Here is a 57237-nt window from a genome sequence, read left to right on the forward strand (position 1 = left end):
GCGCATGGCGGTGGCGTGGCGGGCGGGCCTCGCGGGGCCCGTCCCTGCCTTCGCCGGCGCAGCCGGCCTCGCGCTGCGCAGCCGGGCCGACGCGCCCCGGGCGAGGCTGATCCGGGCGGGCGGGAGCTCCCGCACCCCCAAGGCGCCCAGCGGCGGCGGACCCCGCGGCCCCCGACGGCTGTACGAGCAGGCGCGGCGGGCCTGGGACCGGCCCCTGACCGCGTACTACCTCATCCTCGGCAGCAGCCTTCTGGTCACGGTGCTCGGCCTCGTCATGGTCTACTCCGCGTCCATGATCCAGGCGCTGGAGTACTCCCTCCCCGCCTCGTACTTCTTCCGGAAGCAGTTCGTCGCCGCCCTCATCGGCGCGGGACTGCTGCTCCTCGCCTCCCGCATGCCCGTCAAGCTGCACCGCGCCCTGTCGTACCCCCTGCTGCTGGCCGCCGTGTTCCTGATGGTCCTCGTGCAGGTCCCCGGGATAGGGCATGCGGTCAACGGCAACCAGAACTGGATCTACCTCGGCGGCCCCTTCCAGCTCCAGCCCAGCGAGTTCGGCAAGCTCGCGCTCATCCTGTGGGGCGCCGACCTGCTCGCCCGCAAGCAGGAAAGGCGGCTGCTGACCCAGTGGAAGCACCTGCTCGTCCCGCTCGTCCCCGTCGCGTTCCTGCTCCTCGGCCTGATCATGCTCGGCGGCGACATGGGTACGGCGATCATCATGACCGCCATCCTGTTCGGCCTGCTGTGGCTCGCAGGGGCTCCCACGCGCCTGTTCACGGGGGTGCTCGGCATCGCCGTGTTCGTCGGTCTGCTGCTGATCAGGACCAACGAGAACCGCATGTCACGGCTCGAGTGCATGGGCGCGACCGACCTCGGGCCCAAAGGCGAGTGCTGGCAGGCCGTGCACGGCATCTATGCTCTTGCCTCCGGCGGATGGTTCGGTTCCGGTCTCGGTGCAAGTGTGGAAAAATGGGGCCAACTGCCCGAACCGCACACCGATTTCATCTTCGCCGTCGCCGGGGAGGAACTGGGCCTCGCGGGGACGCTGTCGGTGCTCGCGTTGTTCGCGGCTCTAGGCTATGCGGGTATCCGCGTTGCCGGACGCACGGAGGACCCCTTCGTGAGGTACGCAGCGGGAGGTGTGACCACCTGGATCACGGCCCAGGCCGTGGTCAACATCGGTGCGGTGCTCGGTCTGCTGCCGATCGCCGGCGTTCCGCTCCCGCTGTTCTCCTACGGCGGGTCGGCCCTGCTGCCGACGATGTTCGCCGTCGGGCTCCTGATCGCCTTCGCGCGACAGGATCCCGCCGCGAAAGCGGCCCTGGCCATGCGGAGGCCCGGGGTGAGATGGAAGTCGATGAGACGGCGCGTCAAGAAGCGTCCGTCCGGAGAGCGGTGAATTTCGGTGCATGTCGTACTCGCCGGCGGGGGGACCGCCGGCCACATCGAGCCCGCGCTCGCCCTCGCGGACGCCCTGCGCAGGCAGGACCCGGCCGTGGGGATCACAGCCCTCGGCACGGAGCGCGGACTCGAGACCAGGCTCGTCCCCGAGCGGGGTTACGAGTTGGCGCTCATCCCCGCCGTTCCGCTGCCGCGCAAGCCCACCCCCGAGCTGATCACCGTCCCCGGACGGCTGCGCGGCACCATCAAGGCGGCCGAGCAGGTCCTGGAGCGCACCAAGGCCGACTGCGTCGTCGGCTTCGGCGGCTACGTCGCCCTGCCCGGCTACCTCGCGGCCAAGCGCCTCGGCGTGCCGATCGTCGTCCACGAGGCCAACGCCCGTCCCGGCCTCGCCAACAAGATCGGCTCGCGGTACGCCGCGGGGGTCGCCGTCGCGACGCCCGACAGCAAGCTGCGCAACTCCCGCTACATCGGCATCCCGCTGCGCCACTCCATCGCGACCCTCGACCGCGCCCGGGTGCGCCCCGAGGCCCGCGCCGCCTTCGGTCTCGACCCCAACCTGCCGACGCTGCTGGTGTCCGGCGGCTCGCAGGGCGCCCGGCGCCTCAACGAGGTCATCCAGCAGATCGCTCCGGTGCTCCAGCGCTCCGGCATCCAGATCCTCCACGCGGTCGGTCCCAAGAACGAACTGCCGCACGTGGACAACATGCCCGGGATGCCGCCCTATGTGCCGGTACCGTACGTGGACCGGATGGATCTCGCGTACGCCGCGGCCGACATGATGCTCTGCCGCGCGGGCGCGATGACCGTCGCCGAACTCTCCGCCGTGGGCCTGCCCGCCGCGTACGTCCCGCTGCCGATCGGCAACGGCGAACAGCGGCTGAACGCCCAGCCGGTGGTGAAGGCGGGCGGTGGACTGCTGGTCGACGACGCCGAGCTGACCCCCGAGTGGGTCCAGGGCAACGTCCTCCCGGTGCTCGCCGATCCGCACCGGCTCTACGAGATGTCGCGCGCGGCCGCCGAGTTCGGCCGCCGGGACGCCGACGACCTCCTCGTCGGCATGGTGTACGAGGCGATTGCTGCACGCCGCCAGGCGTGAGAAGGCAGGGAGCGTGGCCGGACCGACCACCGCCGAACGCGGTGCACGAAACCCCCGTGACGGATCCGCCGGGTCCGAGGGACCGGTCCGCCCGCCCCGCCCGGACGACGGCGCCGGCCGGTCACACAGGCCGGGCCCGCGCGCTCTCGCCGTCGCCGTCGCTGCCGTCCTCCTCGCCGGGGGTGCGATCTGGCTCCTGTACGGCTCGAAGTGGCTGCGTGCAGAGCACGTGTCGACCACCGGCACCCAGGTGCTCACAGCCCAGCAGGTGGAGGAGGCGGCGGCGGTGCCTCTCGGCGCCCCGCTGATCGCCGTCGACACGGACGCCGTCGAGGCGCGGCTGCTGCGCGAACTGCCCCGCATCGACACGGTCGAGGTCGTGCGGTCGTGGCCGCACGGAATCGGTCTGAAGGTGACCGAGCGGCGACCGGTCCTGGTGGTCGAAAAGGGCGGAAAGTTCATCGAAGTGGACGCCGAGAGTGTCCGGTTCGCCACCGTCGAGACGGCCCCGAAGGGTGTCCCTCGACTGGAGTTGGCGACGGCTGCGTCCCCGAGCCTGCAGCGTTTCGGGGCCGACCGGCTGCTCGCGGAGGCCGTACGGGTCCGGGGCGATCTGCCCCACCGGGTCGCCCGCGACCTGACCACCCTCAAGGTGCGGTCATACGATCACATCTCCCTTGAGCTCAAGGGGGATCGGACCGTGGTGTGGGGCAGCGCCGAGGACGGCGAGGCGAAGGCTCGCACACTCGTGGCGCTGATGAAAGCAGCGCCCGCCGCACGCCACTTCGACGTGAGCGCCCCCACCGCCCCTGCGGTATCCGGGAGTTGACGCGCATATGTGCAGGCCAGCACCCTGGTTGGTCATGGCTGCGCGTGATCACATAGGGTGAAAAGAAAAACGGGAGGTTCGGCGTGTTCGTTGAACGTGCGCCACTTGTCGACTTAGTGTCCTGTTCGGAAGAGTCAAGGGAACAGACACACTGGTAACCCTAAACTTCACCGTTAGGGTTCGGGTCGGCAGCAGGCTGGTCGGGCCGTCCCCATTCGACATCAGTCGTCGCAGCGCAGCCCCGCGAGGCGGCGACACGTAAATCGAGGCGAGAGGCCTTCGACGTGGCAGCACCGCAGAACTACCTCGCAGTCATCAAGGTCATCGGTGTCGGCGGCGGTGGTGTCAATGCCATCAACCGAATGATCGAGGTCGGTCTCAAGGGCGTCGAGTTCATCGCGATCAATACGGACGCGCAAGCGCTGTTGATGAGCGACGCCGACGTCAAGCTCGACGTGGGCCGTGAACTCACCCGAGGCCTCGGCGCCGGAGCCAACCCGGCAGTCGGTCGCAAGGCGGCAGAGGACCACCGCGAGGAGATCGAGGAGGTCCTCAAGGGGGCCGACATGGTCTTCGTCACCGCGGGCGAGGGCGGCGGCACCGGCACCGGCGGCGCGCCCGTCGTGGCCAACATCGCCCGCTCGCTCGGCGCCCTGACCATCGGCGTCGTCACCCGCCCCTTCACCTTCGAGGGCCGCAGGCGCGCGAACCAGGCGGAGGACGGCATCGCCGAGCTCCGCGAAGAGGTGGACACCCTCATCGTCATCCCCAACGACCGGCTGCTGTCCATCTCGGACCGTCAGGTGAGCGTCCTCGACGCGTTCAAGTCCGCGGACCAGGTGCTGCTGTCGGGTGTCCAGGGCATCACCGACCTCATCACCACCCCGGGTCTGATCAACCTCGACTTCGCCGACGTCAAGTCCGTGATGTCGGAGGCCGGATCGGCGCTCATGGGCATCGGCTCGGCCCGCGGTGACGACCGCGCGGTGGCCGCGGCGGAGATGGCGATCTCCTCGCCGCTGCTGGAGGCGTCCATCGACGGCGCCCGCGGCGTGCTGCTGTCCATCTCCGGCGGTAGCGACCTCGGCCTCTTCGAGATCAACGAGGCCGCCCAGCTGGTGAGCGAGGCCGCCCACCCCGAGGCGAACATCATCTTCGGCGCCGTCATCGACGACGCCCTGGGCGACGAGGTCCGCGTGACCGTCATCGCGGCCGGCTTCGACGGCGGTCAGCCCCCGGCCCGCCGGGAGAACGTGATCGGCTCCGCGTCCGCCAAGCGCGAGGAGCCCGCCGCCTCGCAGCGCACCGAGAGCTCGCGCCCGGCGAGCGGCCTCGGCACCGTGCCCGTACGCGAGGAGCCCCAGGTCCCCGCCGAGCCGGCCCCCGTGGCGCAGGACCTCACGGCGCCGGCCTCGCCGCAGGTGCCCTCGGCCCGTCCGTACGACACCCAGGCCGAAGAGCTGGATGTTCCGGACTTCCTGAAGTGACAGTGCAGCACGACGCGATAGACGAGAGCGGCGCGCACTTCGCCTTCACCGACAGGTGGGGCGGGGTGAGCGCCGTTCCGTACGAGGAGCTCAACCTCGGCGGCGCGGTCGGCGACGACCCCGAGGCCGTGCGGACCAACCGCGCGATCGCCGCGAGGGCACTCGGGCTCGACCCGGCCGGGGTCGTCTGGATGAACCAGGTCCACGGCAGGGACGTGGCCCGGGTCGACGCACCCTGGGGGGACGCGGAGATCCCGCCGGTTGACGGTGTGGTCACCGCCCGGCGCGGACTCGCCCTCGCGGTGCTCACCGCCGACTGCACCCCCGTTCTGCTCGCCGACCCGGTCGCGGGCGTCGTGGGCGCGGCGCACGCGGGCCGGCCCGGAACGGTCGCCGGCGTCGTGCCCGCGACCGTCGAGGCGATGGTCTCGCTCGGCGCCGAACCGGAACGGATCATTGCCCGCACCGGACCTGCCGTATGCGGTCGTTGCTACGAAGTACCCGAGCAGATGCGGGCAGAAGTGGCCGAAGCGGAACCCGCCGCCTGGTCCGAGACCAGCTGGGGCACCCCGGCCGTCGACGTCACCGCCGCGGTGCACGCCCAGCTGACCGCACTCGGAGTGAGGGACCTGCGCGGATCGCGGGTCTGCACCCTCGAGTCGCGCGACCACTACTCGTACCGCCGTGACCGGACCACCGGACGGCTCGCCGGATACGTCTGGCTCGAGGGCGGGGAAGAAGAGGACCGGGAACAGGCATGACGGACCGCAGAACCGAACTCGCCGCGAATCTCGCGAAGGTGGAGGAACGGATCGCCGCCGCCTGCGCGGCCGCCGGCCGCAAGCGCGAGGAGGTGACCCTCATCGTGGTCACCAAGACCTACCCGGCCAGTGATGTTCGCCTTCTCCATGAACTGGGCGTGCGTCATGTGGCGGAGAACCGTGACCAGGACGCGGCGCCGAAGGCCGCCGCCTGTGCGGATCTGAACCTGCACTGGCACTTCGTGGGTCAGTTGCAGACCAACAAGGTCCGTTCTGTGGCGGGTTATGCCGATGTCGTGCAGTCTGTCGACCGGCTCAAGCTCGTTTCCGCCCTGTCGGCGGCCGCCGTGCGCGCCGAGCGCGAACTCGGCTGCCTCGTGCAGGTGGCGCTGGACGCCGAGTCGCAGCAGCAGGGCGCCCGGGGCGGCGTCGCGCCGGACGGCGTCGAGGGGTTGGCGGCGGCGATCGCGGACTCACCAGGACTGCGGCTCGACGGACTGATGACCGTCGCGCCGCTCGCCGGACCGTACGCGGGACGGCAACAGGCGGCGTTCGAGCGGCTGATGGAATTGTCATCCGGCCTGCGCGTGGCCCATCCGGCTGCGAACATGGTGTCAGCAGGCATGAGTGCGGACCTCGAACAGGCCGTGGCGGCCGGAGCGACACATGTGCGCGTCGGTACGGCGGTACTCGGAGTCCGACCCAGGCTCGGGTAACGTCGCGAAGCAAGTCGGACCACAGTAGAAAATATGGTCATTCCCGCCCATAGCGGGCTGACCCAGTGGATCGTGGGCACTTGGTGACGCAAGCCGATCCACCACAGAGCGGAGGACTCAGAGAATGGCCGGCGCGATGCGCAAGATGGCGGTCTACCTCGGCCTCGTGGAGGACGATGGGTACGACGGCCGGGGCTTCGACCCCGATGACGACTTCGAACCCGAGCCGGAGCCGGAGCGGGAGCACCGGCGGCACCAGCCCCCGCACCAGGTCGAGCGGGAGGAACCGGTCCGGGTGACGGTGCCGCCCGCCCAGCGCGAGCCCGCCCCCCTGCCTGTCGAGAGCGGACGCCCGGCGCGTATCGCGCCCGTGGCATCCATCACACCCGAACGTCCGAACCTGGAGAAGAACGCACCGGTGATCATGCCCAAGGTCGTGTCCGAGCGGGAGCCCTACCGCATCACCACGCTGCACCCACGGACCTACAACGAGGCCCGTACCATCGGGGAACACTTCCGCGAGGGCACGCCTGTGATCATGAATCTGACGGAGATGGACGACACCGACGCGAAGCGACTTGTCGACTTTGCCGCGGGTCTCGTCTTCGGTCTGCATGGCAGCATTGAGAGGGTGACGCAGAAGGTGTTCCTGTTGTCTCCTGCTAACGTCGATGTCACGGCGGAGGACAAGGCCCGCATCGCAGAGGGCGGATTCTTCAACCAGAGCTGAGAACGACACCGGGAACGACCCGGCCGAGAGGCCGGCTGAGATGGGATCCAGGGGAGAGGGAAGCGCGGGATGAGCGTCGCACTACAGGTGGTCTACATCGCGCTGATGTGCTTCCTCGTTGTCCTGATCTTCCGGCTTGTCATGGACTACGTCTTCCAGTTCGCCCGTTCATGGCAACCCGGTAAGGCGATGGTGGTCGTTCTGGAGGCCACCTACACTGTCACCGATCCACCGCTCAAGCTTCTGCGGCGGTTCATTCCGCCGTTGCGTCTCGGGGGCGTGGCACTCGACCTGTCCTTCTTCGTTCTGATGATCATCGTCTACATCCTGATCTCCATCGTTCGTGGAGTGGGGAACTCGATGTGAGCGATACGGTCCTGCCGACTGCCGACGACTACGTAGAGGTGAAGAAGAGATGCCGCTGACCCCCGAGGACGTGCGGAACAAGCAGTTCACAACCGTCCGCCTCCGAGAAGGCTATGACGAGGACGAGGTCGATGCCTTTCTCGATGAGGTCGAGGCCGAACTGACCCGCCTGCTCCGCGAGAACGAGGACCTGCGCGCCAAGCTGGCCGCGGCGACCCGTGCGGCGGCGCAGAACCAGCAGCAGCAGGGCATGCGCAAGCCGCCGGAGCCGCAGGACGGCCGCGGTCCCGGCGCGCCTGTGCCCGCCGCCATATCCGGACCGCCGGTCCAGCAGCAGCCCCCGCAGATGGGTCCCCCCCAGCTGCCCGGTGGTGCGCCTCAGCTGCCGGCCGGTCCGAGCCACGGCGGCCCCCAGGGTCCCGGCGGCCCGATGGGCCCCGGCCCGATGCAGGGCGGTCCCATGGGTGGCCCGATGGGCGGCCCCATGGGCGGTCACGGCGGCCCGCAGGGCGGCCCGATGGGTCAGGGCCCCGGCGGCGACAGCGCCGCGCGTGTGCTCTCGCTCGCCCAGCAGACCGCCGACCAGGCGATCGCCGAGGCCCGTTCCGAGGCCAACAAGATCGTCGGAGAGGCGCGTTCGCGTGCCGAGGGTCTCGAGCGTGACGCCCGGGCCAAGGCCGACGCCCTCGAGCGGGACGCCCAGGAGAAGCACCGCGTGGCGATGGGCTCGCTGGAGTCCGCGCGCGCCACGCTGGAGCGCAAGGTCGAGGACCTGCGGGGCTTCGAGCGCGAGTACCGCACGCGTCTGAAGTCGTACCTGGAGAGCCAGCTGCGTCAGCTGGAGACCCAGTCCGACGACTCGCTGGCGCCGCCGCGCACTCCGGCGGCCGCGTCGCTGCCGCCGTCCCCGGCGCCCTCCATGGCCCCGGCCGGTGCGAGCGCGCCGTCCTACGGCGGCAACCAGACGATGGGCGGCCACGGCCCGTCGCCGTCGGGCCCGTCGTACGGCGGTCAGCAGCAGATGTCGCCGGCGATGACCCAGCCGATGGCACCGGTGCGGCCGCAGGCGCCGCAGCCGATGCAGCAGGCGCCGTCGCCGATGCGGGGCTTCCTGATCGACGAGGACGACAACTGACGGGGTTGCGCGCGCAGCGCGCGTAGCCGTCGGCAGACTGCGGGGCCGGGCCCGGAGTGCGTATGCGCTCCGGGCCCGGCCCTTTGCGTGTGTGCTGTGCGGCCCGTCCGGGGACCGGTGCGAAGGGCGCGGTACGCGGTCCGGGGCGGGGTACTGCTCGCGGCCGCCAGGCCGTAGGGGAGCGGGATCCCCCGGAGCCCGACCCCGGCCCCAGGCGCGGAGCCGCCGGAAACGACGGGGCCCGGCAGCTTGCGCTGCCGGGCCCCGTCGCGCGCCGCGCGCTACGCCTTCCGCAGGCGGAACGTCAGCGACAGGCCCTCGTCCTCGAAGGGCGAGCCGTACGACGCGTCCGCCTCACCCTCCGCGAAGTCCGTCGCCAGCACCTCGTCCGCGATCAGCGACGCATGGTCCGCCAGCGCCGACGACACCTCGGCGTCCGTCGAGCGCCACCGCAGCGCGATCCGGTCCGCGACGTCCAGGCCGCTGTTCTTGCGTGCCTCCTGGATCAGGCGGATCGCGTCACGCGCCAGGCCCGCCCGGCGCAGCTCCGGCGTGATCTCCAGGTCGAGGGCGACCGTCGCGCCCGCGTCGGACGCCACCGACCAGCCCTCGCGGGGGGTCTCCGTGATGATGACCTCCTCCGGGGACAGCGTGATCGTCTCGCCGTCGACCTCCAGCGTGGCCTCGCCCGAGCGCAGTGCCAGGGACAGCGCCGCCGCGTCCGCCGCGGCGACCGCCTTCGCCACGTCCTGCACGCCCTTGCCGAAGCGCTTGCCGAGGGCGCGGAAGTTCGCCTTCGCCGTCGTGTCGACCAGCGAGCCGCCGACCTCCGACAGCGACGCCAGCGAGGAGACGTTCAGCTCCTCGGTGATCTGCGCGTGCAGGTCGGGGGAGAGGGACTCGAAACCGGCCGCCGCCACCAGGGCGCGGGACAGCGGCTGGCGGGTCTTCACACCCGACTCGGCCCGCGTCGCGCGGCCCAGCTCGACCAGCCGGCGCACCAGCGCCATCTGGGACGACAGCGTCGGGTCGATCGCGTCCAGGTCGGCGGCCGGCCACGAGGACAGGTGCACCGACTCGGGGGCGTCCGGCGTCACCGGGACGATCAGGTCCTGCCACACCCGCTCGGTGATGAACGGGGTCAGCGGCGCCATCAGCCGGGTGACGGTCTCGACGACGTCGTGCAGCGTGCGCAGCGCGGCCTTGTCGCCCTGCCAGAAGCGGCGGCGCGACCGGCGCACGTACCAGTTCGACAGGTCGTCGACGAACGCGGACAGCAGCTTGCCGGCGCGCTGGGTGTCGTACGCCTCCATGGCCTGCGTGACCTGGTCCACCAGCGCGTGCAACTCGGACAGCAGCCAGCGGTCCAGGACCGTGCGCTCGGCCGGGGCCGGATCCGCCGCCGACGGCGCCCAGCTCGACGTACGGGCGTACAGGGCCTGGAAGGCGACCGTGTTCCAGTACGTGAGGAGGGTCTTCCGCACCACCTCCTGGATCGTGCCGTGGCCGACGCGTCGGGCCGCCCAGGGGGAGCCGCCGGCCGCCATGAACCAGCGGACCGCGTCCGCGCCGTGCTGGTCCATCAGCGGGATCGGCTGCAGGATGTTGCCCAGGTGCTTGGACATCTTGCGGCCGTCCTCGGCGAGGATGTGGCCGAGGCACACCACGTTCTCGTACGACGACTTGTCGAAGACCAGGGTGCCGACGGCCATCAGCGTGTAGAACCACCCACGCGTCTGGTCGATCGCCTCCGAGATGAACTGCGCGGGGTAGCGCTTCTCGAAGATCTCCTTGTTCTTGTAGGGGTAGCCCCACTGCGCGAACGGCATCGAGCCCGAGTCGTACCAGGCGTCGATCACCTCCGGCACGCGCGTCGCCGTCTGCCCGCAGCCGTCCTGCGGGCAGGCGAACGTCACCTCGTCGATGAACGGGCGGTGCGGGTCCAGCCCCGACTGGTCCGTGCCGGTCAGCTCGGACAGCTCCGCGAGCGAGCCGACGCAGGTGAGGTGGTCGTCCTCGCAGCGCCAGATGGGCAGCGGGGTGCCCCAGTAGCGGTTGCGGGAGAGCGCCCAGTCGATGTTGTTGTTGAGCCAGTCGCCGTACCGGCCCTGCTTGACGGAGTCCGGGAACCAGTTGGTCGCCTCGTTCTCCGCGAGCAGCCGGTCCTTGATCGCGGTGGTGCGGATGTACCAGGACGGCTGCGCGTAGTAGAGCAGGGCCGTGTGGCAGCGCCAGCAGTGCGGGTAGCTGTGCTCGTACGGGATGTGCCTGAAGAGCAGCCCCCGGGCCTGGAGGTCGGCCGTGAGCGCCTCGTCGGCCTTCTTGAAGAAGACGCCACCGACCAGCGGGACGTCCTCCTCGAAGGTGCCGTCGGGGCGGACCGGGTTGACGACCGGCAGGCCGTAGGAGCGGCAGACCTTGAGGTCGTCCTCACCGAAGGCCGGGGACTGGTGGACCAGACCCGTACCGTCCTCGGTCGTCACGTACTCGGCGTTGACGATGTAGTGCGCGGGCTCGGGACTGTGATCATTGGTTCCCTCGCTGACGCTCGGGAACTCGACGAGCTCGAAGGGGCGCTGATACCTCCAGCGCTCCATCTCCGTGCCCGTGAACCTCTGTCCGGTGGCCTCCCAGCCCTCGCCGAGCGCCTTCTCCAGCAGCGGCTCGGCGACGACCAGCTTCTCCTCGCCGTTCGTCGCGACGACGTACGTGACGGAGGGGTGGGCGGCGACGGCGGTGTTGGACACCAGCGTCCACGGGGTCGTCGTCCACACCAGCAGCGCGGCCTCGCCCGCGAGCGGGCCGGAGGTCAGCGGGAAGCGCACGAAGACGGACGGGTCGACGACCGTCTCGTAGCCCTGCGCCAGCTCGTGGTCCGACAGGCCCGTGCCGCAGCGCGGGCACCAGGGGGCGACACGGTGGTCCTGGACCAGCAGGCCCTTGCCGAAGATCTCCTTGAGCGACCACCACACGGACTGCACGTAGTCCGGGTCCATCGTGCGGTACGCGTCGTCGAGGTCGACCCAGTAGCCCATGCGGGTCGTGAGCTCCGCGAACGCGTCCGTGTGGCGGGTCACCGACTCGCGGCACTTGGCGTTGAACTCCGCGATGCCGTACGCCTCGATGTCCTTCTTGCCGGAGAAGCCGAGCTCCTTCTCGACGGCGAGCTCGACGGGCAGACCGTGGCAGTCCCAGCCGGCCTTGCGGGCGACGTGGTAGCCGCGCATGGTGCGGAAGCGGGGGAAGACGTCCTTGAAGACGCGGGCCTCGATGTGGTGGGCACCGGGCATGCCGTTGGCCGTGGGCGGGCCCTCGTAGAACACCCACTCGGGGCGGCCCTCGGACTGCTCCAGGCTCTTCGCGAAGATCTTGCTCTCGCGCCAGAAGTCGAGCACGGCGTGCTCGAGCGCGGGCAGGTCTACCTGAGCGGGCACCTGGCGGTACTGCGGCGGTGTCATCGTCTCCTCCGGCGGACTGTTCGTCGTTCCGTCCGGAGGGACGAAAGCCGATGCTCGTGCGGCTTCCGCGGTACCACCCTCCTTGGCGGTGCACGGGTCACCGCCCCCTCATTGGGGTCGCGAGGCCGGGTCTACTCGCCTGCTGGCTTTCTTCCGGCGGCTCCGGGGTGATGCTTCACGTCGCGCTCGCCCCCGGGCTCTCACCGTCCCCGGGTCGCTCATGGCTGCGTACGCCGCTACTCGTCCCCATCCACGCCTTTCGCTCCGCCCAGTGTACGGGCCGCGGCGAGGGGCGGCCGACCGCTTTTCGCGGCGCCGTCGCGCGGTGGTGCCGTTGACCCGAATGGCCATACGGACGTCTCCGCGGCCGGGGCGTGCCGCTGGAGCGGATTACAGGGCGGGGAGCTGGGCACAACGGATGCAGGCCCGGCTCCTCGCAGCCCGGGGCGGGGCCGAACCGGCGGCGTGCCCCGTTGCCGCAGGGCTGGTGTCGATTTATCGTCCCAGCACGATTCGCGAGCAAGATCACAATATGTGAAGGGGCCGCGGTGATGGTGGCGAAGAAGACCGCCGAGAAGACGGCGTCAGCGCGTTCCGTCGCCACGTCCCGGACGGCGCGCTCGGGGCGCATGCCCCGGAAGACCCCCGCGGAACACGTCCCCGAGCCGGCGGGGGCCGTTGCGGATGAAGCCGCGCCTGCGAAGAAGCCGACCGCGGCCGGGACGGCCGACCGGACGGCCCGGCGGGCCCGGGCCGCGTCGGAGGCCGGTGAGGCCCCGTCGTCCGGCACCAGGGCCGCGAAGCGGGCGGCCGGGTCGGCGTCGGCTGGGAAGAAGGCAGCCCCTGCCGCCGGGAAGGCGCCCCGTACGCGGGAGGCCCCGGAGCCGGTGAAGCGCGCACGCGGCAAGGCCGCCGGCGGCGTGGATGCGGTCGAGCCGGCCGAGGCCGTCGGCAAGAAGGCGGCGCGGAAGGCCGCGCGTGCCAAGACCACCGCCGGTGGTGAGGCTGCCGAACAGGCGGCCCCCGCCAGGAAGGCGGCGCGCAAGGCCACGACCGGAAAGGCCACCGCCGGTACGGCTGCGGAGGCAGGGTCGGCCGCGACCGGCCCGGCCGCCAAGAAGGCCGCCGCCGAGAAGCGTGCTGCCGGGCAGTCGGCCGCGCGGAGCCGGCGAGCGCAGGCAGCTGCTCCTGAGGCCAAGGCGACCACGTCCCGCTCGACCGCCAGGAAGGCTGCGGACACTGCAGACCGAAGGGCCGCCGATGATGCCGGTGCCGGCAAGGCCCGTGCGGCCGCTGACGGCGGAGAGCCTCTGGTGTCGGGCGGCACGGCCGCGCGGCGCAAGGCCGCCGGGGCCGGTGCCGGGAAGGGCCGGCGTGCGCAGGCGGTCCCGGCGGGTGACGAGCCTGCGGCGGCGGGCGGCGAGGCCGCCCACGCGGCCGAGTCGGCCAGGACCACCGGTGCCGGGAAGGGCCGGCGCGGGCAGGCGGTCCCGGCGGGTGACGAGCCTGCGGCGATGGGCGGCGAGGCGGTGGCCGGTGAGGCCGCCCAAGGCGAGGAGCCTGGGGCGTCCGGCGGTACGGCCGTGCGTCGCAAGGCGGCCACCGGGCCCGGTGCCGGCAGGGGCAAAGCCGCGCAGGCCGGCACGGGCGGCGAGGCAGGCGTCGAGGAGGAGTCCGGCGGGCGCGGGGACGTGTCGGGGAAGAAGGCCGCCGCCAAGAGGTCGGCGGCCAGGAAGGCCACGAAGAAAGCCGCATCCGCGGCCGAGGCCGCACAGCAGACAGGAGCCAGGACGGTGGCAGCGAAGAAGACCGCGGGCAGGGTGTCGGGCGGAGCCGGAAGCGCGGTGGCGGTGCCCACCGCCCGTGCGGCGGCCGCGACCCCGGCCGGTGAGCTGGCGGTACGGCCCGGCGAGGACCCCTGGACCCCCGAGGAGGTCGCCGAGGCGAGGGCGGAGCTCGCGGGCGAGGCGGCCCGTCTCACGGCCGAGATCACCTCGTCCGAGACCGCGCTCGTCGGGCTCATGCGGGACTCCGGCGACGGAGCGGGCGACGACGAGGCCGACACCGGCACGAAGAACATCACGCGCGAGCACGAGATGGCGCTCGCCGCCAACGCCCGGGAGATGCTGGAGCAGACCGAGCGGGCGCTGCAGCGGCTGGACGCGGGGACCTACGGTCTCTGCGAGAGCTGCGGCAAACCGATCGGCAAGGCCCGTATGCAGGCGTTCCCCCGCGCGACCCTGTGCGTCGAGTGCAAGCAGAAGCAGGAGCGGCGGAGCTGACACCGCACCCGTGTGGCGCACCCGTGTGCCGTACCCTCGTCCTCAGTCAGGCACCTAGGTTGAGGGACTCACGTGGCAGAGTCGGAGCGCATCATCGGTACGCCAGATGTTGACGACGAGGCGGCGGCACCTGCCGAGCAGCCCCAGGGCAGGCGCAGGGTCGTCGCGCTCTTCGCAGTGGCCCTCGTGGCCTATCTGCTGGACCTGGTCAGCAAGATCATCGTGGTGGAGAAGCTGGAGCACCACGCTCCGATCGAGATCATCGGCGATCTGCTGAGGTTCGAGGCGGTCCGCAACCCCGGCGCCGCCTTCGGCATGGGCGAGGCCTTCACCATCATCTTCACCTTCATCGCGGCGAGCGTGATCGTCGTGATCATCCGGCTGGCGCGCAAGCTGTACAGCCTGCCGTGGGCGATCGCGCTCGGCCTGCTGCTCGGCGGTGCGCTCGGCAACCTCACCGACCGGATCTTCCGCTCGCCCGGCGTCTTCGAGGGCGCGGTCGTCGACTTCATCGCGCCCGCGCACTTCGCCGTCTTCAACCTCGCCGACTCCGCGATCGTCTGCGGCGGTGTGCTCATCGTGCTGCTGTCGTTCCGGGGCCTGGACCCCGACGGGACCGTCCACAAGGACTGACAAGGCATACTCGACGGGTGAGTACCCTTCCCGAGATCCGCACCCTGCCCGTACCCGACGGCCTGGAGGGCGAGCGCGTCGACGCCGCCATCTCCCGTATGTTCGGGTTCTCCCGTACGAAGGCGGCCGAGCTCGCCGCTGCCGGGAAGGTGCAGGTCGACGGCTCGGTCGTCGGCAAGTCCGAGCGGGTGCGCGGCGGCGCCTGGCTCGAGGTGGAGATGCCCCAGGCGCCCGCGCCGGTGCAGATCGTGGCCGAGCCCGTCGAGGGCATGGAGATCGTGCACGACGACGACGACATCGTCGTGATCATGAAGCCGGTCGGCGTCGCCGCGCACCCGAGCCCCGGCTGGACCGGGACCACCGTGATCGGCGGACTCGCCGCGGCGGGCTACCGCATCTCCACCTCGGGAGCCGCCGAGCGCCAGGGCATCGTGCACCGGCTCGACGTCGGCACCTCCGGGCTGATGGTGGTCGCCAAGTCGGAGCGGGCGTACACGCTGCTCAAGCAGCAGTTCCGGGACCGTACGGTCGACAAGCGCTACCACGCGCTCGTGCAGGGCCATCCCGACCCGCTGAGCGGCACGATCGACGCCCCCATCGGCCGGCACCCCAGCCTCGACTACAAGTGGGCGGTCACGGCGGAGGGCAAGCCGTCGGTGACGCACTACGACCTCATCGAGGCGTTCCGGGCGGCGTCGCTGCTGGACATCAAGCTGGAGACCGGCCGCACGCACCAGATCCGGGTGCACATGGCGGCGCACCGCCACCCCTGCGTCGGTGACCTGACGTACGGCGCCGACCCCACGATGGCCAAGCGCCTCCGCCTGACCCGGCAGTGGCTGCACGCGGTGCGGCTCGGGTTCGAGCACCCGTCCGACGGGCAGTGGGTCGAGTTCGCGAGCAAGTACCCGGACGATCTCCAGCAGGCCCTGGAGACGATCGCCGCGGAGAGCGCGTGACCGTGTACACCGTGCGGGTCGCGGCCGGCCCCGAGGACCGTGAGGCGTGCTTCGCCGTCCGCAAGGAGGTCTTCGTCGCCGAGCAGCGGGTGCCCGAGGACATCGAGTACGACGCCCACGACGCCGAGGACACCGGCACCATCCATGTCCTCGCGGTCCGCGCGGACGGTGTGCCGCTGGGCACCGGCCGGCTGCTGCACGGCGCGGCCGCCGCCGACCGGACCGGCGGCGACCTCACGGTCGGCTCGCTCGGTCGGCTCGCGGTGACCAGGGAAGCGCGCGGGCTCGGCGTGGGCGTGGCGCTGGTGCGCGCCATCGAGGACGCGGCGCGCGAGCGCGGCCTCGCGGCGGTCGACCTGCATGCGCAGACCCACGCGCTGGGCTTCTACGAGCGGATCGGCTACGAGGCGTACGGCACCGAGTTCCTGGACGCCGGGATACCGCACCGGTCCATGCGGCGCGACCTGTGTTCCTGAGCACCCCGGCGGGCTAGCCGTGTAAGCGGCCCGGCAGGTCCCCGTGTCAGGGTTGAGACCTTGATCCTCAAGGTTCCAGGCCGGCGGAGGACCATCGTGGACCAATTGGCCCTGTTGTTCGCCCTGTTGTTCGGCGCCGTGGTGACCGTCCCGCTGGGGCAGCGGCTCGGGCTGCCCGCGCCGGTGCTGATGACGCTCGCCGGGATCGTGCTGGCCCTGCTGCCGTTCGTACCGAACGTCGACGTGCCGCCCGACCTCATCCTTCCGCTGCTGCTGCCGCCGTTGCTGTACGCGGCCGTCCAGCGCACCTCCTGGCGGCAGTTCACCGCGAACGCGCGGCCCATCCTGCTGCTCGCCGTCGCGCTCGTGTTCGTGACGACCGCGGTGGTCGCCGCCGTCGCCCATGCCGTGGTCCCCGGCCTGCCGATCGCCGCGGCGGTCGCCCTCGGCGCGCTGGTCGCGCCTCCCGACCCCGTGGCGGCCACGGCTGTCGCGGGCTCGCTGGGGCTGCCGCGCCGACTGGTGTCGATCATGGAGGGGGAGGGGCTGTTCAACGACGTCACGGCCATCGTGCTCTACCACGTGGCGATCGCGGCGGCCGTGAGCGGCGAGTTCTCCTGGGAGGTCGCCGCGGGGGAGCTGGTGCTGTCGGCCGTGGTCGCCGTGGCGGTGGGGCTCGTGCTCGGCTGGCTCTCGGACAAGCTGATGGGGCTGCTCGGCGACGCGACCCTGCAGGTCGGCCTCTCGCTGATGGTGCCGTTCGTCAGCTATGTGCTGGCGGAGGAGCTGATGGGCTCCGGCGTCCTCGCCGTCCTGACCACCGCGCTGTTCCTCGCCGAGCGCACCGCGGACCCGGACGACGTGATGGGCCGGCTGGCCGGGAGCACGTTCTGGCAGATCGTCGACACCCTCGTCACCGGCGTCGCCTTCGGGCTCATCGGCCTCGAACTGCACAACGTCTTCGGCACCGCCGACGGGCGGCTCGGGCAGCTGCTCGGATGGAGCGCCGCGGTCGTCGCGGTCGTCGTCGGCGTACGGCTGCTGTGGCTGCTGCCCGCCGCCTGGCTCGCCAAACGGATGCACCACCTGCGCGACTACGACGAGGACGTGCCCACCAGCTGGCGGGAGACCGTCGTCCTGTGCTGGGCGGGGATGCGAGGCGTGGCATCGGTCGCCCTCGCCCTCGCGATCCCGCTGGAGACGGACCACGGCACGGGGTTCCCGATGCGCGAGGTGATCATCTTCATCGCGTTCGCCGTCATCATGGCGACCCTGGTCTGCCAGGGCCTGACCCTGCCGTGGCTGGTTCGGCGGCTCGGGGTGCGCGCGGACACCGGCGCGGAGCGCGAGCTGGAGCGCAGCCTCGCCGTCCGGGCGGCGCGGGCGGCGAGGGCCCGGCTCAAGGAGATCGAGGCCGAGGAGGACCTGCCCGAGGATGTCAGCGAGCGGCTCCACCGTGGCGCCGTCGAGATGGGCGCACGGATCAGCCCGGACATCGTGGACGACGAGCGGCGCGACTGGTTCGCGAAGCGGGCCGAGCGGATGGCGACGGTGCGGCGCATCCAGCGGGAGATGATGTCGGCCGCGCGCCACGCGGTGCTCTCGGCGCGCAACGAACCGGGCGCGGACCCGGAGATCGTGGACCGGGTGCTGCGGCACCTGGACGTGCACAGTCTGCGGTGAGCCTCCGCCGCAGCGCCGGGCCGCAGCGACCTCGTCAGACCACGGTGACCTGGACGCCGAGCAGCGTGGATCCCTCCGTCCGGCCCGTCGAGATCACCGTGGTCGCACCCGGCCAGGTGAGCTTGGGCAGGAGGATTCCCTCCAGCTCGCGCGCCCTGCCGTGCTCCGGGGGCTCGTAGAACAGCGACAGTGTGCCGCCCGGGGCCAGCAGGCCGCGCAGCAGGGCCACTTCGAGGTCGGCGGCGGACGTCCAGAAGACGTTGACGTTCACCGCGAAGATCTTGTCGAACCGGTCCCCGACGGGCGGCAGTTCGGCGAGGGCGAGCTGCCGCACCTCGGCGCGGCCGTCCGTGATGTGCGCGCGGTTGCGCCGGCGGGCCGCGTCGACGGCGTGTGCCGAGCGGTCGATCGCGGTGACGGTGCCGGTGGTCAGCCGCCCGGCGACCAGATCGAGCGCGACGCCGGGGCCGCAGCCGATCTCGAGCACACGGTCGTCCGGCCGTACGTCCAGCTGTTCGACCGCCCAGACGAGGCGCTGCGGCGCAGAGGTCACGCGCCCAGGGTAGGGACGTCCCCGCCGTGGGGACAGCCGCCGCGCCACGGACGCAGCGGCCGGGCCGTCAGCCTCGGCCCGTGCGCCGGCTGTGGTCGTCCTGTTCGGGGACGGGGCCGGGCACCGGTGCGGAGGAGTGCGCGGGCCACTGGCCAGACGGCGGCAGCGAGGCCGCCGACGTCGCGATGCGCGGCAGCGCGTACGGGTGCTTCTCGCACAGCCAGGCCACCATCTGCTCGCGCACCGTGCACCGGGCCGTCCAGACGTCGTCGGCGTCCTTCGCCGTCACCACGGCCCGCACCTGGATCGTGCTGGGCGTGGTGTCCGTGACGGCGAGGCCCCAGTCGCGACGGTCCCAGGCGGAGCAGTCCTCCAGGATCTCCAGCAGCTTCTCCCGCATCAGCGCCACCGGCGCCGAGTGGTCCAGGTGGAAGAAGACGGTGCCCGTCATCTGCGCGCCGCCGCGGGACCAGTTCTCGAACGGCTTGCTGGTGAAGTACGACACGGGCATGGTGATCCGCCGCTCGTCCCAGGTCCGCACGGCCAGGAAGGTGAGGGTCACCTCCTCGACCACTCCCCACTCGCCGTCGACCACCACGGTGTCGCCGATGCGCACCATGTCGCCGAACGCGATCTGGAAGCCGGCGAACAGGTTGCCGAGCGTCGACTGCGCGGCCACGCCCGCGACGATGCCGATGATCCCCGCGGAGGCCAGCATCGAGGTGCCGACCTTCTCCATGCCGGGGAAGGTCAGCAGCATCGCGGCGATGGCCACGACGGCCACGACCGCGGTGACGATGCGCATGATCAGCGTGACCTGCGTGCGCACCCGGCGGACGCGTGCCGGGTCCCTCGTCGAGGACGCGTAGCGGGCGTACGTCGACTCCACGGCGGCCGACACGATCCGGGTCACCAGCCACGCGCTGGCCCCGATCAGCACCAGGGACAGGACGTGCCCGATGCCCGTGCTGCGCTCCCGTACGAGCGGCTGGTGGATCTCGCCGTACGACGCGCGCAGCAGTCCTCCGAGGAGCACGACCTGCAACGGCAGGCGGCAGCGGCGCAGCATGCCCCACAGCGGGGTCTCGGGGTGGCGGTCGTCCACGCGGCGCAGCAGCCGGTCGACGGCCCAGCCGACGAGCAGCGTCAGCACCACCGATCCGCCGACGACGGTCAACGGGCGCAGTACGTTCTCCATGTCTCCTGACTCCGTGAGGCGAAGGCGGCTGGGAGGATGTCCGGATGAACATCATCCTTTTCCATTCGACCTTCGGTCTGCGCGCGGCGGTGCACGCGGCCGCCGACCGGCTGCGTGCGGCCGGGCACGAGGTTCGCGTGCCCGACCTGTTCGACGGGCAAACCGCCGAGACCGTGGAGGAGGGCAGGGAGCTCAGGGAGAGGATCGGCACGGACGAGCTGCTGCGGCGGGCGATCCACGCCGCCGCGCCCCATTCCGACCAGGGGCTGGTCTACGCCGGCTTCTCGCTCGGCGGCGCGATCGCGCAGAACCTCGCGCTGGGCGACGAGAAGGCGCGCGGGCTGCTGTTGCTCCACGGCACCTCCGACATCGCGGAGGGCGCGTCGGCGGACGGCCTGCCCGTCCAGCTGCACGTCGCGGACCCCGACCCCTTCGAGCCCGACGACTGGCTGAACACCTGGTACCTGCAGATGCGGCGGGCGGGCGCGGACGTGGAGATCCACCGCTACGCGGGCGCGGGCCACCTGTACACGGACCCCGATCTGCCCGACTACGACGAGGAAGCCGCAGAGCGGACCTGGCGGACCGCCCTCGGCTTCCTCGACACACTCTGACGACTGACCCGGCGTCGGGCACGGTGCCGCGGACCCGCCGCACCGTGCCCGTGCGCGGGACGTGTCAGGCGCGGTACGCCGTCCAGTGGTCCTTCATGCGCTGCACCTGGCCCGAGGTGAACTGGTACATGCACGCGTCGTACGTGTAGTCCATGAAGTTGTGGATCGGGTCGACACCGGGCTTGCTGGCGCAGGTGTCACGGCCGGTCGGGCACTGGTACGCGGCGCTCTTCTCGGCCGGGGTGTCGCTCACGTAGTCGCCGTTGCCGTTGCAGCCGCCCTGGAAGGTGTGGTAGAGGCCCATCCAGTGGCCGACCTCGTGGGTGGCGGTGTCGCCCTCGTCGTAGTTGGCGGCGGTGCCGCCGGGCAGCGAGGCGTCGAGGACGACCACACCGTCCATCGACGGGTTGGAGTTGTACGAGGTCGGGAAGGTCGCCCAGCCGAGCAGGCCGCCGCTGAGGTTGGCGGTGTAGAAGTTGAGCGCGCCGGCGCCGCCCTGGCGGAGGGTGGACTTCATCTGCTTCTCGGCAGTGGAGCCGGAGGCGAGGTTGTACCAGGCCGGGTTGTTCGAGTAGTCGGTGCCGGCCAGTGTGAACTGGAAGCCCGAGTCGACGTTTCCGGTGCCCTGCCCGGCGAAGGCCGAGTTGAGGACCGCCATCTGGCTGCTGATCTGGGCGCTCGTCAGCTTGCCCTTGTCACCGTCGTGGATGACGTGGAAGTAGACCGGGATGCTCACCGCGGCGGCGGTGGACAGGCCGCGGGCGTTCGTGCGCGCCGCTTCCAGTCTCTTCCTCAGGTCCGCGTCCATGGCCTTCGCCTTGGCCTCGGTGACCTCGTTGGGCTCATTCACGTGGCCGGCGCCGGGACGCGTCTCGCGGGCCGTGGCGCTCTCGTGCTCGTGCGTGTCCTCGACGCACTCCTCGGCGGAAGTGGCGGCGGTGACGGCGGACTTGGGTGCGGCGACGCTGCCGGGGGCGGAGAGCGGCGCGATGGCCAGGGTTCCGGCCATGATCGCCGTACCGACTGCGCGGTGGCGCAGACGGGGGGATATACGGGCAAGAGCACGCATGACGTCTCCTCGCGGGGGGTTGTAGAGGGGGCCTTTCCTGGCCACCGCGGGGAGATTACGGGTGCATGTCAGATCTTGATGAGGATCGATCAAGCCCAATCAATCGTGGGGCTATTACGGACATCGGGGAGAAAAGTTTCGGCCATGTCCGGCCTATGAGATCGGCGCGTAACGAAGTGCGTGACGACGACGGGTGGTGTGTCCGCATTCATGGTGCGGAACACACCACCCGTCGTAGTGATGTGATCTTCCGTTAACAGTGTGACGAGTGGCTGAAAACAACCCCTCCGCTACGTCAGCGCACCGGCTGATTCACGCGCTCGACCTTCTGTGTTCCGCTGAGAGTGCGGTAGGAGCGCGACCACGACGACGTTGCGTCACGGTTCGTCCGGTCCGAGACGGTGAAGTAGTCCATCTGCGTCCGCTCGGCGGTCACGTCCAGGACTCCGTAGCCGTGCGCGTCCATGTCCACCCACTTCACATGGCGGTTGGCCGCCCGGATCGCGGCCTGCGCGACCAGCGAGACCGTGCCAGGCGCCACATGGAGGATGTCGTCCAGGTTGTCGGAGGTCACCGACGTCACCACGAACTCGGTCGCCGCGGACGCGGACAACGGGTACGTGGCGGCCCTGACCGGCACGTCGTTGGCCCAGGCCATGTGGATGTCACCCGTGAGGAACACGGTGTTCCGGATGCTGCGCTGCGTCAGGTGGGCCAGCAGCTCCTTGCGGTCGTCCGTGTAGCCGTCCCACTGGTCGACGTTGACCGCCAGCCCTTCCTGCGGCAGCCCCAGCAGCTCGGCGAGCGGCCCGAGCAGATGCGCCGGCAGGGAGCCGAAGGCGACCGGCGAGATCATCACCGAGGTGCCGACCAGCTTCCAGGAGGCGTCGGAGGACACCAGGCCGGCCTTCAGCCAGTCCAGCTGTGCCCGGCCGGTGATCGTGCGGTCCGGGTCGTCCACGTCGCCGTTACCGATGCCCGACTGCTGCGAGCGGAACGAGCGCAGGTCCAGCAGGTGCAGATCGGCCAGCCTGCCGAAACGCAGCCTGCGGTACACGGTGCCCTCGGTGGACGCGCGCACCGGCATCCACTCGAAATAGGCCTGCTTGGCCGCCGCCACCCGCTCCGTCCACGCGCCCTCGGCTCCCGGCGTGTGGTTCTCCGCACCGCCGGACCAGGTGTCGTTGGCGAACTCGTGGTCGTCCCATATCGCGATCACCGGATGCGCGGCGTGCAGCGCCTGCAGATCGGCGTCCGTCTTGTAGGTGGCGTGCCGCAGGCGGTAGTCGGCGAGGCCGGTGATCTCGTGTCTCGGCTCGTGCCGCCGCACGACGTACTCCTCGGCCGGGTAGCCGCCCGTCGCGTACTCGTAGATGTAGTCGCCGAGATGCAGGACCGCGTCGAGGTCCGGCCGGGCGGCGAGATGGCGGTACGCGGAGAACCAGCCGGCCTCCCAGTTGGCGCACGAGACCACGCCGAAGCGCACACCGGCCACGGCGGCGCCGGCGGCCGGAGCCGTACGCGTGCGGCCGACCGGGGAGACGGCGGAACCGGCCCTGAACCGGAACCAGTAGGTGCTCGCCGGACGCAGACCCCGGACGTCCGCCTTGACGGTGTGGTCCGAGGCGGCCCGGGACGTGTCGCTGCCCCGGGCGACGACCCGCCCGAAGTCCCGGTCCTCCGCGACCTCCCAGTCCACCCGCGTGTCCGCGCCCCTGCCGGAGCCGGGCACGGCGTCCGCGCTCGGCGTGACCCGCGTCCACAGCAGCACGCCGTCGGGCAGCGGGTCGCCCGACGCGACGCCGTGGAGGAAGGATGCAGTCTGGTCCGCAGCGGTGGCGGGGGCCGCTGAGACCGCGAGTGCGGGAGCGGCGACAGCGGTGGCGGCAACGGCCTTGACGACCGTGCGGCGACTGGGAGTTGAGGAGATTCGACTGGTCACGGCCGATCAGACTACTGATCGGTACGCCGAACGGGCGGGCGAATTCGGAAAGTTCGCCCGCCCGTTCGGAAACGGTCAACCGCGGTCCCGCCGCGGGTGTTCTCAGCCCTTGAGGGCCTTGTCGATCGCCTTGGTGTACTGCTCCACCGTCATGGGCGCGTTGTCGCTGCCCTCGGCGGTGATCTTCTTGCCGTCCATCCTCAGCGTCGGCGTGCCGCCCACGCCGCTGTCGTCGAACGTCTTCGACATCTTCATCGCCCAGGCGTCGAAGGTCCCGTCCTCGACGTTCTTCCTGAACTCGCTGTTGTTCTTCAGCGCGGGCACCGAGTCGGCGATCTCGAGCAGGTACGCGTCCTCGGCGAACTTGTCGTCGCTCTCCTCGGGGTGGAACTTCTCCGAGTAGAGCGCCGACTTGTACGCCATGAAGGCGTCGGGGCTCACGTCGAGCGCGGCGCCGAGCGCGCTCAGCGCGTTCTTCGATCCCTCGCCGTTGTCGGCGTTGTCGATGAACGTGGCGCCGATGTACTTGATCCTGTACTTCCCGGCCTCGACGTCCTTGCCGACGGTCTCGCCCACGGCCTGCTCGAACACCGCACAGACCGGGCAGCGGGAGTCCTCGTACAGCTCCAGCGTCTTCTTCGCGTCCGCCTTGCCGATGACGACGCTCGTGCCGTCCTTGCCCTCGGTGTTCTCCGGGGCGGTGACGCTGGTCTTCTCGGCGGCCGCCTCCCAGTGGGACGGCTTGTTGGCCTGCATGATGCCGAAGCCGACACCGCCGGCGATCGCCAGGACCAGCACTCCCGTGCCGGCGACGATCAGCTGCCGGCGCAGCTTGTCCTTCTTGGCCTGGCGCTCGCGCTCCAGACGCAGCCGCTCACGGGCCGCCGCCTTGCTGGCCTGGCTGTTGCGCTTGCTCATGATCATTCACTCCATGGGGACGGGGGGTAAAGGGGGATTCCGGCCGGGCGCGCAGAGCGCGGTTCACGCGCAGAGCGCGACCGGACGCGGGGGTCCCCTCCGTCCGACGGAGTGCACCAGCAGGCGCGCACGGGAGGAGCGGGGCTCGCGGTGCCCCCGGCGGCCCGTCGTGCGCGGAGCGCCCTCGGTGCCGCACAGCACGGCGGCCGCGAGCAGCAGCGGGCGGAAGGCGAAGGTCCCCACCGAGCGCAGCAGCGCGGCGAGCGCCGCCTCGCCACGCCGCAGCCAGGCCGCGGCGAGCAGCCCCACCGAGACATGGGCGGCGAGCAGCAGCCAGGGCACGGCGGGGTCGGGCGAGTCCAGCACGCCCCCGAGGCCGCCTGCCTCCGCGCCCGGCGCGACGCCCGGCAGCCGGGCGCCGACGCTGCCGCCGCACAGCACGTCGAGGCCGACCGAGCGCAGCGACCCGGTGACCGGGCCGCCGGCAGCTCCGTAACACGCGTGCTGGCCCGCGGTGAAGACGGTGTCGGCGGCCAGCTCCAGCGGGATCAGCACAGCGGCGATCCGCCCGAAACCGCGCTCCTCGCCCGACAGCGCGTAGGCGACGGCGAAGACGGCGGCCGCGAGCACGGCGACGGTGGCCAGCGGCAGCGGGGCCTGCGAGAGCAGCACATGGGAAGCGGCGGACAGCGTCACGACCAGTGCCGTGAAGACCGCCGCCCGCAGCGCTCTGAGCCGCGTCCCTGATATGTCCATCGCCGGTGAGTGTGCCACGCCCTGCTGTAAGAGATCCCTAAAGAGCCCGCAGGCCGGGAATCCTGCCGTTGCGGAACAGGTCCACGAAGATCTGGTGGTCGGCGCGTGCCCGGGCGCCGTAGTCGTGCGCGAAGGAGACGAGCAGGTCGCCGAAGCCGTCCTCGTCCGCCGCGATCGCCGCGTCGATGGCGCGCTCGGTGGAGAACGGCACCAGCGAGTGCCCGCTCTCGTCGTCCGCCGCCGCGTGCATCGTCGCCGTCGCCCGGCCGAGATCGGCGACGACGGCGGCGATCTCCGCCGGGTCGTCGATGTCCGACCAGTCCAGGTCCACCGCGTACGGGGAGACCTCGGCGACCAGCTGGCCGGAACCGTCCAGCTCCGTCCAGCCGAGCCACGGATCGGCGTGGTCCTGGAGCGCGCGCTGGGAGATCACCGTGCGGTGGCCCTCGTGCTGGAAGTAGCCGCGGACGGCGGGGTCGGTGATGTGCCGGGAGACGGCCGGCGTCTGCGCCTGCTTCATGTAGATCACGACATCGTTCTCCAGGGCGTCGCTGTTGCCCTCCAGGAGGATGTTGTACGACGGGAGGCCGGCCGAGCCGATGCCGATGCCTCGCCGGCCCACCACGTCCTTGACCCGATAGGAGTCGGGCCGGGTCAGGCTCGACTCCGGCAGCGTCTCCAGGTAGCCGTCGAAGGCGGCGAGCACCTTGTACCTCATGGCCGCGTCCAGCTCGATCGAGCCGCCGCCTGCGGCGAACCGGCGCTCGAAGTCGCGGATCTCCGTCATCGAGTCCAGCAGCGAGAACCGGGTGAGCGAGCGCGCCGTGCGCAGCGCCCCGAGCAGGGGGCCGTCGGCGGTGTCGAGGGTGAAGGGCGGGACCTCTTCGTTCTTCGCGCCGGTCGCAAGCGCGTGGATGCGCTCGCGGTAGGCGGCGGCACAGATCCGCACGAGGTCGGTGATCTGCTCGTCGCCGAGCGCCTTGGTGTAGCCGATCAGGGCGAGCGAGGCGGCCAGGCGCTTGAGGTCCCAGGTGAAGGGGCCGACATAGGCCTCGTCGAAGTCGTTGACGTTGAAGATCAGGCGGCCGTTGGCGTCCATGTAGGTGCCGAAGTTCTCCGCGTGGAGATCGCCGTGGATCCACACCCGGCCGGTGCGCTCGTCCAGGAAGGGCCCGCCGTGCCGCTCGCCCTCGAGGTCGCTGTAGAACAGGCAGGCCGTGCCCCGGTAGAACGCGAAGGCGGAGGCCGCCATCTTGCGGAACTTGACCTTGAAGGCGGCCGGGTCGGCGGCCAGGAGCTCGCCGAAAGCGGTGTCGAAGACGGCGAGGATCTCCTCGCCGCGCTGCTCGGCGGTGGGCTGCGGGACCGGCATCGCGGAGTGCCTCCTGGTGCATGACAAACGGGACAGCTTTTCCGCCCCGTCCAACGCATGAAGGTACGCAGGAGTGCCCGCGGAGTGTCAGTCCCGCGACGTAGACTTCCACGCTGTCCCCCAGAGCGGGGGTCTGGGGGTCGCCCCCCAGAAGACTGCAGCCCGGAGGCCCGCCGCCGTGACCAAGCCGCCCTTCACGCACCTCCACGTCCACACCCAGTACTCGCTGCTGGACGGTGCCGCGCGGCTCAAGGACATGTTCGATGCCTGCAACGAGATGGGCATGACGCACATCGCCATGTCCGACCACGGCAATCTCCACGGGGCGTACGACTTCTTCCACTCGGCGAAGAAGGCGGGGGTCACCCCCATCATCGGCATCGAGGCGTACGTCGCTCCCGAGTCGCGCCGCAACAAGCGCAAGATCCAGTGGGGTCAGCCCCACCAGAAGCGGGACGACGTCTCCGGTTCGGGTGGTTACACCCACAAGACGATCTGGGCGGCGAACGCGACCGGCCTGCACAACCTGTTCCGGCTCTCCTCCGACGCGTATGCGGAGGGCTGGCTGCAGAAGTGGCCGCGTATGGACAAGGAGACCATCTCCCAGTGGTCCGAGGGCCTGATCGCCTCCACCGGCTGCCCCTCCGGAGAGCTCCAGACCCGGCTGCGCCTCGGCCAGTTCGACGAGGCCCTCAAGTCGGCCTCCGAGTACCAGGACATCTTCGGCAAGGACCGGTACTTCCTGGAGCTGATGGACCACGGCATCGAGATCGAGCGCCGCGTCCGCGACGGACTGCTGGAGATCGGCAAGAAGCTCGGCATCCCGCCGCTGGTCACCAACGACTCGCACTACACGTACGCCCACGAGGCCGGCGCCCATGACGCGCTGCTGTGCATCCAGACCGGCAAGAACCTCTCGGATCCCGACCGCTTCAAGTTCGACGGCACCGGCTACTACCTGAAGTCGACCGACGAGATGTACGCGATCGACTCCTCGGACGCCTGGCAGGAGGGCTGCCGCAACACCCTCCTGGTGGCCGAGCAGGTCGACACCACCGGCATGTTCGAGAAGCGCGACCTCATGCCGAAGTTCGACATCCCCGAGGGCCACACCGAGGTCACCTGGTTCAAGGAGGAAGTCCAGCGCGGCATGCACCGCCGCTTCCCGGACGGCATCCCCGAGGACCGCCAGCGCCAGGCGGACTACGAGATGGACGTCATCATCCAGATGGGGTTCCCGGGGTACTTCCTCGTCGTCGCCGACTTCATCATGTGGGCCAAGAACCAGGGCATCGCGGTGGGCCCGGGCCGAGGATCCGCGGCCGGTTCGATCGTCGCGTACGCCATGGGCATCACCGACCTCGACCCCATCCCGCACGGTCTGATCTTCGAGCGCTTCCTCAACCCCGAGCGCGTCTCCATGCCCGATGTCGACATCGACTTCGACGAGCGCAGGCGCGTCGAGGTGATCAGGTACGTGACCGAGAAGTACGGCGCCGACAAGGTCGCCATGATCGGCACGTACGGCAAGATCAAGGCGAAGAACGCGATCAAGGACTCCGCCCGCGTGCTGGGCTACCCGTACGCGATGGGCGACCGGCTCACCAAGGCCATGCCCGCCGACGTCCTCGGCAAGGGCATCGACCTCAACGGCATCACCGACCCCTCGCACCCCCGCTACAGCGAGGCCGGCGAGATCCGCGGGATGTACGAGAACGAGCCGGACGTGAAGAAGGTCATCGACACCGCCAAGGGCGTCGAGGGCCTGGTCCGGCAGATGGGCGTGCACGCCGCCGGCGTGATCATGTCCAGCGAGACCATCACCGAGCACGTCCCTGTGTGGGTCAGGCACACCGACGGCGTCACCATCACCCAGTGGGACTACCCGAGCTGCGAGTCGCTCGGCCTGCTGAAGATGGACTTCCTCGGCCTGCGCAACCTGACGATCATGGACGACGCCGTCAAGATGGTGAAGTCCAACAAGGGCATCGACATCGACCTGCTCGGCCTGCCGCTCGACGACCCGAAGACCTTCGAACTGCTCCAGCGCGGTGACACCCTCGGCGTCTTCCAGTTCGACGGCGGCCCCATGCGGTCCCTGCTGCGGCTGATGAAGCCCGACAACTTCGAAGACATCTCCGCCGTGTCCGCGCTCTACCGCCCGGGCCCGATGGGCATGAACTCGCACACCAACTACGCCCTGCGCAAGAACAAGCAGCAGGAGATCACGCCGATCCACAAGGAGCTGGAGGAGCCGCTCAGGGAGGTCCTGGACGTCACCTACGGCCTGATCGTCTACCAGGAGCAGGTCCAGAAGGCCGCCCAGATCATCGCCGGTTACTCGCTCGGCGAGGCCGACATCCTCCGCCGCGTCATGGGCAAGAAGAAGCCCGACGAGCTGGCGAAGAACTTCACCATCTTCCAGGCCGGCGCCCGCAGGAACGGCTACAGCGACGAGGCCATCCAGGCCCTGTGGGACGTGCTGGTCCCCTTCGCCGGATACGCCTTCAACAAGGCCCACTCCGCCGCGTACGGACTCGTCTCCTACTGGACGGCCTTCCTCAAGGCCAACCACCCCGCCGAGTACATGGCGGCGCTGCTCACCTCGGTCAAGGACGACAAGGACAAGTCGGCCGTCTATCTGAACGAGTGCCGGCGCATGGGCATCAAGGTCCTGCCGCCCAACGTCAACGAGTCCATGTCCAACTTCGCCGCCCAGGGCGACGACGTGATCCTCTTCGGCCTCACCGCCGTGCGCAACGTCGGCGCCAACGTGGTGGAGTCGATCATCAAGTCCCGTAAGGCCAAGGGGAAGTACAGCTCCTTCCCCGACTTCCTCGACAAGGTCGAGGCCGTCGTCTGCAACAAGCGCACCGTCGAGTCGCTCATCAAGGCCGGCGCCTTCGACACCATGGGCCACACCCGCAAGGGCCTGGTCGCCCACCACGAGCCGATGATCGACAACGTGGTGGCGGTCAAGCGCAAGGAGGCCGAGGGGCAGTTCGACCTCTTCGGCGGCATGGGCGAGGAGGAGAGCACCGAGCCCGGCTTCGGACTCGACGTCGAATTCTCCGACGTCGAGTGGGAGAAGTCGTACCTGCTCGCGCAGGAGCGGGAGATGCTCGGCCTCTACGTCTCGGACCACCCGCTGTTCGGCATCGAGCACGTCCTCAGCGACAAGACGGACGCGGCGATCTCCCAGCTGACCGGCGGCGAGCACGCGGACGGCGCGGTCGTCACCATCGGCGGCATCATCTCCGGCCTGCAGCGCAAGATGACCAAGCAGGGCAACGCCTGGGCGATCGCCACAGTCGAGGACCTCGCCGGTTCCATCGAGTGCATGTTCTTCCCGGCGACGTACCAGCTCGTTTCCACGCAGCTCGTCGAGGACACCGTGGTCTTCGTCAAGGGGCGGCTCGACAAGCGGGAGGACGTCCCGCGGCTCGTCGCCATGGAGCTGATGGTCCCCGACCTGTCGTCGGCCGGTACCAACGCGCCGGTCGTCGTGACCATCCCGACCGTCAAGGTCACCCCGCCCATGGTCAGCCGCCTCGGCGAGATCCTCAGCCACCACAAGGGCAACACCGAGGTGCGGATCAAGCTCCAGGGTCCGCGCAAGACCACGGTGCTCCGGCTCGACCGGCACCGGGTCCAGCCCGATCCCGCCCTGTTCGGCGACCTCAAGGTGCTGCTCGGCCCGTCCTGCCTGGCCGGCTGAGGGGGTGTCCGGCCAAGATCCGCCGGACACCCCCTCAGCCGCCTGCCGGCACGCAGAAGGGGCGCGCCCGTCGTCACGGGCGCGCCCCTTCTGCCCATCAAGTCCGTCAGTTGTGGCCGAAGCGCTTCTGCCGGCCCTTGTGGGCGACATCGGACGGCGTGACCTGCGCCGCGCGCTGCTCGGCCTGCGCCTCCATGGACGACTTGGCGGCCTCCTGGTGGCCGCGCTCCGCCGGCGAGGACTTCTGACTGCGCTCACGGTTCTTGTTCTTGGCCATGGTGGGTGCCTCCTGTGGGTTCTAGGGGCCAGGGCCGCTGTCAGGCTCACATAGCCGAACAACCCGCGCATTTTGGATCATTGCGGACCGTAATCACCGGCCGGAGTCCTGGACTCGCCCGATCCGCCACGCCGATGATCGAGTTCCGGCCGTCAACCCTGCGGCAGTCGGGCAGACTCGAAGGAAACCCGGAACAATCCCTGATCCGGACCTTTCCCGACCTCCGAGTTCCCGACGGCGACCGGAAATGCCGGTGATCGCGGAAGGGCTCCGGGGAACGTCGCCGGAAGAGTCCCCGAAAGAGGGTGGAACGCGTGGACCGCTGCGTCGTCCTGGTGGACGCCGGATATCTGCTGGGCGCCGCCGCGAGCCTTCTCGCGGGAGAACCGGCGCGGTCGCGGATCACCGTCGACCATTCCGCCCTCATCCAAGGACTGCGCGACCTCGCCGAGGCCGACACCGAACGCCCGCTGCTCCGCATCTACTGGTTCGACGGCGCCCCCGACCGGGTGCCCCAGCCCGAGCACCGCAGGCTGCGCGTGATGCCTCGCGTCACCGTCCGGCTGGGCGCCCTGACCCGCAGCGACGGCCGCTGGGCGCAGAAGGGCGTCGACGCGGCCATGCACGCCGAACTCACCGAACTGGCCAGGAACCGCGCCTGCTCCGACGTGGTGCTCGTCACCGGCGACGGCGACCTCCTGCCCGGTCTGATGTCCGCGAAGGAACACGGCGTCGCCGTCCACCTGTGGGCCGTCCAGGCCGCCGACGGCGACTACAACCAGTCCGAGGACCTCGTCGCCGAGGCCGACGAACGCCGCGTGCTCGACCGGGTCTGGATCACCCGCGCCGTACGGGCCAAGGAGCTGAGCGGCGTCTGCGCCCCGGCCCCCGTGCCCCGCCCCGAGATCGCCGCCATCCTGTCGGCGCCGCTGCCCGAATCGGCGCTCGCCGCCTCCGACGAGCGCGCGGCCGACACCACTTCCCGCAACGGCACACCGACCGCGTCCGCCGACGCCGCCACCGGCACCGCATCCGCACCCGCCCCCTCCAAGGGCGTGCCCACCCCCAAGGACCTCGCCGGACTGCGCGCCCCCGGCCTGCACCAAGCGCCGGCCACCCCCGCCAACGCCACCCTGCGCTGGTCCTCCGACAAGGGCTGGATCGACCGCTCCGGCCAGGGAACCCTCGGCGAACCGCCCGAGAGCGCGTCCCTGCCCACCCTCGCCCAGCTCACCAGTGCCGAGCAGCGCTGGGCCGACCGCGAGGAGGACATCACCACCGTCGGCGGAGACCCCTTCGAAGTGGGCCAGGTCTTCGCGCGCCGCTGGATGGAGCGGTTGCCCGAGGCGGGCCACGTGCAGAACCTGTCCAGCATGTACCCCCGCATCCCGCACCGGATCGACGGCGAACTGCTGCGCTACGCGGCGCGTTTCGGACTTCTCGCCCACAAGGACGACCAGATCGACGAGCACGACCGCTATGCCATCCGCGCGGGATTCTGGCGCGAGATCGACGTGAGAACGGCCGCCGAGCACGCCCCGGCGGGGGAGCAGTCGGGGCCCGAGGGCATCCGGGGCGGCCGGACCCCGTAGTCTCGTACCTCGTGAGTACGGTGTGCGTGGTGCGGGATCTGGTCAAGACGTACCCCGCCGCGCGCGGCAGGAGGGGCACGCCCGGGACACCCGAGGTGCGGGCCACCGACGGGATCAGTCTCGACGTCGGGCGCGGCGAGATCTTCGGCCTGCTCGGACCCAACGGCGCCGGCAAGTCGACCCTCGTCCGCCAGCTCACCGGGCTCATGCGCCCCGACTCCGGCAGCGTCGAGCTCCTCGGCCACGACCTGGTGCGCCACCCCGAGCGGGCGGCCCGGCTCGTCGGCTACCTCGGCCAGGAGTCCACCGCCCTCGACGAACTGACCGTCGCCCTCGCCGCCGAGACCACCGGGCGGCTGCGGGGGCTGACCGTACGGCAGGCACGCGACGAACGCGACGCCGTCCTGGACGAGCTCGGGCTCACCGCCCTCGCCGCGCGCCCCCTCAAGAAGCTGTCCGGCGGCCAGCGGCGCCTCGCCTGTTTCGCGGCGACCCTCGTCGGCGAGCGGCCCGTCCTCGTCCTCGACGAGCCGACGACCGGCATGGACCCCGTCGCCCGGCGTGCCGTGTGGGCGGCCGTCGACCGCCGTCGCGCCGAACACGGCGCGACCGTGCTCCTCGTCACCCACAACGTCATCGAGGCCGAGACCGTCCTCGACCGCGTCGCCGTCCTGGACCGCGGCCGCGTCATCGCCTGCGACACCCCCTCCGGGCTCAAGGAGCGGGTGGCGGGCGAGGTCCGCGTCGAGCTGGTGTGGCGCGAGCGGGCGCCGCTGGACGTGCCCGAGGTCGCCGCGCTGCAGGACTTCGCACAGGAGTCGGGCCGCCGCTGGGTGCTGCGCCTCGCTCCGGAGGAGGCACGGGCCGCGGTCGCCGCGGTGACGGGCGGCGCGGCGTTCGCGGCGCTCGACGACTTCACGCTGGCCACCCCGAGTCTGGAGGACGTGTACTTGGCACTGGGCGGGAACGCGACGAAGGGGCTGGTCAAGGCGTGAGCATCATCTCCGCCGCATCGGCGAGGACCGTGCGCGGGGCTGCCCCCGTCCCGGAGGACGCCGCACCGCTCGCGCCACGGGCGCGACTGCTGCCGGCGCTCGCCGCGGTGTACCGCGCGCAGCTGTCCCGGGCGCGGGTCGCCCGGATCCCGCTGCTGTTCGTCGCGACCTTCCAGTCCGTCGGGATCATGGTCCTGATGCGCGGGGTCGTCGACGGCGGCACCGAGGCGAAGGCGGTCGTCGCCGGTGCGAGCGTGCTCGTCGTCGCCTTCGTCGCGCTGAACCTGCTCGCGCAGTACTTCGGGCAGCTGCGTGCCGGGGGCGGCCTCGACCACTACGCCACGCTGCCGGTGCCGCCCGCGGCGGTGGTGCTCGGGGCGGCCGGGGCGTACGCCTCCTTCACCGTGCCGGGCACCGTCGTGACGGCCGTCGCGGGCAGCGTGCTCTTCCAGCTGCCGCTGACGCACCTGTGGGTGCTGGCCGCGGTGATCCCGCTGTCCGGCGCGGCACTCGCCGGCCTCGGCGCGGCCCTCGGCCTGCTCGCGCCGCGCCAGGAGCTGGCCACGCTGCTCGGCCAGCTGGGCATGTCGGCGGCGCTGCTCCTCGGAGTCCTCCCGGCCGACCGGCTGCCGGGACCGATCTCGTACGCGCGTGACCTCCTGCCCTCCACGTACGGCGTCGAGGCGCTCGCCCGTACCTTCGACGCGCGCCCCGACTGGGCGGCGGTCGGCCTCGACCTGACGGTCTGCGCGGCCGTCGGCGTGGTGTCGCTGGCGGTGGCGACGTGGGCGTACCGGCGGGCGGCAGTCCGGTGAGGCGTCACTCGGGTGGGCCTGGCACGATGGCGGTGTGACCGCACCGCTGACTCCTCCTCACCGGCCGAACCGGCAGCCCTCGGGCGACAACCCCTGGCAGTCGCCGCCCACCGGCCCTGTCCCCGCGGGTGCGACCTGGACGGGCGACGGGCCGGCCCCGAAGGACGGGCCGGACACGGACGACCTGAGGAAGGACCTCAAGGACGGCGCCGTGGTGCTGGTGGCCGTGACGGTGCTCGGTGTGGTGCTCGGGCTGCTGTGGCTGTGGCTGGCGCCGCGGGTGCCGCTGGTCTCCAACGAGAGCGGCGTCTTCCTCAAGGACACGGAGGGAGAGGAGGCCATCGGCGCGGACGGAACGTTTGTGCTGCTGGCGGCCGGGCTGGGCGCGCTGAGCGCGGCGGCCGTCTTCCTGTATCGCCGCCGCGGCGGAATCGTCCTGGTGCTGGCCCTCGCGCTCGGCGGCCTGCTGGCCTCGCTGCTCGGCTGGGGCGTGGGCGTCTGGTTCGGCCCGACGCAGGACGTGGTGGAACACGCGCGCCAGGTGGGCGAGGGCGTGACGTTCGACGCGTATCTGGAGCTGGGTGCCAAGAACGCGCTGCTGGCGTGGCCGTTGGCGGCGATGGCGGTGCACCTCGGTCTGACGAGCCTTTTCGCGCCGCATGACCCGGAGCCGGAGCTCGACCCGCACGGGCCGTGGCCGGGCTCGGGCTGAGCATTTCCCCACCCCCACTCCGCCCCCGCCCCTCCCGCCGTATCGATGTGCGGCTCCGCCCGCGTGGGCGCCCTCGCGGGCGGGTCGAGGCTTCGCCCCGGCCGACCGGGTACGCGCCCTTGCGGGCGCGGGCCGGGCTTCGGCCCGGATCGGGCGTCCTGCGCCCCGGTGGCCGTTGTGCTCGGGGGCTTAGCCCCAACCCCGCGGGCCGGGCCCGAGCCGCCCCTGTCCGCGCCTTCGCGCGCCCCGACCCACCGGGCCTGGCGGCCATGCAGGGGGGCGTCCGGAACGAAGCCAGGAGGCGGTGCCCCCGGGGGGCTGATTCGTGCAGCGGGATCCGCCCCGCCGACGACGGGGGCTCGGGGCCGGAAACTCAGCCTCGCCGGCGTTTGAGGCGCGGGGTCCGCGGCGAGCCCCGAGAAAGCTAGGGCCTCTCGTTTGGATCATGCCGGGCTCGCGGGCCCTGGCACGCACGCTCGCCGCGTTGTCGTCGGTCGCCATGGCTCCGCCATTGTCTCCCTCCTCCGCCTTGCGATCGCACGCACCAGACCCTCCCCCTACGCCCTGCGGGCGTGGGGGGACCCCCACTCACTGATCCGGCCTGATCCAAACGAAAGACCCTAGGCGCGCCCGATCGGGGCCACTGTCGCCGATGTCAGGTCGGCCAGCGCCTCCGGGGACAGCTCGACCTCCAGCCCGCGGCGGCCCGCCGAGATGCAGATCGTCTCGTGGGACGACGCCGACGCGTCCAGGACCGTAGGGAGGCGCTTGCGCTGGCCCAGGGGCGAGATGCCGCCGCGCACGTAGCCCGTCGTGCGTTCCGCCGCCGCCGGGTCCGCCATCGTCGCGCGCTTGCCGCCCACCGCCGCCGCCAGCGCCTTGAGGTCGAGCTGGCCCGCGACCGGGACCACAGCCACCGTCAGGGCGCCGTCCACGTCCGCGACGAGGGTCTTGAAGACGCGGTCGGCCGGGACACCGAGCGCCTCCGCCGCCTCCTCGCCGTACGACGCCGTCGACGGGTCGTGGTCATAGGCGTGGAGCGTGAACGGCGTGCCCGCGGCCGTCAGGGCAACCGTCGCCGGAGTACCACCCGTGCCGCCCGACTGCTTCTTCTGCTTCTTCGCCACGCGCGTGGTCCCTCCCGTCAGTTGGGGCTCGTCGGCTGCCGCGTGAGGTCCACCATCGGCAACGACGGAAGGTGCCGCAGCACCGCCGTCTCCCCCCGCAGCAGCTTCAGTTCCTCGCGCAGCCGCGTCGCCGTGTCCGGCGCCTGGAGCAGCCGCTGCTTCGTGGGGGTGTCCAGCACCGCCGCCGCGGCGACCAGGTACGACACCACCGAGGGCTCGTCCGGCAGTTCCGCCCCCGTCGAGAGCGTCCGCTCACGCGCACCCGCCAGCCGCTGCTGGTAGTTGCGGAAGGCCCGCAGCACGCCCTCGGCGAGCGCGCCCGCGCCGTCACCCGGCTCCTCGGGGAGCTCCTCGAGCTCCGCCGTCAGGAACGGACCGCTCGCGTCCACCGAGAGCAGGCGCACCCGGGTCGTACCGGTCGCCAGGACCTCGAAGCTGCCGTCCTCCCGCTCCCGGATCGTCGCCGCGTCCGCGATGCAGCCCACCCGGTGGAACGCCTGGATCGGGTCGGACCCGAAACCGGCGGCGGGTCCGCGCTCGACGACCGTCGTGGGGTCGGGCATGCCGGGTGCGGTCGGCGCGACCTCCCGCCCGTCCCGGATGGCGACGACGGCGAAGCGCCTCGGCTCCTCCTCGTCCGTCTTCAGCAGTTCGCGCATCATGGCGCGATAACGCTCCTCGAAGACGTTCAGGGGCAGCACGAGGCCGGGGAACAGCACCGAGTTCAGCGGGAAGAGGGGGAGGCGAGCGGTGGTCACAGCGGTCAAGAGTAATGGGCGCGGGTGCGGGCCCCGCGCCCGCGCCCGCGCAGCGGCATCGTGGACGCGACCTCGGTCCGCACCCCGTCCCGCGCCCGCAGGAACCGACCCAGCGGATCGTCCGTCACCGACGTCCAGGGGAAGGAGGTCGCGTAGGGGCCGATCAGCCGGAACTGCGCCAGCGCGTCCGCCCACCGCCCCCGCGCCACGAGCACGTACGCGAGCAGGTTGCGGACCTCGGCCGGCCAGGGGTCCCCGGCCGCGTAGTCCGCGGACAGCGCGATGGCGAGATCCGCCGCCGCGTCGATCCGGTCCTCCTGGACCGACGTGGTCGGCTCGCCGGTCAGCAACTGGGCGAACGCCGCCCGGACCGGCAGCGCCTGGACCAGCGAACCCGGCAGCGCGTCGGCCGCCGCCTCCTCGGCGAAGTCGAAGCACTCGCGGTGGGAGCCGTACCACTGGGCGGACAGGTACTGCAGCGCCGCCACATGGCAGCCGTAGTGGTGCGACGACCGGCGGATGGCCCGTTCCCACAGGGACTCGAACGCCGTGTGCGTCGCGTGCGTCCCGCGGGCGTGGTCCAGCGCGATGCGCCACGGCACGGGGTCGCTCGGTTCGGCGTCCGCCGCCGCGTCGATCAGCGGGCCGACCTCGCGCAGCCGCTCGGCGCGGGCCGGCGACTCCCACGCCCGCGCGACCGCGAGCTGCGCCTTCACGAGCAGGGCGTCCGCGTCGCGGGGCGACGCGCCCAGCCAGCTGCCGAGCCATTCGTCCCGGTTCCTGGCGAAGGCGGCGAGCCGCGACACGTACCGGTCGCGGTTCTCCCATTCGGCTGATTCCCGGGTGGTCGCGAGCAGCTTCGCGGCCCCTTCGTACTCGCCCTCGGCGGCCGCGACGAGCGCGGGACCGAGCCGCTCGTCGGGGGCGTCGAGCAGCACCGCGTCGTCGGGCACGAGGCCGTCGGACAGCCCGGGCGTATGACGGATCATGCGCGCGGCACGAGTCAGGGCGCGAAGGAAAGACATGGTGCGGACCATTGAAAACCGCAGGTGAGCGCGGCGCCAGAGCCCACCTGTGAATCTTTGGTAGCGGCGGAAAGGTTGCTCGGGGGCGAGTCAAGACAGGGTAAAAGAAACGCCGTTCCGCGCCTTATCCGCGCCGCAGCAGGCGGGAGGCTCCCGCCGCCACCGTGGTCGCCAGAATCCACCCGAGAAGCACCAGCGCCGCCGAAGCCCATTGCCAGTGCTCGTCAAGTCTCCAATAGCCGTCCTGGCCGAGATTGATCACCGGAATGAGCAGATCCAGCGCGTACAGAGCCGGATTCCATTCCGGGTGCTCCTCCTTCTTGATCGGATCCGGGGCCACCTGTGCGAAGGCGATGGCGCCCGCCGCCCACAGCACCGCCATCCACAGCGCTGCCCGGCCGGGCCGGTAGCCGTACGCCACGGTCCAGTCCTGCAGGTAGCCCCACAGCTTCGCGGCCAGCGGCAGCGTCTCCCGCCGCCGGCGCTGCTTGGCCAGCAGCACCTCGCGGGCGTCCGCGTCCTCGCCGCAGTTGCGCAGCACGGTCGCGAGCCGTTCGTACGGCTCCGGGGAGTACTCCGGCGTCGCCGAGGTCACCCACTCCAGCCGGCGCGACAACGGGAACTCCTCGTACGGGACGAGGTTTTCGTAGACGAAGCCGCCCATCGCCAGACCGCCCGGTCCCGGCCAGCTCGCCGCCAGGTCGATCAGCGTCACCACCTTGGCGCCGTTCAGCACGACCCGGCCCTCCTCGGGACGCTCCGCGTTGAACCGCAGCTCGGGTGTCGTGATCCGGCGCAGCGACAGCTCCTCGTGCGGGCTCAGCACGAACCGCGCGCGGTTCAGGTCGACCGCGTCGCCGAACCGCCCGTCGTCCAGGCGCACCCCGCCGTAGCACTCGAAGGGCTGCAGCCGCGAGCCGCGCACCGCTGCCCCTGCGGTGTTGATCCCGAACGGGGGAGTGGCGCCCTGGTTGCCGGTGGCGACGCTCACCCAGGCGCCCGTCATGTACAGCGTGCGCTCCACGCTCAGCTGCGGGGCGTTCAGCGCGCGCCGCTCGGCGGCTGCCCGCAGCCGGCTGCCGCGCAGACTGAGCGAGACGCCGATCTTCGCGCCGCGCAGGCTGAACTCCCCGTATGTCTCGATCAGTTCGGCCTGTAAGTCCTGGGCGACCGACAGGCCGTCCGCGGTGATGGCACGCCCGCGGCGGTCCGGGCGCACATGGATCTGGTTGATCAGCAGGTCCGTGCCGATCTGCGCGTCGGTGAGCCGGATGCCGTGCTCCACCCGGCAGCGCGGCATGTGCAGATCGCCCTCCGTGCGCAGCCGGGCCGCCTCGATGCGCGGAATCGCGCAGCCGACCAGGCGCACGGTGGTGAAGTGCGCCTCGGGCATCAGCAGCTCGTTCTCGAAGCGGCAGCCGTTGAGCTCGACGTAGGGGCCGATGCTGCCGCCGGCGAGCTTGAGCGTGCCGGTGATCTGGACGCCGCGCAGCTTGAGCGCGGCGACCCGCCCGGGCCGTGCGGAGGGCCCGCTCAGCAGCAGCCGCGCCACGATGGACGCGCGGACGCTGCGCTCGGGGCCCCAGGGGCGGGGGGAGAAGGGGTCGTTCAGCAGGGGATCGGTGTCGCTGAGGTCGTGCGTGCTTCCGTTTCTGAAGGCGGTCCACATGTTCTGCTCGGTCGGGCTCAGTCCCTCCGGGGGCCCGTCGTCAAGCGGCTCGGTCACTGCCGCTCCTCCGCTCGTTGGCTCGTACAGCTGTTCTTCCCGCTGAGTGACGGCCTGAACGCTAGTGGTGAGGGTCGGCCGGAGATGACTGGGGTGGCTGTTTTTGGCCTCCGGGAGCGGTGGGGGCCGGGTTACGGCCACGTCCGTATCAGTCACTGATACGGAAAACAACCGCCGGATCCGGTCTGAGAGAATTGGTTCCGTGATCTCTCGAATCGATCTGCGCGGCGACGCCCTCCCGGAGGGCGGCGCTCTGCGCGACCTGCTGCCCCGTGCCGATTTCGACGTGGAAGCCGCCCTGGACAAGGTGCGGCCGATCTGCGAGGACGTGCATCATCGTGGCGACGCGGCGCTGATCGAGTACGCGGAGACGTTCGACGGGGTCGTCCTCGACCAGGTGCGCGTGCCCGCCGCCGCCCTCACCCGGGCACTGGACGAGCTCGACGCCGAGGTCAGGGCCGCCCTGGAGGAGTCGATCCGGCGCGCCAGGATCGTCCACCGCGCACAGCGCCGCAAGGACCACACCACGCAGGTCGTCCCCGGCGGCACCGTCACCGAGAAGTGGGTCCCCGTCGACCGCGTCGGGCTCTACGCCCCCGGTGGCCGGTCCGTCTACCCCTCCTCCGTGATCATGAACGTGGTGCCCGCGCAGGAAGCCGGCGTCCCGTCCCTCGCGCTGGCGTCCCCCGCGCAGAAGGAGTTCGGCGGCCTTCCGCACCCCACCATCCTCGCGGCCTGCGCGCTGCTCGGCGTCGACGAGGTGTACGCGGCGGGCGGCGCCACGGCCGTCGCGATGTTCGCCTACGGCACCGAGTCCTGCCCCCCGGCCAACATGGTCACCGGCCCCGGCAACATCTGGGTCGCCGCGGCCAAGCGGTACTTCACCGGCCGTATCGGCATCGACGCCGAGGCCGGTCCCACCGAGATCGCGATCCTCGCCGACTCGACCGCCGACCCGGTGCACGTCGCCGCCGACCTGATCAGCCAGGCCGAGCACGACCCGCTGGCCGCGGCCGTGCTCGTCACCGACTCCGAGGAGCTCGCCGCCGCGGTCGAGCGCGAGCTGGAGCCGCAGGTCGCGGCCACCAAGCACGTCGAGGACCGGATCAGGCCCGCGCTGGCCGGCAGGCAGTCCGCGATCGTCCTGGTCTCCTCGGTCGAGGACGGTCTCAAGGTCGTCGACGCGTACGGCGCCGAACACCTGGAGATCCAGACCGCCGACGCCGGCGACGTCGCGGCCCGCGTCCGCAACGCGGGCGCGATCTTCGTCGGCCCGTGGGCGCCCGTGTCGCTCGGCGACTACGCCGCCGGCTCCAACCACGTCCTGCCCACCGGTGGCTGCGCCTGCCACTCCTCGGGCCTGTCCGTGCAGTCGTTCCTGCGCGGCATCCACATCGTGGACTACACGCGCGACGCGCTCGCCGAGGTCGCCCACCACGTGGTGACGCTGGCCGAGGCGGAGGACCTGCCCGCGCACGGGGCCGCCCTGAAGGCTCGGTTCGACTGGAAGGTGCCGGGACAGTGAGCGAGAACACCGGCATTGACGACCTGCCGATCCGGGACGAGCTGCGCGGCAAGTCCCCCTACGGCGCGCCCCAGCTCGACGTCCCCGTCCGGCTGAACACCAACGAGAACCCCTACCCGCTTCCCGAGCCGCTCGTCGAGCGGATCGCCGAGCGCGTGCGCGACGCCGCGCGCGGGCTGAACCGCTACCCCGACCGGGACGCGGTCGAGCTGCGCACCGAGCTGGCGCGCTACCTCACCCGCACGACCGGCCACGAGGTCACGCTCGCCAACGTCTGGGCCGCCAACGGCTCCAACGAGGTCATCCAGCAGCTGCTGCAGACCTTCGCCGGCCCCGGGCGGGTCGCCATCGGCTTCGAGCCGTCCTACTCCATGCACGGGCTCATCTCCCGGGGCACCGGCACGGGCTGGATCTCCGGCCCCCGTGGCGACGACTTCACCATCGACGTCGGCAAGGCGCGGGCCGCCATCGCCGAGCACCGACCGGACGTCGTCTTCGTCACCACGCCCAACAACCCCACCGGCACCGCTGTCGACGCCGACACCGTCCTCGCGCTGTACGAGGCCGCGCAGGCGGCCAAGCCGTCCCTCGTCGTGGTGGACGAGGCGTACGTGGAGTTCAGCCACCACCCCTCACTGCTGCCGCTCATCGAGGGCCGGCCGAACCTGGTGATCTCGCGCACGATGTCGAAGGCGTTCGGCGCGGCCGGGCTGCGCCTCGGCTACCTCGCCGCGCACCCCGCGGTGGTCGACGCCGTCCAGCTGGTGCGCCTGCCGTACCACCTGTCGGCCGTCACCCAGGCCACCGCGCTGGCCGCCCTGGAGCACACCGATACGCTCCTCGGGTACGTCGAGCAGCTGAAGACCGAGCGGGACCGGCTGGTCGCGGAGCTGCGCGCCATCGGCTACGAAGTCACCGACTCCGACGCCAATTTCGTGCAGTTCGGGCGCTTCGACGGCGAGGGCGGCGCGCAGGCGATGTGGCAGAAGATCCTCGACCACGGCGTGCTGGTCCGTGACAACGGCGTACCGGGCCGGCTGCGGGTCACCGCCGGTACGCCCGAAGAGAACGACGCGTTCCTCGATGCGGTTCGCGCACTGAAGAAGGAGCAGAGCTCATGAGCCGCACTGGACGGGTCGAGCGCACCACCAAGGAGACCTCGGTCGTCGTCGAGATAGACCTCGACGGCACCGGCAAGGTCGACGTCGCCACCGGCGTCGGTTTCTTCGACCACATGCTGGACCAGCTCGGCAGGCACGGCCTGTTCGACCTGACCGTCAAGACCGACGGCGACCTGCACATCGACACCCACCACACCATCGAGGACACCGCCCTCGCGCTCGGAGCCGCCTTCAAGCAGGCCCTCGGCGACAAGGTGGGCATCTACCGCTTCGGCAACTGCACCGTGCCGCTGGACGAGTCCCTCGCGCAGGTCACCGTCGACCTCTCGGGCCGCCCCTACCTGGTGCACACCGAGCCGGAGAACATGGCGCCGATGATCGGCACCTACGACACGACGATGACCCGGCACATCCTGGAGTCCTTCGTCGCCCAGGCGCAGATCGCCCTGCACGTCCACGTCCCGTACGGGCGCAACGCGCACCACATCGTCGAGTGTCAGTTCAAGGCCCTCGCCCGCGCCCTGCGCTACGCCTCGGAGCGCGACCCGCGCGCCGCCGGCATTCTTCCCTCCACGAAGGGCGCGCTGTAAGACGATGACCGGCCTGTCCACCATCCTCATCGTCGTCGGGCTGTTCCTCGCCGGCGGCGTCTACTCCTTCTCCAGACAGAAGATGCCCAAGGGGCCCATCGTGCTGCTGACCGCGGCCTCCGCGATGTGCCTGGTCGCCGGCGTCCTGCGGATTCAGGGAATCTGGGAGTAGCAGAATGAGCGCACAGAAGAAGGTCGTCGTCTTCGACTACGGCTTCGGCAACGTCCGTTCCGCCGAGCGCGCCCTCGCGCGCGTCGGCGCGGACGTCGAGATCACCCGTGACTACGACAGGGCCATGAACGCCGACGGGCTCCTCGTCCCCGGCGTCGGCGCCTTCGCCGCCTGCATGGAGGGCCTGACCCAGGCCCGGGGCAACTGGATCGTCGACCGAAGGCTCTCCGGCGGCCGGCCCGTCATGGGCATCTGCGTCGGCATGCAGATCCTGTTCGCGCGCGGCATCGAGCACGGCGTCGAGACCGACGGCCTCGACGAATGGCCCGGCACCGTCGGGCCGCTGAAGGCCCCGGTTGTGCCCCACATGGGCTGGAACACCGTCGATGCGCCCGCGGACAGCGAGCTCTTCGCCGGAGTCGACGACGACGCGCGGTTCTACTTCGTGCACTCCTACGCGGTGCACGAGTGGAACTTCGAGGCCACCAACGCCGCCATGCGCGCGCCCAAGGTCACCTGGGCCACGCACGGCGAGTCCTTCGTCGCCGCCGTCGAGAACGGCGCGCTGTGGGCCACCCAGTTCCATCCCGAGAAGTCCGGCGACGCCGGTGCCCAGCTGCTGACCAATTGGATCGAGACGCTCTGATGCCGAAGCTTGAACTCCTCCCCGCAGTCGACGTCCGCGACGGCCAGGCCGTCCGCCTCGTCCATGGCGAGTCCGGTACGGAGACCTCCTACGGCTCCCCGCTGGAGGCCGCCCTCGCGTGGCAGCGCGCGGGCGCCGAGTGGCTGCACCTCGTCGATCTGGACGCCGCCTTCGGCACCGGCGACAACCGCGACCTGATCGCCGAGGTCGCAGGGAGCCTGTCGGGTCACGGCATCAAGGTCGAACTGTCCGGCGGCATCCGCGACGACGCCTCCCTCGCGGCCGCGCTCGCCACCGGCTGCCGACGCGTCAACCTGGGCACCGCCGCGCTGGAGACCCCCGAGTGGGTCGCCAAGGTCATCGCCGAGTACGGCGACAGGATCGCCGTCGGCCTCGACGTGCGGGGCACCACCCTGCGCGGCCGCGGCTGGACCCGCGACGGCGGCGACCTGTACGAGACCCTGGCCCGCCTCGACTCCGAGGGCTGCGCCCGGTACGTGGTCACCGACATCGCCAAGGACGGCACGCTCCAGGGCCCCAACCTGGAGCTGCTGCGGAACGTCTGCGCCGCGACCGACAAGCCCGTCGTCGCCTCCGGCGGCGTCTCCTCCCTCGACGACCTGCGCGCCCTCGCGTCCCTGGTGCCCGAGGGCGTCGAGGGCGCGATCGTCGGAAAGGCGCTGTACGCCAAGGCGTTCACGCTGGAAGAGGCCCTGGCGGCGGTGTCCGCATGACGGAAGCCGTACGCCGGATCGGCTCGGGCGGTCCGTGGGAGGAGTCCTTCGGCTACTCCCGCGCCGTCCAGCTGTCCAACGGCCTGGTCCTCGTCTCCGGCTGCACCTCCATCGTCGGCGGCGAGATCTCCGCGGGCGGACCGTTCGAGCAGACGATGACCGCGTTCGGGGTGGCGATCGACGCCCTGAAGGAACTCGGCCTCGGCGCCGAGGACGTCGTGCGCACTCGCATGTACATCACTCATGCCCGGGACGTGGACGAAGTGGGCCGCGCGCACAAGGAGTTGTTCGGCGAGGTCCGTCCGGCCGCGTCGATGCTCATCGTCTCCGGCTTCGTCGACCCCTCGCTGGTGGTCGAGGTCGAGGTCGAGGCGTACCGGCCCACCGCAACCGAAGGAGGTGCCGCATGACCCTCGCGGTCCGCGTGATCCCCTGCCTGGACGTCGACGCCGGCCGGGTCGTCAAGGGCGTCAACTTCCAGAACCTGCGCGACGCGGGCGACCCCGTCGAGATGGCCAAGCTGTACGACGCCGAAGGCGCCGACGAGCTCACCTTCCTCGACATCACCGCCTCGTCCGGAAACCGGGAGACCACCTACGACGTGGTGCGCCGCACCGCCGAACAGGTCTTCATCCCGCTCACCGTCGGCGGCGGCGTGCGCAGCGCCGAGGACGTCGACAAGCTGTTGCGCGCGGGCGCCGACAAGGTCGGTGTCAACACCGCGGCGATCGCCCGCCCCGAGCTGATCCGCGAGATCGCCGAGCGGTTCGGCCGCCAGGTGCTGGTGCTGTCCGTCGACGCACGGCGGACCGCGGCGGGGTCGTTCGAGGTCACCACGCACGGCGGCCGCAAGGGCACCGGCATCGACGCCGTCGAGTGGGCGCACCGGGCCGCCGAACTGGGCGCCGGCGAGATCCTGCTCAACTCGATGGACGCCGACGGCACCAAGGACGGCTACGACACCGAGATGATCGCGGCCGTGCGGAAGCACGTGACGATCCCGGTGATCGCGTCCGGCGGCGCCGGCAAGCTGGCCGACTTCCCGCCGGCCGTCGACGCGGGCGCGGACGCGGTGCTCGCCGCCTCCGTGTTCCACTTCGGCGACCTGCGGATCTCCCAGGTCAAGGACGCCCTGCGGGCAGCGGGCCACCCGGTCCGCTGACCCCGAACCGAAGGGGTCCCGGCAGAACGTCCCGGGACCCCTTCGGCACGTCCGCACGTCCCTGCGCGCCCGTACGGGTGTGCCCCGCGCCGGGCCGGACAACGCACGAGAATCTCTCGCGGGCGCGCCGGCACCTACACCCCGAGCTGCGCCTCGCGGACCCGCGTGATCGAGTCCTTGTCGCCCTCCAGGTCCACCCGCGCCGCGTCCTGGCGGCCGAAGGCGAACAGCAGCAGCTCGCCGGGCTCCCCGGTCACCGTCACCACGGGCGTACCGCGATGCGCCACCGCCGTCCGCCCGTCCGGCCGGCGCAGCACCAGACCCACCGGCGACCTGCGCCCCAGCAGGCGCGCGCCCTTCTCCAGGCGCGACCACAGCACGTTCTCGAAGACCTTGTCCAGATCACGCGGCGCCCAGTCCGGCTGTGCCCGCCGCACGTCCTCGGCATGGACGAAGAACTCGATCGTGTTCGCCGCCTCGTCGACCTGTTTGATGGCGTACGGGGACATCCGCGGCGGCCCCGTACGGATCAGCAGGACCAGCTCGTCGTACGGCTTCGCCGCGAACTCCGCCTGGATCCGCTCCGCACGGTCCTTGAGCGCCTTGATCAGGATCCCGCCCGCGGCGTCCGGCCTGCGCTCGCGCATCACCACGTGCGCCGCCAGCTCCCGGGTCGTCCAGCCGTGGCACAGGGTCGCGGCCTCCGGCCCCGCCGCCTCCAACACATCGGCGAGCAGAAGTCGTTCGCGCTTCGCATGGGTCGACATGCCCGCCAGCGTACGGCCGCCCCGCCGGGTCCGCCCAGTGGACGCACCGACCGGGCCACCCCACGGCACGGCACAATGGGCGCATGACCAGCAGTGTCCCCGCCAGTGGCCTCGACCCCGCCGTCGCCGCCCGCCTCAAGCGCAGCGCCGACGGCCTTCTCCCCGCCATCGCCCAGCAGTACGACACCGGTGAGGTGCTGATGCTCGGCTGGATGGACGACGAGGCACTGCACCGCACCCTGACCACCGGCCGCTGCACCTACTGGTCCCGCAGCCGCCAGGAGTACTGGGTCAAGGGCGACACCTCCGGCCACGTCCAGCACGTGAAGTCCGTCGCCCTGGACTGCGACGCCGACACCGTGCTCGTCAAGGTCGACCAGGTCGGCGCCGCCTGCCACACCGGCGCCCGGACCTGCTTCGACGCCGACGTCCTGCCCCTCGGCGAGTAGGGTCTGCCGCCATGGATCTCGAGACCTTCCGCAAGCTGGCCGCCGACCGCCGTGTCATCCCCGTCAGCCGTCGCCTGCTCGCGGACGGCGACACACCCGTCGGGCTCTACCGCAAGCTCGCCGCCGAGCGCCCCGGCACGTTCCTCCTGGAGTCCGCGGAGAACGGCCGCTCCTGGTCGCGCTACTCGTTCATCGGCGTACGCTCCGACGCCACGCTCACCGTCCGCGACGGCCAGGCGCACTGGCTCGGCGTCCCGCCCGTCGGCGTCCCCGTGGACGGCGACCCGCTCACCGCCCTGCGCGAGACCGTGCAGACCCTCCACACCCCGCGCGACCTCGCGTCGGGCATGCCGCCCTTCACCGGCGGCATGGTCGGCTACCTCGGCTACGACATCGTGCGCAGGCTCGAGAAGATCGGCCCCGGTGAGCGCGACGACCTGAAGCTGCCCGAGCTGACCATGCTGCTCACCTCGGACCTCGCGGTCATGGACCACTGGGACGGCAGCGTCCTGCTGATCGCCAACGCCATCAACCACAACTGCCTCGCCACCGGGGTCGACGAGGCGTACGCGGGCGCCGTCGCCCGCCTCGACGCCATGGAGGCCGACCTCGCCCGGCCGCTCGCCTCCGCGCCCGCCGCCCTGCCGCCCTCCGAGCTGCCCGAGTTCTCCGCTCTGTGGGGAGGGCGGGACTACCAGGACGCCGTCGAGGACATCAAGGAGCGCATCCGGGCCGGCGAGGCGTTCCAGGTCGTCCCCTCCCAGCGGTTCGAGACGCCGTGCGCCGCGAGCGCGCTGGACGTCTACCGGGTCCTGCGGGCCACCAACCCGTCGCCGTACATGTACCTTTTCCGCTTCGAGGGGTTCGACGTCGTCGGCTCCAGTCCGGAGGCGCTGGTCAAGGTCGAGGACGGGCACGCCATGCTCCACCCGATCGCCGGCACCCGCCCGCGCGGCGCCACCCCGCAGGAGGACCACGACCTCGCGGAGGAACTGCTCGCCGACCCCAAGGAGCGCGCCGAGCACCTGATGCTCGTCGACCTCGGCCGCAACGACCTGGGCCGCGTCTGCGAGCCCGGCAGCGTCGAGGTCGTGGACTTCATGTCGATCGAGCGGTACTCCCACGTCATGCACATCGTCTCCACGGTGACCGGCAAGGTCGCCGAGGGCCGTACCGCCTTCGACGTCCTCACCGCCTGCTTCCCCGCGGGCACTCTGTCCGGGGCGCCCAAGCCCCGCGCGATGCAGATCATCGACGAGCTGGAGCCCTCGCGGCGCGGGCTGTACGGCGGTGCCGTCGGCTACCTCGACTTCGCGGGCGACTCCGACACCGCCATCGCCATCAGGACCGCGCTGCTGCGCGACGGCACGGCGTACGTCCAGGCCGGAGCGGGTGTCGTCGCCGACTCCGACCCGGTCGCCGAGGACACCGAGTGCCGCAACAAGGCGGCGGCGGTGCTGCGCGCCGTCCACACCGCCAACCGGCTGAACGGCGCGGCCGGGCGGTAAGGGATAGTGGACGCGTGAGTGCCGTACCCGTACCCCAGCCCCGCGCCGCCGCGGCGGCCGCCCCGAGCGGCAGCCGCCGCAGCCTCGCCGCGGCCCTGCTCCTCGGCGCCGTCGGCGCGACCGTCGTCCTGCTCGCCGCCGGGCAGATCTGGGCCGAGGGCCACGCCTCGGTCGGCGGCGGAACCGTTCCGCTCGACGCCGACGGCGGGGACGTCACGGGCGTGCCCACCGCCCTCGCGATCGTCGGACTCGCCGCCCTCGTCGCCGTGTTCGCCGTCCGCAGAGCGGGCCGCGTCGTCGTCTCCGGGCTCCTCGCGCTCAGCGGCGCGGGCGCGGCGCTGGCGGCGCTGCTGGGCGCGTCCGACAGCGACGCGCTCGACGAGAAGGCGGCGCGGACCACGGGTGACGCCGCCGCGACGGTCGATGCGCTCACCCACACGGCCTGGCCCTATGTGACCGCGGCCGGCGGCCTGCTGATCCTGCTCGCGGGTGTCCTGGCGCTGCGGTACGGCAGGCAGTGGCCCGCCATGTCCGGCCGCTACGAGCGCGACGGCACACCGCGTCCCCGCAAGGCGGCCGCAGTGGACCCCGACCGGCCCGAGGACCTCTGGAAGGCCCTGGACCGCGGCGAGGACCCGACGCGCGAAGGGTGACCCCAGCTCACCGCGCGTGTTGTCGTACGGGACAATGACTGCGAGCGTCCGGCTCAGCACGAGCACCAGCTCACGACAGCGCATCACAAACGAGGAGCAACTCATGGCGGGCAGCAGCCACGGACACACCCCGGCCGCCTGGACCGGTGTCACCATCTCCTTCATCGGCTTCTGCGTCGCAGGCGTCTTCATGGTGGCGAACAGCCCGGTCGGCTTCTGGGCCGGTTCGGCCCTCATCGCGCTCGGCGCGATCGCGGGCGGCGCCATGAAGAGGGCCGGTCTCGGCACGCCGAAGGAGCCGGACGAGGTGGTCCAGGCCCGTAACCGCGCCGCCGCGCAGGAGCGGGCGACCGCCTGACGCGGTGACGATCCGACACGAAACGGCGCAGCACGGCACGACCGGGCTGCGCCGTTCTGCTGGAACGGTGAGAATCACGAGATGACCCCGACGCCCCCGGCCTCCGGCCCCCCGCCCCGCCCGGCCCCCCAGGCGCCGACGGACGACGCGTCCGCGGCCGCCGGCGCGTCGCCGGCCGGCACCGGGCCGGACGCACCGGGGCGTTCCGCGGACGGGCGGATGTCAGGGCCGGATGCGGCGGGGCTCGGGGGCCGGCCGTCGGTGGCGGCACACGGCGGGCACCGCCGTTCCGGAGCCGAGGCACCGCCTGCGGGTGCCGGAGTCCTCCCGGCCCCCAGCCACGGGGCGGACGACCGCGGCGCCCTGTCGGACCCGGCGTCCGTGGGCGTCGGGGGTCATGCCGCGCGTGGGTACGCGACGGCCGCCGGTACCCGGCCCGAGCGCGCCGACGCCGGTGCGGCGCAGTGGGGACCGGGCGCGGTGCCCGCGGGCGGCCGTCTGGCGCCGCAGGGTACGGCACGGCGCGTGGCCGCGCCCCTCGCCGCCCTCACCGGCGTCGCCGCCGCCTTCGCCTACGTCGGCACCGTCGACCCCAACGAGCCCGGTCACTACCCCGTCTGCCCCCTCCTCCGCTTCACCGGCGTCTACTGCCCCGGCTGCGGCGGCCTGCGCAGCGCCCACGCCTTCATCCACGGCGATCTGGGCACCGCCCTCGGCGCCAACGCGGCCGCCGTCGTCGGCTACGCCGTCTTCGCCGTCGTGTGGGTCCTGTGGCTGGTTCGCGCCGTTCAGGGCAGGCCGCTGCGGATCGGTCTCGCCCCCGGTTGGTGGTGGGTCACGGGCGGGGCCCTGCTGATCTTCAGCGTGGTGCGGAACCTCCCGTTCGGATCGGCGCTCGCCCCATGAAGTCCCAGGTAGTGGGACAGCGGCCGACCGGATGAGGACCCCGGGCGCTCCTGCGGATACCATCGAGTTGGCTGATCCTCAACCATCACCGTCCCGGAAGGGGGCCGCTCGCGTGAGTGTGCTCGACGAGATCATCGAAGGTGTGCGCGCCGACATGGCCGAGCGGCAGGCGCGTGTCAGCCTCGAGGAGCTCAAGGAGCGCGCCGCCAAGGCTCCGGCGGCCAAGGACGGCGTGGCCGCCCTGCGCGGTGAGGGCGTCAAGGTGATCTGCGAGGTCAAGCGCTCCAGCCCCTCCAAGGGCGCGCTCGCCGCGATCGCCGACCCGGCGGGACTCGCCGCGGACTACGAGGCGGGCGGCGCGGCCGTCATCTCCGTGCTCACCGAGCAGCGCCGCTTCGGCGGATCGCTCGCCGACCTGGAGGCCGTACGGGCCAAGGTCGACATCCCGGTGCTGCGCAAGGACTTCATCGTCACCGCGTACCAGCTGTGGGAGGCCCGCGCGTACGGCGCCGACCTGGCGCTGCTGATCGTCGCCGCGCTGGAGCAGGAGGCGCTGGTCTCCCTGATCGAGCGTGCCGAGTCCATCGGCCTCACCCCGCTGGTCGAGGTGCACGACGAGGACGAGGTCGAGCGCGCCGTCGACGCCGGGGCGAAGATCATCGGCGTCAACGCCCGTGACCTGAAGACGCTGAAGGTCGACCGCTCCACGTTCGAGCGGGTCGCCCCCGAGATCCCGGCGCACATCGTCAAGATCGCCGAGTCGGGCGTGCGCGGTCCGCACGACCTGATCGCCTACGCCAACGCGGGCGCGGACGCCGTGCTCGTAGGCGAGTCCCTGGTCACCGGCCGCGACCCCAAGTCGGCCGTCGCCGACCTGGTGGCGGCGGGTGCCCACCCCGCGCTGCGGCACGGGCGGGACTGAGCCCGATGACCGCTGTCCGCCGCCGCCGTGCCACCCCGGGCTCGCGTCCGGGCGTCGTCGGCGTGCCCGCGGCGACGGTGACCCCGGCGTACGGCCCGTACGCGCGCCTGGCCCGCGGCTGCCGGCCGCGCGGCTGCCGGGCGCCGGCGCGGCGGGTGCACGGGCGGCGGGTGCGGTACGTCATCGGCGACGAGCCGGGTCAGGTCAACGGGATGCGATGGCGCGGGGCGCGTCGGCGGGTTTCCCTTCCCGACCCGGCCCCTTCCCGCTGACCTGGGGCGCTGCCCCCGGTCCCCCACGCCTCAAGCGCCCACGGGGCTGCAGTGCAGCCCGTCCGGGTGCCCCTCCTACGGCCGCCAGGCCGTAGGGGGAGATCGAGGAAACCGCGCGAAGCGCGGTACGGGGTTCGGGGCAACCTGCCCCGGTTCGGGATGGGGGTACCGCGCACGGCCGCCAGGCCGTGGAGGGGACAAGGGCCGCCGCAGGCGCAACGCAGCCGCATCCCACCCGACACGTCCCGGGGCCACGCGCCCCGAAACAAGGAGCAGCGTCGCCATGTCCAGCGACTACTTCATCCCCGACCCCGAGGGTCACGTCCCCAGCCCCGCCGGCTACTTCGGCGACTTCGGCGGGAAGTTCATCCCCGAGGCCCTCGTCGCCGCCGTCGACGAGGTCGCGGTCGAGTACGAGAAGGCCAAGTCCGACCCCGCCTTCGCCGCCGAGCTCGGCGAACTCATGGTCAACTACACCGGCCGCCCCAGCGCCCTGACCGAGGTGCCGCGCTTTGCCGAGCACGCCGGCGGTGCGCGCGTCTTCCTCAAGCGCGAGGACCTCAACCACACCGGCTCGCACAAGATCAACAACGTGCTCGGTCAGGCCCTGCTCACCCGGCGCATGGGCAAGACCCGCGTCATCGCCGAGACCGGCGCCGGTCAGCACGGTGTGGCCACGGCCACCGCGTGTGCGCTGTTCGGGCTCGAATGCACCATCTACATGGGCGAGATCGACACCCGGCGGCAGGCGCTCAACGTCGCCCGCATGCGGATGCTCGGCGCCGAGGTCGTCGCCGTGAAGTCCGGCAGTCGCACCCTCAAGGACGCCATCAACGAGGCGTTCCGCGACTGGGTCGCCAACGTCGACCACACCCACTACCTCTTCGGCACCGTCGCGGGCCCGCACCCCTTCCCGGCGATGGTGCGCGACTTCCACCGGGTCATCGGCGTCGAGACCCGGCGCCAGATCCTGGAGCGCGCCGGCCGCCTCCCGGACGCCGCGGTCGCCTGCGTCGGCGGCGGATCGAACGCCATCGGCCTCTTCCACGCCTTCATCCCGGACACGGACGTCCGCCTGATCGGCTGCGAGCCCGCCGGGCACGGCATCGAGAGCGGGGAGCACGCGGCCACTCTCACCGCGGGCGAGCCCGGCATCCTGCACGGCTCCCGTTCCTACGTCCTCCAGGACGACGAGGGCCAGATCACCGAGCCGTACTCGATCTCGGCCGGGCTCGACTACCCGGGCATCGGCCCCGAGCACTCCTACCTCAAGGACACCGGCCGCGGTGAGTACCGCGCGGTCACGGACGACGCCGCCATGCAGGCTCTGCGGCTGCTGTCCCGTACCGAGGGCATCATCCCGGCCATCGAGTCGGCGCACGCGCTGGCCGGTGCCCTCGAGGTCGGCCGCGAGCTCGGCAAGGACGGACTGATCGTGGTCAACCTGTCCGGCCGCGGCGACAAGGACATGGACACCGCCGCCCGTTACTTCGGGCTGTACGACACCGACGCCCAGGTCGAGGCCGACGCCTCCGCCGACAACGGCGCCGCCGAGATCCAGGGGGACGCGAAGTGAGCGGCAACATCCGGCTTCTGAGCGACACGCTCGCGGCGGCGAGGAACGAGGACCGGGCGGCGCTCATCGCGTACCTGCCCGCCGGCTTCCCGACCGTCGAGATCGGCATCGAGGCGGTCAAGGCCGCGTTCGACGGCGGCGCCGACGTCGTCGAGGTCGGTCTGCCGCACAGCGACCCGGTCCTCGACGGGCCGGTCATCCAGACCGCCGACGACATCGCCCTGCGCGGCGGGGTCCGGATCGCCGACGTGATGCGCACGGTCCGCGAGGCCCACGCCGCCACGGGCAAGCCGGTGCTCGTGATGACGTACTGGAACCCGATCGACCGGTACGGCGTGGAGCGGTTCACCGCCGAGCTCGCCGAGGCGGGCGGTGCCGGGTGCATCCTGCCCGACCTGCCGTTCGAGGAGGCCGGCCTGTGGAGGGAGCACGCGGAGAAGCACGGCCTCGCCACGGTCTTCGTCGTCGCTCCGAGCAGCAAGGACGAGCGCCTCGCCAAGATCACGGCGGCCGGTTCCGGCTTCGTGTACGCGGCCTCCCTGATGGGCGTCACGGGTACCCGTGAGTCGGTCGGCGCCCAGGCCCAGGACCTGGTGGCACGCACCCGTGCCACCACGGACCTGCCCGTCTGCGTCGGACTCGGCGTCTCCAACCCGCAGCAGGCCGCCGAGGTCGCCTCCTTCGCCGACGGCGTGATCGTCGGCTCCGCCTTCGTCAAGCGCATGCTCGACGCGCCCGACGAGACGGCCGCCGTCGACGCCGTTCGGGAACTGGCGGGCGATCTCGCCCGGGGAGTGCGCGGCAGCGCGTAGCTCGTACGGGTGGATGTGGGACCGGGGAGGCGAGCCGACGCCTCCCCGGTTCGTTTGCGGTTTGTGAGCGAGAACCAAGAACGTAAGCGGACCGCACGCGAGCGGCTCCAGCAGGAACGGGCACAGGACCGGGTGCGCGAGAAGCGCAGGCGGACCATGATCGTGGCCGCGGCCGTGGTCGGAGTCCTCGGCCTGGCCGCCGTCGTCGGCCTGATCGCGGCGAACAGCGGCAAGGACGAGGACGGCCCGGCGGAGGCCGGGCCGCTCTCGGCACCGAGCGGTGCGCAGGGCGAGGAGCAGCTCGCGATCCCGGTCGGTGCGAGCGACGCGCCCTCCACCCTGACGGTGTGGGAGGACTTCCGCTGCCCGGCCTGCGCCCAGTTCGAGAACGCCCTGCGGGCCACGATCCACGAGCTGGAGCAGGCCGGCGAGCTCAGGATCGAGTACCGCCTCGCCACCCTCATCGACGGCAACATGGGCGGCAGCGGCTCGCTGCGCGCGGCGAACGCGGCGGCCTGCGCCCAGGACGCCGGGAAGTTCGCCGCCTACCACGACGTGCTGTTCATCAACCAGCCGCCGGAGCCGGACGACGCCTTCGCGGAGAACGACAGGCTCATCGAGCTCGCCGGCAAGGTCCAGGGCCTGGACACGCCCGCCTTCCGCAGCTGCGTCGAGGACGGCAAGCACGACAGCTGGGTCCGGAAGTCCGACGAGGCCTTCCAGAAGGGCGGCTTCCGGGGCACGCCGACCGTGCAGCTCAACGGGGAGTCGATCTTCCCGACGAAGGGCAAGGAGCAGATCTCCGTGGCCAACTTCAAGAAGTGGGTCGAGGAGGCCAACAAGGGCAAGAAGCCCGGCACCCAGCGGCCCACCGGGGCGTCCCCCGGCGCGCCCTCCTCCTGACCGCCTCCCCCGGCCCGCGGCCCCGGCGCACGACCGGAAGGCGCGCGCTCGTTACCCATACGTTGCCGGGTGGGTTGCCGTACGTCCCACCCGGCACGGTAGCGTCGGTGCTGCCATGGACATCGCCTACATTCCCAGCCCGTCGACCGGAGTGGTGCATCTCGGACCGCTTCCGCTGCGCGGCTATGCCTTCTGCATCATCATCGGCGTCTTCGTAGCCGTCTGGTTCGGCAACAAGCGCTGGATCGCCCGGGGCGGCAAGGCCGGTACCGTCGCCGACATCGCCGTGTGGGCCGTGCCCTTCGGCCTCGTCGGCGGCCGGCTCTACCACGTGATCACCGACTACCAGCTGTACTTCAGCGAGGGTGAGAACTGGGTCGACGCCTTCAAGATCTGGGAGGGCGGCCTCGGTATCTGGGGCGCGATCGCGCTCGGCGCCGTCGGCGCCTGGATCGGCTGCCGCCGCCGGGGCATCCCGCTCCCGGCGTGGGCCGACGCCCTCGCACCCGCGGTCGCCTTCGCCCAGGCCATCGGCCGCTGGGGCAACTGGTTCAACCAGGAGCTGTACGGCAGGGAGACCGACCTCCCCTGGGCCCTGAAGATCACCGAGGGGCCGAACCGCGAGGCGGGCCTCTACCATCCGACGTTCCTCTACGAGTCCCTGTGGTGCATCGGCGTCGCGCTGCTCGTGATCTGGGCAGACCGCCGCTTCAAGCTGGGCCACGGCCGGGCGTTCGCTCTCTACGTCGCCTCGTACTGCGTGGGCCGCGGCTGGATCGAGTACATGCGGGTCGACGAGGCGCACCACGTGCTGGGCCTGCGGCTCAACGTGTGGACCTCGATCGTGGTCTTCCTGCTGGCCGTCGTCTACATGGTGGTCTCGTCCCGGCTGCGCCCGGGCCGCGAGGAGATCGTGGAGCCCAGTGCGGTGGACCTGGCGAAGCCGTCGGGAGGCGCCGATCCCGAGTCCGCGGCCTCCGACCCCTCGAGCGGCGACGACTCGGAGGCGGACGGCGTCACCGACGACGCGGCAGAGGACACGCCCACGGACGCCGCCGGGGCGCCGGACGGCGAGGACCCGGCGAGTGCGGACACGGACGCCAGGCCGGCCGGCAAGGGCTGACGACCGACCCGTGACGAAGACCGCCGGAGGCGAGGCCTCCGGCGGTCTTCGCGCTTCCCGGCGTCGGACCCGCCGGGCCCGTCAGGGCTCCCAGTCCCGTGCCGCGAGGTCCAGCGTGCGCTGCGCCGCCGCCACGACCGCCGCGTCGACGAACCGCCCGTCCGGCAGGGCCATCGCCCCCTTGTCCGACGCGGCCGCCTTCACGATCTCCTCGGCTGCCTCGATCTCCTGCGGCGTCGGCCGGTACGCGCGCTCGATGACCGGCAGCTGACGGGGATGGATGGCCGCGCGGCCCACGAAGCCGAGGGAACGGCCGTGGGCGCACGAGGCGTGCAGCGCGTCGAGGTCGACGATGTCCGGGAACACGGACTGCGTCGGCGGCGCGAGCCCGGCCGCGCGAGCCGCGACCACCGTGCGCGTGCGCGGCCAGTCCAGGCCGGTGTCGCCGCGTACGCCGAGGTCGGCACGGAGATCGGACTCGCCGAGTGCGATGCCCCGGACCGCGTCGTGGGCCGTGGCGATGGCGTACGCGTGCTCGACGGCGAGCGCCGACTCCAGCAGCGCGTACAGGGGGACGCCCGGTGCCGCGGCCGCGATCTGCTGGATGTCAGTGGCGTATGCGACCTTGGGAACACGCAGAGCTGTCAGACCCGGCAGCCCTGCGAGGGCCTCGACGTCCAGGGGGGAGTTGATGCGGACATGGACCGGCAGGGGCAGGTGGGAGGCGAGCAGTTCGGCCGTGGCGGCAAGGGCGTAGTCCTTGCGGCCCTGGGACACCGCGTCCTCGAGGTCGACGATGACGACGTCGGCGCCGGAGGCGATGGCCTTGTGGACGACATCGGGGCGGTCACCGGGGGCATAGAGCCAGGTCAGGGGGAAGGTCATAGCGCTCCTTCGGTGCGGAGTGCGGTGATGTCGGCCGGGGTGAGGCCCAGTTCGGCGAGGACCTCCTCGGTGTCGGCGCCGTGCGGCCGGCCGGCCCAGCGGATGGCGCCGGGGGTGTCGGAGAGCCGGAAGAGGACGTTCTGCATACGCAGCGGGCCGAGCTCCGGGTCCGGGACCTCGGTGATCGTCCCGAGCGCCTGGTACTGGGGGTCGGAGACGATGTCGCGGATGTCGTAGACCGGGGCGATGGCCGCCTCGGCCTTCTCGAAGGCGGCCACGGCGTCGGCGCGGGTGTGCCGGGCGATCCATCCGCCGACCGCCGCGTCGAGCAGATCGGCGTGCTCGGCGCGGCCGATGCCCGTGGCGAACCAGGGTTCGTCGACCAGCTCGGGACGGCCGACCAGGTGCATGACCCGTTCGGCGACGGACTGGGCGGAGGTGGAGACGGCGAGCCAACTGCCGTCGGCCGTGCGGTAGATGTTGCGGGGGGCGTTGTTGCGGGAGCGGTTGCCGGTGCGCGGCTGGACGTAGCCGAGCTGGTCGTACCAGAGCAGCTGCGGCCCGAGCACGGCGAGGATCGGCTCGATGATCGCCATGTCGACGACCTGGCCACGGCCGGTGGTGGTGCGGGCGGCGAGCGCGGTCATGACGGCGTAGGCGGTGGTGAGCGCGGCGACGGAGTCGGCGAGGCCGAAGGGCGGCAGGGTGGGCGGGCCGTCGGGCTCGCCCGTGGCGGCGGCGAATCCGCTCATCGCCTCCGCGAGCGTCCCGAAGCCGGGCCGGCGGGAGTACGGCCCGAACTGGCCGAAGCCCGTGACCCGGGTCAGGACGAGACGGGGGTTGGCCTCGTTCAGTTCCTCCCAGCCGAGGCCCCACTTCTCCAGGGTGCCCGGGCGGAAGTTCTCGACGACCACGTCGGCGGTTCGCGCGAGCCGCAGCAGCGTGGCCCGGCCGCCGGCCGTGGACAGGTCCAG

55 protein-coding genes (1 of these 55 only partly in view) are annotated in these 57237 nt (G+C 71.6%); 39 read left to right on the forward strand and 16 right to left on the reverse strand.

What is annotated here, in order from left to right; all coding sequences use genetic code 11:
- Positions 1 to 4 precede the first annotated feature (4 nt).
- The 9 genes from ftsW (at position 5) to HW130_RS07950 (ending at position 8521) form a co-directional block, all read left to right on the forward strand.
- Positions 5 to 1396 carry a putative lipid II flippase FtsW gene (gene ftsW, locus HW130_RS07910; RefSeq protein ID WP_256355972.1) on the forward strand — a complete coding sequence of 464 codons (1392 nt, stop codon included), beginning with the start codon at positions 5 to 7 and terminating at the stop codon, positions 1394 to 1396.
- A gap of 6 nt (positions 1397 to 1402) precedes the next feature.
- Positions 1403 to 2497, forward strand: coding sequence for an undecaprenyldiphospho-muramoylpentapeptide beta-N-acetylglucosaminyltransferase (gene murG / locus HW130_RS07915; protein ID WP_177148718.1), 1095 nt, complete (start codon positions 1403 to 1405; stop codon positions 2495 to 2497).
- A 13-nt stretch (positions 2498 to 2510) separates the two neighbouring features.
- Positions 2511 to 3326: an FtsQ-type POTRA domain-containing protein gene (locus HW130_RS07920; RefSeq protein ID WP_177148719.1), complete on the forward strand. Its 816-nt coding sequence runs from the start codon at positions 2511 to 2513 to the stop codon at positions 3324 to 3326.
- A gap of 284 nt (positions 3327 to 3610) precedes the next feature.
- Entirely contained in the window at positions 3611 to 4813 is a 1203-nt protein-coding gene (gene ftsZ / locus HW130_RS07925; RefSeq protein WP_177148720.1) for a cell division protein FtsZ, read from the forward strand.
- A complete protein-coding gene (gene pgeF / locus HW130_RS07930; RefSeq protein ID WP_177148721.1) occupies positions 4810 to 5574 on the forward strand; it encodes a peptidoglycan editing factor PgeF in 765 nt (254 codons plus the stop codon). Before ftsZ ends, pgeF begins: the two co-directional genes overlap by 4 nt.
- Complete coding sequence (locus tag HW130_RS07935) at positions 5571 to 6290, forward strand: YggS family pyridoxal phosphate-dependent enzyme (RefSeq protein ID WP_177148722.1); 720 nt, start codon at positions 5571 to 5573, stop codon at positions 6288 to 6290. The genes pgeF and HW130_RS07935 overlap by 4 nt, the downstream gene beginning before the upstream one ends.
- Positions 6291 to 6414: 124 nt before the next feature.
- Complete coding sequence (locus HW130_RS07940) at positions 6415 to 7020, forward strand: cell division protein SepF (RefSeq protein WP_177148723.1); 606 nt, start codon at positions 6415 to 6417, stop codon at positions 7018 to 7020.
- A gap of 69 nt (positions 7021 to 7089) precedes the next feature.
- The gene (locus tag HW130_RS07945; protein ID WP_177148724.1) at positions 7090 to 7386 is read left to right on the forward strand and encodes a YggT family protein; all 297 of its coding nucleotides are present in this window, start codon (positions 7090 to 7092) and stop codon (positions 7384 to 7386) included.
- Between the two features lie 49 nt (positions 7387 to 7435).
- Complete coding sequence (locus HW130_RS07950) at positions 7436 to 8521, forward strand: DivIVA domain-containing protein (RefSeq protein ID WP_177148725.1); 1086 nt, start codon at positions 7436 to 7438, stop codon at positions 8519 to 8521.
- A gap of 281 nt (positions 8522 to 8802) precedes the next feature.
- On the opposite strand, the gene ileS is transcribed toward HW130_RS07950, so the two are convergent.
- Positions 8803 to 11979, reverse strand: a complete 3177-nt coding sequence (gene ileS, locus HW130_RS07955; RefSeq protein WP_177148726.1) for an isoleucine--tRNA ligase — start codon at positions 11977 to 11979, stop codon at positions 8803 to 8805.
- A gap of 551 nt (positions 11980 to 12530) precedes the next feature.
- Here ileS and HW130_RS36695 point away from each other — a divergent pair.
- From HW130_RS36695 to HW130_RS07980, 5 genes are all read left to right on the forward strand, one after another.
- A complete protein-coding gene (locus HW130_RS36695; protein ID WP_309140362.1) occupies positions 12531 to 14261 on the forward strand; it encodes a TraR/DksA C4-type zinc finger protein in 1731 nt (576 codons plus the stop codon).
- Between the two features lie 72 nt (positions 14262 to 14333).
- Positions 14334 to 14894, forward strand: a complete 561-nt coding sequence (gene lspA, locus HW130_RS07965; RefSeq protein ID WP_177148727.1) for a signal peptidase II — start codon at positions 14334 to 14336, stop codon at positions 14892 to 14894.
- Positions 14895 to 14911: 17 nt separating this feature from the next.
- Positions 14912 to 15853, forward strand: coding sequence for an RluA family pseudouridine synthase (locus HW130_RS07970; RefSeq protein ID WP_177148728.1), 942 nt, complete (start codon positions 14912 to 14914; stop codon positions 15851 to 15853).
- Complete coding sequence (locus HW130_RS07975; protein WP_177148729.1) at positions 15850 to 16329, forward strand: GNAT family N-acetyltransferase; 480 nt, start codon at positions 15850 to 15852, stop codon at positions 16327 to 16329. Before HW130_RS07970 ends, HW130_RS07975 begins: the two co-directional genes overlap by 4 nt.
- Before the next feature lie 96 nt (positions 16330 to 16425).
- Positions 16426 to 18012: a Na+/H+ antiporter gene (locus HW130_RS07980; RefSeq protein ID WP_177148730.1), complete on the forward strand. Its 1587-nt coding sequence runs from the start codon at positions 16426 to 16428 to the stop codon at positions 18010 to 18012.
- 34 nt (positions 18013 to 18046) lie between these two features.
- On the opposite strand, the gene HW130_RS07985 is transcribed toward HW130_RS07980, so the two are convergent.
- Together HW130_RS07985 and HW130_RS07990 are read right to left on the reverse strand one after the other, a co-directional pair.
- Positions 18047 to 18565: a cyclopropane-fatty-acyl-phospholipid synthase family protein gene (locus tag HW130_RS07985; RefSeq protein ID WP_177148731.1), complete on the reverse strand. Its 519-nt coding sequence runs from the start codon at positions 18563 to 18565 to the stop codon at positions 18047 to 18049.
- A gap of 67 nt (positions 18566 to 18632) precedes the next feature.
- Complete coding sequence (locus tag HW130_RS07990) at positions 18633 to 19763, reverse strand: mechanosensitive ion channel family protein (RefSeq protein ID WP_177148732.1); 1131 nt, start codon at positions 19761 to 19763, stop codon at positions 18633 to 18635.
- Between the two features lie 44 nt (positions 19764 to 19807).
- Here HW130_RS07990 and HW130_RS07995 point away from each other — a divergent pair, with 44 nt between their 5' ends.
- Positions 19808 to 20377 (forward strand): dienelactone hydrolase family protein, encoded by a 570-nt coding sequence (locus HW130_RS07995; RefSeq protein ID WP_177148733.1) that lies wholly within the window; start codon positions 19808 to 19810, stop codon positions 20375 to 20377.
- A gap of 64 nt (positions 20378 to 20441) precedes the next feature.
- Here the strand turns inward: HW130_RS07995 and HW130_RS08000 are convergent, their stop codons facing one another.
- The 5 genes from HW130_RS08000 to HW130_RS08020 all read right to left on the reverse strand — a co-directional run bounded on the left by HW130_RS08000 (position 20442) and on the right by HW130_RS08020 (position 26434).
- Positions 20442 to 21446: a zinc metalloprotease gene (locus HW130_RS08000; protein ID WP_256355962.1), complete on the reverse strand. Its 1005-nt coding sequence runs from the start codon at positions 21444 to 21446 to the stop codon at positions 20442 to 20444.
- Positions 21447 to 21741: 295 nt separating this feature from the next.
- Positions 21742 to 23388 carry an alkaline phosphatase gene (locus HW130_RS08005; RefSeq protein ID WP_177148734.1) on the reverse strand — a complete coding sequence of 549 codons (1647 nt, stop codon included), beginning with the start codon at positions 23386 to 23388 and terminating at the stop codon, positions 21742 to 21744.
- 102 nt (positions 23389 to 23490) lie between these two features.
- A complete protein-coding gene (locus tag HW130_RS08010; protein ID WP_177148735.1) occupies positions 23491 to 24306 on the reverse strand; it encodes a DsbA family protein in 816 nt (271 codons plus the stop codon).
- Positions 24307 to 24369: 63 nt separating this feature from the next.
- Positions 24370 to 25062 carry a hypothetical protein gene (locus tag HW130_RS08015; protein WP_177148736.1) on the reverse strand — a complete coding sequence of 231 codons (693 nt, stop codon included), beginning with the start codon at positions 25060 to 25062 and terminating at the stop codon, positions 24370 to 24372.
- A 37-nt stretch (positions 25063 to 25099) separates the two neighbouring features.
- The gene (locus tag HW130_RS08020) at positions 25100 to 26434 is read right to left on the reverse strand and encodes a DUF2252 domain-containing protein (RefSeq protein WP_177148737.1); all 1335 of its coding nucleotides are present in this window, start codon (positions 26432 to 26434) and stop codon (positions 25100 to 25102) included.
- A 178-nt stretch (positions 26435 to 26612) separates the two neighbouring features.
- On the opposite strand from HW130_RS08020, the gene dnaE reads away from it, so the two are divergent.
- Complete coding sequence (gene dnaE / locus HW130_RS08025) at positions 26613 to 30152, forward strand: DNA polymerase III subunit alpha (protein ID WP_177148738.1); 3540 nt, start codon at positions 26613 to 26615, stop codon at positions 30150 to 30152.
- 106 nt (positions 30153 to 30258) lie between these two features.
- On the opposite strand, the gene HW130_RS08030 is transcribed toward dnaE, so the two are convergent.
- Entirely contained in the window at positions 30259 to 30429 is a 171-nt protein-coding gene (locus tag HW130_RS08030; RefSeq protein WP_177148739.1) for a hypothetical protein, read from the reverse strand.
- Positions 30430 to 30734: 305 nt separating this feature from the next.
- On the opposite strand from HW130_RS08030, the gene HW130_RS08035 reads away from it, so the two are divergent.
- Genes HW130_RS08035 through HW130_RS08050 form a run of 4 tightly spaced genes read left to right on the forward strand, consistent with a single transcriptional unit; the run spans position 30735 to position 34543 of the window.
- Entirely contained in the window at positions 30735 to 32021 is a 1287-nt protein-coding gene (locus HW130_RS08035; protein WP_177148740.1) for an NYN domain-containing protein, read from the forward strand.
- Positions 32022 to 32041: 20 nt separating this feature from the next.
- A complete protein-coding gene (locus HW130_RS08040) occupies positions 32042 to 33016 on the forward strand; it encodes an ABC transporter ATP-binding protein (protein WP_177148909.1) in 975 nt (324 codons plus the stop codon).
- Entirely contained in the window at positions 33013 to 33831 is an 819-nt protein-coding gene (locus tag HW130_RS08045; RefSeq protein ID WP_177148741.1) for an ABC transporter permease, read from the forward strand. The genes HW130_RS08040 and HW130_RS08045 overlap by 4 nt, the downstream gene beginning before the upstream one ends.
- Positions 33832 to 33865: 34 nt before the next feature.
- A complete protein-coding gene (locus tag HW130_RS08050; protein WP_177148742.1) occupies positions 33866 to 34543 on the forward strand; it encodes an ABC transporter permease in 678 nt (225 codons plus the stop codon).
- A 620-nt stretch (positions 34544 to 35163) separates the two neighbouring features.
- On the opposite strand, the gene ybaK is transcribed toward HW130_RS08050, so the two are convergent.
- The 4 genes from ybaK to HW130_RS08070 all read right to left on the reverse strand — a co-directional run bounded on the left by ybaK (position 35164) and on the right by HW130_RS08070 (position 39179).
- Positions 35164 to 35670: a Cys-tRNA(Pro) deacylase gene (gene ybaK / locus HW130_RS08055; protein WP_177148743.1), complete on the reverse strand. Its 507-nt coding sequence runs from the start codon at positions 35668 to 35670 to the stop codon at positions 35164 to 35166.
- A gap of 17 nt (positions 35671 to 35687) precedes the next feature.
- Positions 35688 to 36428 carry an LON peptidase substrate-binding domain-containing protein gene (locus HW130_RS08060; RefSeq protein WP_177148744.1) on the reverse strand — a complete coding sequence of 247 codons (741 nt, stop codon included), beginning with the start codon at positions 36426 to 36428 and terminating at the stop codon, positions 35688 to 35690.
- A 5-nt stretch (positions 36429 to 36433) separates the two neighbouring features.
- Entirely contained in the window at positions 36434 to 37465 is a 1032-nt protein-coding gene (locus tag HW130_RS08065; protein ID WP_177148745.1) for a hypothetical protein, read from the reverse strand.
- A gap of 112 nt (positions 37466 to 37577) precedes the next feature.
- Complete coding sequence (locus HW130_RS08070) at positions 37578 to 39179, reverse strand: oxidoreductase (protein WP_177148746.1); 1602 nt, start codon at positions 39177 to 39179, stop codon at positions 37578 to 37580.
- Positions 39180 to 39381: 202 nt separating this feature from the next.
- Between HW130_RS08070 and hisD the strand changes: the two genes are divergently transcribed.
- From hisD to hisF, 8 genes are read left to right on the forward strand one after another with little or no spacing between them, the layout of a single operon-like run.
- Positions 39382 to 40704, forward strand: a complete 1323-nt coding sequence (gene hisD / locus HW130_RS08075) for a histidinol dehydrogenase (RefSeq protein ID WP_177148747.1) — start codon at positions 39382 to 39384, stop codon at positions 40702 to 40704.
- Positions 40701 to 41825, forward strand: a complete 1125-nt coding sequence (locus tag HW130_RS08080) for a histidinol-phosphate transaminase (protein ID WP_177148748.1) — start codon at positions 40701 to 40703, stop codon at positions 41823 to 41825. The genes hisD and HW130_RS08080 overlap by 4 nt, the downstream gene beginning before the upstream one ends.
- Complete coding sequence (hisB, locus tag HW130_RS08085) at positions 41822 to 42415, forward strand: imidazoleglycerol-phosphate dehydratase HisB (protein WP_177148749.1); 594 nt, start codon at positions 41822 to 41824, stop codon at positions 42413 to 42415. The genes HW130_RS08080 and hisB overlap by 4 nt, the downstream gene beginning before the upstream one ends.
- 4 nt (positions 42416 to 42419) lie before the next feature.
- On the forward strand, positions 42420 to 42587 hold the full coding sequence (locus tag HW130_RS08090; protein WP_177148750.1) for a hypothetical protein: 168 nt from the start codon (positions 42420 to 42422) through the stop codon (positions 42585 to 42587).
- 4 nt (positions 42588 to 42591) lie between these two features.
- Positions 42592 to 43233 carry an imidazole glycerol phosphate synthase subunit HisH gene (hisH, locus tag HW130_RS08095; RefSeq protein WP_177148751.1) on the forward strand — a complete coding sequence of 214 codons (642 nt, stop codon included), beginning with the start codon at positions 42592 to 42594 and terminating at the stop codon, positions 43231 to 43233.
- Entirely contained in the window at positions 43233 to 43967 is a 735-nt protein-coding gene (priA, locus tag HW130_RS08100; protein WP_177148752.1) for a bifunctional 1-(5-phosphoribosyl)-5-((5-phosphoribosylamino)methylideneamino)imidazole-4-carboxamide isomerase/phosphoribosylanthranilate isomerase PriA, read from the forward strand. Before hisH ends, priA begins: the two co-directional genes overlap by 1 nt.
- Positions 43964 to 44377 (forward strand): RidA family protein, encoded by a 414-nt coding sequence (locus tag HW130_RS08105; protein ID WP_177148753.1) that lies wholly within the window; start codon positions 43964 to 43966, stop codon positions 44375 to 44377. Before priA ends, HW130_RS08105 begins: the two co-directional genes overlap by 4 nt.
- A complete protein-coding gene (hisF, locus tag HW130_RS08110; RefSeq protein WP_177148754.1) occupies positions 44374 to 45129 on the forward strand; it encodes an imidazole glycerol phosphate synthase subunit HisF in 756 nt (251 codons plus the stop codon). Before HW130_RS08105 ends, hisF begins: the two co-directional genes overlap by 4 nt.
- 134 nt (positions 45130 to 45263) lie before the next feature.
- Here hisF and HW130_RS08115 read toward each other — a convergent pair whose 3' ends face one another.
- On the reverse strand, positions 45264 to 45896 hold the full coding sequence (locus tag HW130_RS08115; RefSeq protein ID WP_177148755.1) for a TIGR03085 family metal-binding protein: 633 nt from the start codon (positions 45894 to 45896) through the stop codon (positions 45264 to 45266).
- A gap of 83 nt (positions 45897 to 45979) precedes the next feature.
- Between HW130_RS08115 and hisI the strand changes: the two genes are divergently transcribed.
- The 11 genes from hisI (at position 45980) to lgt (ending at position 55378) form a co-directional block, all read left to right on the forward strand.
- Complete coding sequence (gene hisI, locus HW130_RS08120; RefSeq protein WP_177148756.1) at positions 45980 to 46345, forward strand: phosphoribosyl-AMP cyclohydrolase; 366 nt, start codon at positions 45980 to 45982, stop codon at positions 46343 to 46345.
- Between the two features lie 11 nt (positions 46346 to 46356).
- A complete protein-coding gene (locus tag HW130_RS08125; RefSeq protein ID WP_177148757.1) occupies positions 46357 to 47853 on the forward strand; it encodes an anthranilate synthase component I in 1497 nt (498 codons plus the stop codon).
- A 14-nt stretch (positions 47854 to 47867) separates the two neighbouring features.
- On the forward strand, positions 47868 to 48506 hold the full coding sequence (locus HW130_RS08130; RefSeq protein WP_177148758.1) for a TIGR02234 family membrane protein: 639 nt from the start codon (positions 47868 to 47870) through the stop codon (positions 48504 to 48506).
- 103 nt (positions 48507 to 48609) lie between these two features.
- Complete coding sequence (locus HW130_RS08135; protein ID WP_177148759.1) at positions 48610 to 48864, forward strand: HGxxPAAW family protein; 255 nt, start codon at positions 48610 to 48612, stop codon at positions 48862 to 48864.
- A gap of 381 nt (positions 48865 to 49245) precedes the next feature.
- Positions 49246 to 49770 carry a DUF2752 domain-containing protein gene (locus tag HW130_RS08140; protein ID WP_375256516.1) on the forward strand — a complete coding sequence of 175 codons (525 nt, stop codon included), beginning with the start codon at positions 49246 to 49248 and terminating at the stop codon, positions 49768 to 49770.
- 112 nt (positions 49771 to 49882) lie between these two features.
- Positions 49883 to 50692: an indole-3-glycerol phosphate synthase TrpC gene (trpC, locus tag HW130_RS08145; protein WP_177148760.1), complete on the forward strand. Its 810-nt coding sequence runs from the start codon at positions 49883 to 49885 to the stop codon at positions 50690 to 50692.
- Between the two features lie 5 nt (positions 50693 to 50697).
- Positions 50698 to 50964, forward strand: a complete 267-nt coding sequence (trpM, locus tag HW130_RS08150) for a tryptophan biosynthesis modulator TrpM (RefSeq protein ID WP_218183265.1) — start codon at positions 50698 to 50700, stop codon at positions 50962 to 50964.
- Positions 50965 to 51247: 283 nt separating this feature from the next.
- Positions 51248 to 52540, forward strand: a complete 1293-nt coding sequence (gene trpB / locus HW130_RS08155; protein WP_177148761.1) for a tryptophan synthase subunit beta — start codon at positions 51248 to 51250, stop codon at positions 52538 to 52540.
- Positions 52537 to 53352 (forward strand): tryptophan synthase subunit alpha, encoded by an 816-nt coding sequence (trpA, locus tag HW130_RS08160; RefSeq protein WP_177148762.1) that lies wholly within the window; start codon positions 52537 to 52539, stop codon positions 53350 to 53352. Before trpB ends, trpA begins: the two co-directional genes overlap by 4 nt.
- Positions 53353 to 53415: 63 nt before the next feature.
- Complete coding sequence (locus tag HW130_RS08165; RefSeq protein ID WP_177148763.1) at positions 53416 to 54255, forward strand: thioredoxin domain-containing protein; 840 nt, start codon at positions 53416 to 53418, stop codon at positions 54253 to 54255.
- Between the two features lie 115 nt (positions 54256 to 54370).
- Positions 54371 to 55378 (forward strand): prolipoprotein diacylglyceryl transferase, encoded by a 1008-nt coding sequence (gene lgt / locus HW130_RS08170; protein WP_177148764.1) that lies wholly within the window; start codon positions 54371 to 54373, stop codon positions 55376 to 55378.
- A gap of 81 nt (positions 55379 to 55459) precedes the next feature.
- On the opposite strand, the gene HW130_RS08175 is transcribed toward lgt, so the two are convergent.
- Together HW130_RS08175 and HW130_RS08180 are read right to left on the reverse strand one after the other, a co-directional pair.
- Positions 55460 to 56263: a CoA ester lyase gene (locus HW130_RS08175; RefSeq protein ID WP_177148765.1), complete on the reverse strand. Its 804-nt coding sequence runs from the start codon at positions 56261 to 56263 to the stop codon at positions 55460 to 55462.
- Positions 56260 to 57237 carry the 3' portion of a CaiB/BaiF CoA-transferase family protein gene (locus tag HW130_RS08180; RefSeq protein ID WP_177148766.1) on the reverse strand. Its footprint extends 237 nt past the window's final position, so only the last 978 of its 1215 coding nucleotides appear in the window; its start codon lies off the right edge, out of view; the stop codon is at positions 56260 to 56262. The genes HW130_RS08175 and HW130_RS08180 overlap by 4 nt, the downstream gene beginning before the upstream one ends.

Source organism: Streptomyces sp. PKU-EA00015 (assembly GCF_013387495.1).
GTDB lineage: Bacteria > Actinomycetota > Actinomycetes > Streptomycetales > Streptomycetaceae > Streptomyces.

Coding starts and splice junctions, on each gene's coding strand:
- HW130_RS08115 (WP_177148755.1), bottom strand. CDS start 45,896: ATGTCGACCCATGCGAAGCGCGAACGACTTCTGCTCGCCGATGTGTTG.
- HW130_RS08030 (WP_177148739.1), bottom strand. CDS start 30,429: ATGGCCAAGAACAAGAACCGTGAGCGCAGTCAGAAGTCCTCGCCGGCG.
- priA (WP_177148752.1), top strand. CDS start 43,233: ATGCCGAAGCTTGAACTCCTCCCCGCAGTCGACGTCCGCGACGGCCAG.
- HW130_RS08015 (WP_177148736.1), bottom strand. CDS start 25,062: ATGGACATATCAGGGACGCGGCTCAGAGCGCTGCGGGCGGCGGTCTTC.
- hisF (WP_177148754.1), top strand. CDS start 44,374: ATGACCCTCGCGGTCCGCGTGATCCCCTGCCTGGACGTCGACGCCGGC.
- hisH (WP_177148751.1), top strand. CDS start 42,592: ATGAGCGCACAGAAGAAGGTCGTCGTCTTCGACTACGGCTTCGGCAAC.
- HW130_RS07945 (WP_177148724.1), top strand. CDS start 7,090: ATGAGCGTCGCACTACAGGTGGTCTACATCGCGCTGATGTGCTTCCTC.
- HW130_RS08065 (WP_177148745.1), bottom strand. CDS start 37,465: ATGGTCCGCACCATGTCTTTCCTTCGCGCCCTGACTCGTGCCGCGCGC.
- ftsW (WP_256355972.1), top strand. CDS start 5: ATGGCGGTGGCGTGGCGGGCGGGCCTCGCGGGGCCCGTCCCTGCCTTC.
- HW130_RS08010 (WP_177148735.1), bottom strand. CDS start 24,306: ATGAGCAAGCGCAACAGCCAGGCCAGCAAGGCGGCGGCCCGTGAGCGG.
- HW130_RS08105 (WP_177148753.1), top strand. CDS start 43,964: ATGACGGAAGCCGTACGCCGGATCGGCTCGGGCGGTCCGTGGGAGGAG.
- HW130_RS08020 (WP_177148737.1), bottom strand. CDS start 26,434: ATGCCGGTCCCGCAGCCCACCGCCGAGCAGCGCGGCGAGGAGATCCTC.
- HW130_RS07990 (WP_177148732.1), bottom strand. CDS start 19,763: ATGGAGAACGTACTGCGCCCGTTGACCGTCGTCGGCGGATCGGTGGTG.
- HW130_RS08135 (WP_177148759.1), top strand. CDS start 48,610: ATGGCGGGCAGCAGCCACGGACACACCCCGGCCGCCTGGACCGGTGTC.
- HW130_RS08125 (WP_177148757.1), top strand. CDS start 46,357: ATGGATCTCGAGACCTTCCGCAAGCTGGCCGCCGACCGCCGTGTCATC.
- HW130_RS08090 (WP_177148750.1), top strand. CDS start 42,420: ATGACCGGCCTGTCCACCATCCTCATCGTCGTCGGGCTGTTCCTCGCC.
- HW130_RS07950 (WP_177148725.1), top strand. CDS start 7,436: ATGCCGCTGACCCCCGAGGACGTGCGGAACAAGCAGTTCACAACCGTC.
- HW130_RS07935 (WP_177148722.1), top strand. CDS start 5,571: ATGACGGACCGCAGAACCGAACTCGCCGCGAATCTCGCGAAGGTGGAG.
- hisI (WP_177148756.1), top strand. CDS start 45,980: ATGACCAGCAGTGTCCCCGCCAGTGGCCTCGACCCCGCCGTCGCCGCC.
- trpM (WP_218183265.1), top strand. CDS start 50,698: ATGACCGCTGTCCGCCGCCGCCGTGCCACCCCGGGCTCGCGTCCGGGC.
- HW130_RS36695 (WP_309140362.1), top strand. CDS start 12,531: ATGGTGGCGAAGAAGACCGCCGAGAAGACGGCGTCAGCGCGTTCCGTC.
- HW130_RS07995 (WP_177148733.1), top strand. CDS start 19,808: ATGAACATCATCCTTTTCCATTCGACCTTCGGTCTGCGCGCGGCGGTG.
- lgt (WP_177148764.1), top strand. CDS start 54,371: ATGGACATCGCCTACATTCCCAGCCCGTCGACCGGAGTGGTGCATCTC.
- trpB (WP_177148761.1), top strand. CDS start 51,248: ATGTCCAGCGACTACTTCATCCCCGACCCCGAGGGTCACGTCCCCAGC.
- HW130_RS08175 (WP_177148765.1), bottom strand. CDS start 56,263: ATGACCTTCCCCCTGACCTGGCTCTATGCCCCCGGTGACCGCCCCGAT.
- hisB (WP_177148749.1), top strand. CDS start 41,822: ATGAGCCGCACTGGACGGGTCGAGCGCACCACCAAGGAGACCTCGGTC.
- HW130_RS07940 (WP_177148723.1), top strand. CDS start 6,415: ATGGCCGGCGCGATGCGCAAGATGGCGGTCTACCTCGGCCTCGTGGAG.
- ileS (WP_177148726.1), bottom strand. CDS start 11,979: ATGACACCGCCGCAGTACCGCCAGGTGCCCGCTCAGGTAGACCTGCCC.
- HW130_RS08000 (WP_256355962.1), bottom strand. CDS start 21,446: ATGCGTGCTCTTGCCCGTATATCCCCCCGTCTGCGCCACCGCGCAGTC.